Raw genomic sequence first — 56,790 nt, forward strand, 5'->3', positions numbered from 1 at the left:
ATGCTATCCGGCACTCATTCAAGCCGGATTCTCATGAATACCCCCAGCACACCCCAAGCCCCACTCCCCCGCATTGCCATTGAATATTGCACTGGCTGCCGCTGGCTGCTGCGCGCTGCCTGGATGGCACAAGAGCTGCTGACCACCTTTGAAAAGGAAGTGGCCGAAGTGGCGCTGCGCCCCGGCAGCGGCGGTGTGTTCCGCATCAGCATCGATGAGCAGACCCTGTGGGACCGCAAACTCGATGGCGGTTTCCCAGACATCAAGCAACTCAAGCAGCTGGTGCGCGACCGGGTGGCACCTGACAAGACGCTGGGCCACAGCGAACGCGCAGCCGACTGATCACGAGGCTGCATGACCGGGCAACGCAAGATCATCCATGTCGATTGCGACTGTTTCTATGCCGCCATCGAAATGCGTGACGACCCCAGCCTGCGCGAAGTGCCGCTGGCGGTGGGCGGCCAGCCTGACAGCCGCGGCGTCATCGCCACCTGCAACTACATCGCCCGCCGCTTTGGCGTACACAGCGCCATGTCTTCGGCGCGTGCCTTGCGGCTGTGCCCGCAGCTCATCATCCTGCCACCCGACATGCGCCGCTATCGCGAGGCCAGCCAGCAGATCATGGCCATCTACGAGCGCTATACCCCGCTGATCGAGCCGCTGTCGCTGGACGAGGCCTACCTGGATGTCAGCTGCCAGCCACATGAGCAAGGCAGCGCCACCCGCATGGCCGCAGCCATTCGCCGGCAGATCAGTGCCGAAGTCGGCATCACCGCCTCCGCCGGCATCGCCCCCAACAAATTCCTGGCCAAGATCGCCAGTGACTGGAACAAGCCCGACGGCCAGCTGGTGATCCGGCCACAGGACGTCGACAGCTTTGTGCTGGGCCTGCCGGTGGAAAAGATTCATGGGGTGGGCAAGGTGACCGCCACCCAGCTGAAACAGCTGGGCATACACCGCTGCAGCGACTTGCGCCAATGGGAAAAGGTAGACCTGATGCGCCACTTCGGCCGTTTTGGCGAACGCCTATACCAGCTGGCGCGCGGACAGGACGAGCGGCCGGTCTCCACCGACCGCAGTCGCAAATCCATCAGTGTGGAAGAGACCTATGCCCAGGATCTGCCCGACCTGGCCGCCTGTCTGGACAAGCTGCCAGAGCTGATGAGCAAGCTGCAGAGGCGCATTGCCCGGGCGGAGAATCCGCCGTTCAAGGGCCTGAGCGTAAAGCTGAAGTTTGCCGATTTCAGCCAGACCACCGCTGAACATACCGGTCGGCAGCTGAGCAGCGCCGACTACCGCGATCTGCTGGAGATCGCCTATGCCCGCGGCCAGCGCCCGGTGCGGCTGGTGGGGGTGGGGGTGAGGCTGGCAGATGACGCCGACCAGCCGCAGCAACTGCCGCTGTTCGACGCCTTGTAGCCGTGCTTACTGCTTGCTGGCTTCCAGAAAGGCTGCCCGGGCAGCCGCGCTGTCCTGCCAGGTGCGGGCCACGCTGGAACGCTTGCCCAGCAAGGCCAGATAGTCTTCGATACCCGGAATGATGGTGGTCAGATCTTCGCCATAAATCTGCTGCGTGGACGATGCCACCAGTGGCAAGACACAGGCAGCCGAAATATCGGCAAAACTGAAATACTCACCAGCCAGCCACGGGCCGTACTGTACCAAGCGCGAAATGGCCAACAGGCTGCGCTCAATCGCCGCCTTGGCAGCGACCTTGCCCGCCTCATCCAGCGCAGCGCCAAATTGCAGGTGGCGATACAGCGGGCCGGCTGCCGGCATCAGGTACAGATCCAGCAGGGTCATCAGTTCGCGCGCGCTGGCACGGCCATTCGGGGTAGGCGGCAGCAGGGCAGCGGTGGGGTAGGCATCTTCCAGCCATTCCAGAATCACCGAGGATTCGGACAGGGCATGGCCGTTAATGTCGACAAAGGGGATCTTGCCCATCGGGCTCAGTTCCAGCAGCGCCGGCTCCTGCGAAGGACGGGTGGGCACTTCCTGGAAATTGACGCCCTTTTCCAGCAGGGCAATCTTGACCTTGTTGTAGTAAGCGGACAGCTGCACGCCGTAGAGCTTGATCATGCGGTTCTCCTTGCGGGCTGCGCCCAGAGTAAAAAACGGTACTTTGCAGGGCAGATGGCACCACGCAAAACAGGCGTTGTCAGCCCGGCTTGGCCGACAACGCCTGCATTATGCCATCTTTCCCGGCGACAGCCAGACAGCGAGGCCCGCCGGGCAGCGCTTTAGCGTGCCAGTGCCAGTGACTTCTGCTGCAGACGGCTGCGCAAAACGGCCATCACTTGCTGGGTGGCCTTCTCGCCTTCCAGAATGGCCTGGTGCCGTGCCTCGAAGTCGGCCGAGCCGATATTCAGCACATTGGGGCGAATCACCAAATCAGCCTGCTTCAATTCGGCCGCCAGTGTCGGGCCGCTCATGATATTGAAGCTCTGGTCCAGCATGGAAAACAGGCCGGTGGCCTTGCCGGCCTTGGGCTTGGCAGAAATATCCACGGCGATGACAAAATCCGCCCCCATTTCGCGCGCCGCCGACACCGGCACCGGGCTGACCAGGCCGCCATCGACATAGCGCTTGCCGCCGATCACCACCGGCAGGAAGACATTGGGAATGCTGGCGGAGGCGCGCACGGCCTGGCCGGTGTTGCCGGTGCGGAACACCACTTTCTGGCCAGAATCCAGCTCGGTGGCCACGATGCCCAAGCGGCGCGGCAGCTTCTCGATGGGACGGTTGCCCAGCTGAGTGTTGATATAGGCTTCCAGCTTTTCACCCTTGAGAAAGCCCTTGGTGGAAAGGGTCCAGTCGGTAAGTTCCGACTCATCCAGCTGCATGGCCTTGGCCTGCAACTGGATACCGTTCAGGCCTGATGCATACAGGCTGCCCACCACACTGCCGGCACTGGTGCCGGTGATGATGTCCGGCACAATGCCGTTGGCTTCCAGCATCTTGATCACGCCAATATGGGCAAAGCCCTTGGCGGCCCCCCCACCCAGCGCCAGCGCAACACGTGGCTTGACCGGGACTTTCGGGGCAGTGATTTCGGTTTTGGGCTGGGTCAGGGTACAGGCGGCCAGCAAGAGCAGCAGGCTGGCCGGGGCCAGGCGGCGTAGGAGTGTCATGATGGATTGAATAAGTAGTAACGGGGTTGGGAGCGTATTGGAGTCATTCGATTATTGCAGCGCAGCATGGTTCCCCTTGCCCGGACCCGGCAACAGGAAAACATGGTTGAGATGGCGCTCCTGCTCCATTTCAAAGTAGCAATCCCCCACTTGTTGCAAGCCCAGATGCCGATAAAAAGCCAATGCGCGCTGATTACCGTGGAACACACTCAACCACAAGCCGGGGTAGCCCAGTTGGCTGGCCAGTTGCAGGCTGGCCGACAGCAACTGCCGTCCCAGCCCCTGCCCGGCAAAGCGCGGCATCACATAAAGCGTGGCCAACTCGGCCCGCCAGGCCGCCTCTCCCGGACAGACGGCACCCACTTGCAACACGGCATAGGCCAGCACATGGGCGTCGCGCTCAATCAGCAGAATGTGTTGGCAGTCGTCCGCCAGCTTCTCCAAAAATGTCTGTGGACTCAGGCTGGCTTGCACATAGCGCGCCAGTGCCGGGCGAATGCCTGCGGTGGCATAGGTATCCAGCCATACCAGGCTGGCCAGTGCCGCCAGACAAGTGGCATCTTCCGGCCGTGCTGGCCGCAGGCAGTCGGTCATGACCGTATCAGACCTTGCCCGGCCAGCTGCCCGGTTTGACGAATTCGATCACCTGCCGGCCATCCGACAACGCCTTGCTCTTTTTCAGCGTGCTTTTCCAGGCATGGCCATACACCACCTCATAGGTGGCCGGTAGCGTGCCGTCGCGCCGCCGCGCCTCGTAATTGGCCTCGATCCGGTGCCAGGCCTGCTTGCCCATCAAGCCGCGGCTGCGGTCGCGGGTGGCATTGTGCGCGCCGATGGCCTTGAGGTCGTGCATCACGTCGCGCACCTGGTCGTAGGTAAGCACGATCTTGTCCATGTCCATCACCGGTTCGGCAAAGCCGACGCGCATCAGCGCATCGCCCAGGTCGTGCATGTCGATGAACTGGTTGACGTGGGTGGCCTGGTCGACCCCGCCAAAGGCTTCACGCAATTCGAACAGGGTATCCGGCCCCAGCGTGGAGAACATCAGCATGCCATCCGGCTTGAGCACGCGTTCGAACTCGCTGAACACGCTATCCGGGATATTGACCCACTGGATGGTGAGATTGGACCAGATCATGTCCACGCTATTGTCGGCCAGCGGCAGCCTTTCCACATCGGCACACACCTGCCAGGGCTGGCTGCGCTTGAACAGTTTTTTCAGCAGGCCATCACCGGCACGCTGGCGCTCACGCGAGGCACACAGCATGGCGTGAGCCAGATCCAGCTCCACCACCTGTGCTTCCGGATACTGGGCGCGCAACTGGGCCGCGCCATAACCGGTGCCGGTGCCGGCATCCAGGATCACTTGTGGCTGATGCTTGATATAGGACAGCCGCTCGGCCATGCGGTCGGACACTTCACGCTGCAGGACGGCAGCGGAGTCGTAACTGCTGGCGGCGCGCTCGAAAGAGGCGCGAATACGGGCTTTGTCGGTGTAAAACGCTTCGCTCATGCGGAGGCTTCCAGATGCTGGGCCAGCTTGGCGACAAATTCGTCCTGATGAGACAAAAATGGCGCGTGCGAAGCCTGGGTGAATTCGTGCAGGGTGGCATCGGCCAGGGCAGACTGCAGCCAGCGGCCGGCACCAATGGGGGTGATCGCATCGCGCACCCCGTAAAACAGCGCCACCGGACAATGAATCTGGCCGGCCAGCGCACGTGCATCGGCCTCCAGCAATAATTCGAGCGCCGGCAGCAGGCCTTGCGGCCGGCCATGGGAAAACAGCTGCTCGCGCACGGCCTTTACGGTATCGCGTGCAGCGGGCGCGCCCATCATCTGCAGGGCGAGAAAACGCTCCAGTGTCTGCTCGAAGGCGCTGTCGAGGCTGGCCCCCACCGCTTCGATGGCAGCCCTTTGCTGGGCATGTGGCCAGCTGTCGTCGCGCACGAAGCGCGGACTGGTGGACACCAGCGCCAGACTCTTGATCTTGTCGGGGTGACGGGCCGCCCAGTGCTGGGCAATCAGGCCACCCAGCGACCAGCCAAGCAGTTGCAGGGGAAAAGGAAAATGGGCGTCCAGCTGGTCGGCCACGGCATCGGCATCGAAGCGCGCCAGGGGGGCAGAACCGCCATGGCCGGGCAGATCGACCAGATGCACGCAGTAGTGCGCGGCCAGCACGTCGGCCACACGGTCGAATACGCCGCCATGCAGGCCCCAGCCATGCAGCATTACCACGTCCGGGCCACGGCCGCGGCTTTCAACAAACAGAGTCATGGGCAATCAAATGGGGGAGAAAGGTGGTTTTCGCAAGAGTGCGGGGCGAAAGAAAGCAGCCGCACGGGCTGCCGGCTCAGGCCGCACGGCGAAACTCCTGCACAAAGCGCGCCAGCCGCTCCCAGTCGATAGCTGCCGCCGGGGTCGGGGCGGCAAAGTAATAACCCTGCAGTTTGCCACAACCCATCTCTTGCAAGCGCGCCAGCTGGGCGGCGGTTTCCACGCCTTCGGCCACCACATCCAGCCCCAAAGCCTGGGCCAGCGCCAGAATGGCACGCACGATGGCAAACGACTCTTCCTTGCGGTCCACATCAAACACGAAGCTCTGGTCTATCTTCAGCACATCGAAACGATAGCGATGCAGATAGGACAGTGCGGAATAACCGGTGCCGAAGTCGTCCAGCGCCAGCTTGACGCCCAGATCATGCAAGGCGTGCATGACCGTGGCGGCGATATCCGGCACGTCGATCAGCGCGCTTTCGGTGATTTCCAGATGCAGGATGGAGGCCGGCAGCTGGTAGCTGTCGATGATGTCGCGCATCCACGCCACCAGTTCCGGATCGTGGAAATTGGCCGAGGACAGATTGATATGCAGGGCAATGTCACGCGACACCCGCGCCTCGTCCAGCCACAGCCGCAGCTGGCGGCAGGCGGCATTGATCATGTAGCGGTCGACCCGGGTGATCAGCCCGCTCTCTTCGGCCATGGGCAGGAACAGCGCCGGCGAAATCAGGCCGCGCACCGGATGCTGCCAGCGCACCAGCGATTCGAAACCCACCAGCTCACCGCTGCGGGCATCGATGAAAGGCTGGAAATAGGGCAAGAGCTGATCCTCTACCTCCAGCGCCCGGCGCAATTCGCTTTCCAGTGCCAACTGGTCGGCCTGATTGATGCGCAACTGGTGATTGAACACGGTATAACCCTGCCGGCCCTGCTGCTTGGTGCAGTACATGGCATGGTCGGCATCCCGCAACAGCTCTTCTGCCTTGTGATAATGCTCGCGGTCGGCCAGCACCACCCCGACACTGGCGGTGGAGAAGACTTCGCGCCCGGCCAGAATCACCGGCCGTTCGAATTCGCTGACAATGCGCCGGGCGATCATCTCGCAGCCTTCCAGCGTTTCGGTCCCAAACAGCAGTACCGCAAACTCGTCGCCCCCCAGCCGGGCCAGGAAATCGTAATGGCGCAGGCAGGAGCGAATGCGCGCACCCGCCTCGAACAACAGATGATCGCCAGCCAGATGGCCCAGCGTGTCATTCACCAGCTTGAAGCGGTCCAGATCGATAAAGATCACGCTGAAGCGGGCGCCGTTGCCCGCCACATAGCCTTCCCAGGCGCGGCGCAAGGTTTTGGCAAAGTAATTGCGGTTGGGCAGCTTGGTGAGCGGGTCGTGCAGGCTGTCGAACTCCAGCTGGGCATTGACCGCATCCAGCTCACTGGTGCGTTCGCGTACCCGCTCTTCCAGCTCGGCATAGGCGTTTTGCAGTTCCTGCATGGCACGCACCCGCGCCAGTGCCGTGCCGATATTGTTGGCGACAAACTCCAGCACTTCCTGATCGCGATAGCTGTAGATCACTTCTTCCTGATAGCTGTGCACCGACAGCACACCCAGCAGCTCGTGCCCGCAGTACAACGGCACGCCCAGCCAGCTATGCAGCAGTGGCCCGGCACCATCAGCAGACGGCAGCTGCGGATTGAGGCGATCCAGCAATAGCGCACGGCCACTGTGCAGCACCTGCTCGACATGGCCCTTGCCTGGCCGCCGCGTCTTGGCTGCCGGTTGCTGCTCGTCGGAGCAATAAGGAAAGCTAAGCAGATCATTGTCCATGCTGTAGAGCGCCACCTGGCAGTTGCGGGCGGCCACCAACTCCATCAGCAGCCGGTGCACGCCGGCCAGAAAGGCTTCCAGCGACAGGCAGGTATTGGACAGGTCGGCAATGCGGAACAGCACATCCTGAAAGCGCTCGGCGCGCTGGCGTTCGGACACTTCGGAGCGCAGACGGGCATTCATCCCCTCCAGCTCGCAGGTGCGCAGCCAGACCTGGCGTTCCAGCAGGCTGCGGTACAACATGCGGTCCAGCGCATAGCCGACATGGCGGGCAACAAACAGAAACAGCGTCTGCTCGGCCGAGGTGCATGGCGACTGGTTGGCATAGAACTGCATGACCGCCGCACCGATGACGGCGTTACTGGCATTGGTCAGCGGCACCCCCATCCATAGTTCGGGCACCGGGCCTTCCAGCACCAACTGTTCTTGCGCGCAGATTTCCAGCAGCCGTTCACGGGTGAGCACCAGCGGCTTGCCGATGCGCATCAGCCAGGCAGTCAGCGAGCGTTCGCTCTGCGTCGCGGAAAACAGTTGTTCGGGTGAAGGTGGGGCCGGGTCGAGCTGGTCGGCGTAAAAGGGGTAATGCAGGCTGCTGGCCTGTTCGTCATACAGGGCAATATAGAAATTGCTGGCATCCATCAGCCGCATCAGCAAGCGGTGCAGCTTGGGCAGCATGTCATCCAGCGTGCCACACTCACTGGGCAGCTGGCTGATTTCCAGCAGGGTTTCATTCATCACCCGCGACTGGGACTGCTCGGAATGCTGCCGTGCACTCAATAGATGCCCGGTCAGCAGCGAGGCAATCGCGGCGGTATTCGCCGGCATCTTGCCGCGCCAGACCAGCCAGCCAATCAGCTCGCCCTGCACCGACAAGGGCATGGCTCCGCCATCCGGCCCGGGCAGTCGTCCCGCAGACAATGCCGCAGCCGGTGTCAAGGTGTCCGCCCCACCCAGCGTGGCCAGACGTTGCCATGTCGTCCCCACCAGCGCCCAGACAGCTGCGGCAGCAGGTTCGCCCTGATCCTGCAGCAGGGACAAGGCAGTTTCAGCAGCCTCTTGCTGGGAGGACAGATAATCAGCCGTACTCTTCATGTCATTATCGTAGTATGAGTTAGCCGGAAATTCCGGTCATGCTACGAACAGACGCAGCCATCCCCTATGGCTGCATTGCCTCCACCACACAGTCCAGTAAGCCCTCAAGCTGGTCCTGTGTATGGGCTGCCGACAATGTCAGGCGTAAACGTGCCGTTCCCTCAGGGACGGTAGGCGGCCGTATCGCAGGCACCCAGAATCCACGCTCCTTCAACTGTGCAGCCAGCAACAATGCCTGCTCGTTCCTACCAATGATAATGGGTTGGATCGGGGTACGGGATGCCATCAGCGGAAAATTTACCTCTGACAATCTTTCCCTTACCAGGCTCACGCTCTGCTGCAAGCGCTGCCTGCGCCACGGCTCGTCTGCGATCAGTCGCAGGCTGGCCAGCACCGCAGCGGCCAGCGCCGGTGGTTGGGCGGTCGTGAAGATATAACTGCGGGCGGTGTTGACCAGCCACGCAATCAACTGGCTGCTGGCGCCGACGAAAGCACCGGCCACGCCAGCTGCCTTGCCAAGAGTGGCCATATAGATCAGCCGCTCTCCGTGCAAACCCTGCTCCACTGCCGACCCACGGCCATCGCCCAGCACACCGAATCCATGCGCATCATCAATGTAAAGCCACGCATCGTATTTATCGGCAAGTTCCTGCAACTTCTTTAGCGGCGCTTCATCACCATCCATGCTGTACACCGCATCCACGGCAATCAGCCGGGTACGGGCCGGCGTGCTGGCCAGCAACTGCTCCAGCTGCTGCAGGTCGTTATGACGAAAACGGCGGAATGTAGCACGGGACAGCAGGCAGGCATCATTCAGAGAAGCGTGGTTGAGCTTGTCCGCAAACACAGCATCGCCACGCCCCACCAGGCTGGTGATTACCGCCTGGTTGGCGGCATAGCCGGAGCTGAACAGCAAGGCCGCCTCGCTACCACAAAATGCTGCCAGCGCCTGCTCGGCTTCTTCATGAATGGCGAAGTGGCCGGCAACAAGATGTGAAGCACCCCCCCCCACTCCCCAACGCGACAGCGCCTCGCGCGTGGCAGCGACCAGCGCCGGGTGGTTGGCCAGCCCCAGATAGTCATTGCTGGCAAAGGCAATATAGGATTTGCCCTCGATGATCATCTCGCAGGATTGTGGCGTTTCCACGATATGACGCTGGCGAAAACGGTGCTGCTGCTGCAATTCCAGCAGTGCCGAGGAAAGGTCCTGGGAGCGCATGCGGTTTTCCAGAAAATGATTGCCCTTGGCGGGCGGATTTCACGAAAAGTATTCCTTATATATACATTTCAAAAATCCAGCCGCACAAGGGCAGATATGGCCAAGGATTTACAGCGGTGACAAGTCCAGTTTTTCCATCAAAACACGGTCGGCATCCACGTCCGGATTACCGGTCGTCAGCAGCTTGTCGCCGTAGAAAATCGAGTTGGCACCGGCCAGGAAGCACAGCGCCTGCATCGCTTCCGGCATCTCGCGACGACCGGCAGAAAGACGTACATAGCTTCTGGGCATGGTGATGCGGGTGACCGCAATGGTGCGGACAAATTCGGTCCAGTCCAGCGGTTCTGCCCCTTCCAGCGGAGTGCCACCCACCTTCACCAGATTATTGATCGGCACCGATTCCGGTTGCGGCTCCATATTGGCCAGTTGGGCAATCAGGCCGGCACGGTCTTGCCGGGTTTCGTTCATGCCGACAATGCCACCACAGCACACCGACAGCCCGGCCCCACGTACCTTGCCCAGCGTGTCCAGGCGATCCTCGTACTCGCGGGTATGAATGATGTCGCCATATTTATCCGGTGCGGTGTCCAGATTATGGTTGTAATAGTCCAGCCCGGCCTGTTTCAGTTTTTCCGCCTGGCCATCCTTTAACAGACCAAAGGTGGCACAGGTCTCCAGCCCCAGCGCTTTCACCTCGTTCACCATGTGCAAGGTCTGCTCCAGGTCGGCATCCTTGGGGCCGCGCCAGGCTGCGCCCATGCAGAAGCGGCCGGCGCCATTGGCCTTGGCGGTGCGCGCCACGGCAATCACCTCGTCCACCGTCATCATTGGCTGGTTTTCCACCGGCGTATCGTGATGCACCGATTGCGGGCAGTAACCACAGTCTTCCGGGCAGCCACCGGTCTTGATCGAAACCAGCGTCGACAACTGCACCTTGGTCGGATCAAAAAACTGGCGATGAATCTCGGCAGCGCGGAAAACCACCTCCATAAAGGGCAGGCTGAGCAGTGCCTCGATCTCTGCCACCGACCAGGTATTGCTCTGTGGATGCGGAGTCGCCGGGCGGGAAAACTGGATGGCTTGCGTGGTCATGAATGAGCTTTCGTCACTAAAAAATTCCAATTGCATTTAATGACTAACAGCAACTGGACAAATGGGTAATTTAAGAAAAAAACCGCGTGGGTAAGAGTGTCTGGTTGCAGTCTTGCAGAGGGCGCATCATGCTGTCAAATATCACCAGGCAATTAATTGACAATTGCACAATATTTAATCAATCGTGCTTGTTGTGTAATACACGAAACAGTCATTTCGGGCTCTGCCAGGGCTGCAAAACCAGTCTGCCGCGCCTGCCCGGGCAGCACTGCCCGATTTGTGCGGAACCAGCAGCCACGGGCGATATCTGTGGCTTTTGCCTGCGCTCACCCCCGGCTTTCGACGCACTACACGCTCCTTATCTATTTGGCTACCCTCTGAATACAATTATTTATGCAATGAAGTATGGAAAGCGGCTGGAACTGACCGGCACACTAGCCCGGCTGATGGCCGAATTTGCCATGAAAACAGCCATTCGCAGTGATCTGGTTCTACCTGTTCCCTTGTCAAAAGAACGACTTGCAGAACGGGGCTTTAATCAGAGCATTCCACTGGCCCAGGCAATCGCTGTTACAATGGAAAGCCGTTTTTCCTCCACACTGTGTTGGCGAAAACGCAACACTGTGCCGCAAGCCTCTCTCGGACGTGCCGAAAGACGCCAAAATGTTCGCGATGCATTTGGCGTAAAACAACGTATTGACGGGCTTTCCGTCGCGATTGTGGACGATGTGGCAACCAGTGGAATGACCCTGTCTGCCCTGGCCGAAAAGCTCAAAAAACAGGGGGCAAAACGGGTCGATGCGTGGGTGCTCTGCAGGGCATTCTTCCCAAAAACTTGACCAAGATTTTGATTCTTTGGAACAATCCAGCCAGCCAACGATGTTCACCGTTGTTCTTTTTCAGCCGGAAATCCCGCCCAATACGGGCAATGTGATTCGTTTATGTGCCAACACCGGCTGTGAACTGCATCTGGTCAAACCCATGGGTTTTCCCATGGAGGATGCCAAGTTGCGACGCGCGGGCCTCGACTACCACGAATATGCCCGTGTCGTTGTCCATGAAAACTGGGCTGCCTGTCAGCAGGCCCTGCAAGGACGGCGAATTTTCGCTGCAACAACCAAAGGCGCCACGCGCCATGACCAGATCTCTTTCCAATCTGGGGACGTACTGCTGTTCGGTCCCGAATCCCGCGGCTTGCCGCCTGAAGTGCTGGAGGATTTTCCTTCATCACAGAGGATTCGTTTGCCCATGCGCCCCGAATCGAGAAGCCTGAACCTTTCCAATGCCGTTGCAATCACGGTGTTCGAAGCGTGGCGGCAGATCGGATTTGAAGGAGGAAGCTGACAGTTCACAGACCGGCCAACACTAACGGGCCAGCAAGAAACATTGCTGCTGAAGTGAACCAGACTGCAAGCCTGCACCCTGCCGCCAATGCGGCATCGGGGTGATAGCACGGGCCAGGCAGTTTTGCTCTTCCAGGCAGGGACTGCACTCGCCAGCCGAGCGCAAGTCGCCAGTGTTTTTTGATGTGCCCAACAGCATAAGGGAGGTCTATGCAATCAGTACTCCGATGGCTGTGGCTTGTTTTTGTCAGTCTCGTACTCGTGGCCTGCTCCACCGTGAAGACGGCGAGCGCCACCAGCCAAACGTCGGCCAAGCCGGCCAAGAAGCCCACCGTAGCCAACAATGGCGGTGCCTATTTTCAGAAAGATGGCCCTGCCGACCACATTCCGGTCAATCTGAATCTGGTACCGGATGCCGTACCCCAAGCAGAACCGCTGATCAAGTCAGCCAACCAGCCTTACTCGGCGATGGGAATGAGCTTCCGTCCCGACACCAGCGAGAAACCCTTTCAGGCCAGTGGCCGGGCCTCCTGGTATGGCAAGCAGTTCCATGGCAGGAAAACCACCTCGGGTGAGCGTTACGACATGTTTGCCATGACGGCGGCCCATCCGACCCTGCCGATCCCGAGCTATGCCCGGGTGACCAATATGACCAATGGCAAGTCGGTCATCGTACGTATCAACGACCGTGGGCCCTTCCACAAGAATCGTGCGATGGATCTGTCTTACGCCGCTGCCTACAAGCTGGGCTTCGTCAAGCAAGGCAGTGCCAAGGTCAGCATCGAACGTGTCTGGCCGATGGCCGGCGGTGAAGCCGTCGCCAGCAATAGCCCCGACATCAAGGCAGAGGACAATCCCAAGTATCTGCAACTGGGCTCCTTCAACAAGCTGGCCAATGCGGAAGCTCTGTTGAAGAAGATGCTGGATGAAATGGACGACCGTTACGATTCCAAGCTGGGCATTATCAACCAGCAAGGCAATTACAAGGTACGCCTGGGACCATTCCCGTCGGATGCTGCCGTGCGCAGCGCCGCGGAGAGCCTGAAGGTGGAAAACGTGGTAATGAAGAACTGAGCGGATGGTGGCGGCCTGGCATCGCCGCCCCATTTGCCCAAACAAAAGCGAAGGAATTCCTTCGCTTTTTTCATGTCTGGCTGCCCGCGCCAGGAATGCCGGCCATAAAAAACCCGGCGCACATGGCGCCGGGGTAAAGGCCTTAATTGTCAGCGTAAGGCTCCCGCTCAGGGAGGCAAGCGGGAGGTGCCGGAGCACCTGCACGGTTAGTGTCACCCTCCCCGACAAAGTTCCGTCATTCCGCGACTGGCGGCTCGTCCTGTTCTTTCTGTACAGCATCAAACCAGCCGATCACTACCTGCTCCACCTGTTCGGTACCGGTTTTCTTCAGGCTGGAGAACAGCTGCACGCTCACCCCTGGGTAGTCAGCCAGCTCGCGCCGCACCATGTTCAGGGTTTGCTGCTGGTCGCTACGCGACAATTTGTCGGATTTGGACAACAGAATATGCACGGGCCGGCCGGTATCACGGAAGAAGTTGAGCATCTGCCGATCCAGCTCCAGCAGTGGTCGACGCGAATCCATGATCAGGATCAGGCCGATTAGACTCTCACGGGTTTGCAGATAGCGACCCAGCAACTGCACCCAGTGTGCCCGTACGGCTTCCGGTACTTCGGCATAGCCATAACCGGGCAAATCCACCATGAAACGTTCATGGCCCAGGTCAAAGAAGTTGATATGCTGGGTACGGCCCGGTGTCTTGGAGACATACGCCAGCCGGGTACGGTTAGCCAGCGTGTTGATGGCGCTGGACTTGCCGGCATTGGACCGCCCCACGAAGGCAACCTCGGCGCGGGTGGGCGGCAAGTCCTTCAAATGGTTGACGGTGGTATAAAAAGTGGCGTTTTTAAAAATCGACATAGTAGTAAGGTTGATTTCAGTTGGTATAGAATAACAGGTTTGAAATTGCCACTTTTACAGATATTTAAGAATTCCTCACAAGGAGCGATCATGAAACGGATGATGCTGTTGGCTGTAGCTGCGGCAACCCTGGCTGGAAGTGCGTGGGCAGAAGGCATTGCCAAGGGAGACCCGGTAAAGGGCAAGCAGATCGTTGACACGGTGTGTGCCGCCTGTCACGGTGCTGATGGCAACAGCGTAGCGTCGGCAAACCCGACCTTGGCCGGCCAGCATGAGGTGTATATCTACAACCAGCTGCAGGCTTTCAAGAAGGGCGAGCGCAAGAATCCGATCATGCTGGGCATGGCGTCAGCACTGTCCGATGCCGACATGCGCAACGTGGCCTCCTACTTCAGCCAGCAGAAACCCAAGGCGCGTGAAGCATCCAACAAGGATCTGATGACGCTGGGTGCCAAGGTATACCGCGTAGGCAACCCGGCAACCCACGTACCGGCCTGTATGGCCTGCCACGGCCCGGCCGGCAAGGGTATCCCCGACCAGTTCCCGCGTGTGGGCAGCCAGCATGCCGCCTACATCGCCAAACAGCTGGGTGACTTCAAGGCAGGTAGCGATCGCAAGAACGTGACCATGTCGGATGTTGCTTCCCGCATGAGCGATGCTGAAATGAAGGCAGTAGCCGAATACATTTCGGGTCTGCGCTAATCGCAACTTTTGCGAATAGCCTTGTTCAAAAGGGAAGCCTTAACCGGCTTCCCTTTTTGTGTTCGGCACCAAGATGACAAAAAACTCCCGCAACACCGTCTTTTACAAGTTGTACGAGCTGTTCAGTTCGATGCGTTTCGCCATTGGTCTGCTGACCATTCTGGCCATCGCCTCGATCATCGGCACCGTACTGAAGCAGAACGAGCCCTACCCCAATTACGCTTTTGAATTCGGCCAGTACTGGTTTGCCGTATTCGAGCAGCTGGGTTTGTACGACGTTTACCACTCGGGCTGGTTCCTGACCATTCTGGCCTTCCTGGTGCTGTCCACCACACTGTGCATCCTGCGCAATGGCCCGGGCTTCATCAAGGACATGAAGGCCTATCGCGAAAAGGCATCAGACAACTCGCTGGCTGCCATCAAGCACAGCGTGGAGCTGCCGGCCGACACGGTTGACCCCGATACGCTGCGCGCCTATCTACGCGGCCAGGGCTGGCGCTGGCGCGAACACCAGCGTGAAGACGGCAGCCTGCTGCTGGCTGCCAAAAAGGGCGCAGCCAGCAAGCTGGGCTACTTCTTCGCCCACATTGCACTGGTGGTGATCTGCATTGGCGGCCTGATGGATGGCAACCTGCCGCTGAAGCTGGCCGAGATGGTGGGCAGCGTGGTGCCGGAAACCCGTGACATCCCGCAAAGCCAGATTCCGTCACAAAGCCGCCTGTCCACCTCCAATCTGTCTTTTCGCGGCAATGTCACCATTGCCGAGGGCAAGAGCGGCGATGTGGTGTTCCTGAATGCCGGCAATGGCTATCTGGTACAAGAGCTGCCGTTTACCGTCAGCCTGAAGAAGTTCTATGTCGACTACTACAGCAATGGCATGCCCAAGCTGTTTGCCAGCGACATCGTGGTCACCGACAAGGCCACGGGCAAGGTGACCGAAGCCCAGGTCAAGGTGAACCATCCGCTGATCGTGGATGGCGTGGCCATTTACCAGGCCAGCTTTGGCGATGGCGGTTCACCGCTGTCCTTGAAGGCCTGGAACCTGGAAGCCCCACAGATGCAGCCGGTGGACATCAAGGGCATTTCCATGGGCAGCCAGCCGCTGCGTGCCAATGGCAAGGACTACAGCCTGGAGTTTGGCGAACTGCGTGTGTTCAATATCGAGAACATGGGCGGCAAGACCGATGGTGCCGCAGGCAAGAGTCTGGCCCAGCGCATGCAGGATGCGCGCGAGGTGAAGCATGAAAAGCAGCTGAAGAATATCGGCCCTTCCATCAGCTTCAAACTGCGCGACAAACAAGGCCAGGCCATTGAATTCCACCACTACATGGCCCCGATCCAGCAGGATGGTGCCAGCTATATGGTGGCCGGCGTACGCAACAAGGTATCCGATCCCTTCCAGTACCTGCGTCTGCCGCTGGACGACAAGCTGTCGCTGGACCGTTTCATGCGTTTGCGCAGCGCGTTCATGAATCCGGCACTCTATGATGAGATTGCACAGCGCACCACGGCCAAGGCCATGCAGGGTTCGGCCATCAGCCCGGCCATGCAGCAGCAGTTCGCCGGCAGTGTGAAATGGATACTGGCGCGCTTTGCCCAAGGCGGTTTCGTGGCACTGGAGCAGTTCCTGGATGAGAAGGTGCCGCAAGACAAGCGTCAGGCTGTGGCCCAGACCTATGTCAAGATCCTGCAAGGTGCCGTGGTGGATGTGATGAATGTGGCCGATGCCAAGGCCGGCCTGCCACCGGTCGCCATGGACAGCCAGCACTATCGTTTCCTGCTGGACAGCCTGGTGGGCATCAGCGCCCTGCATGATTACAAGGCACCGGTGCTGCTGCAGCTGCAGGGCTTTGACCAGGTACAGGCTTCCGGCTTGCAACTGACTCGCTCGCCGGGCAAGAACCTGGTGTATCTTGGCTCGCTGATGCTGGTCATCGGCATCATCCTGATGTTCTACGTACGCGAAGTTCGGCTGTGGCTGCGGTGTGGCACAGCCAGCGTGCGGCTGGCCATGAGTTCCAACCGTCACAACCGTGATCTGGACGAGGACTTCCGCCGCCGCAGCGAGGCAATTCAACAGTTGGTACGAGGTAAGTGATGGAACTGGCTCAATCCTTTGTCGAGCAGCCGCTGTACAAGCGGCTGAAGCCCAGCGACTGGCTGTATGCCGTGCTGGTACTGGTGGCTGCCGGGCAAGCCTGGCGCTTGTACAACCCCTTCATGGATGGCTATGAGCAGGCGATTCTGGCCGGCTCGGCCATCGGCCTGATCGCCTTGGGCTGGTTCTGGAAGTCCTGGCGCTGGTTCTTCCCGCTGTCGGCCAGCGTGGCCCTGCTGGGCATCAGCCTGTACCACGGCGAGCTGGCACGGGCGCAGACGGCCTTCTGGCTGAAATTCCTGCTGTCCAGCCAGTCGGCCATCATGTGGATGTGCACGCTGTTCTTCCTGGCCACCCTGGTGTACTGGGCCGGCCTGGTCACCCGCTCGACCATGCTCTCGCGCATGGGCAGCGGCCTGACCTGGGCGGCGGCGGTGATGGGTGGGGCCGGCCTGTTCGTGCGCTGGTACGAGAGCTACCTGATCGGCAGCGATGTCGGCCACATCCCGGTATCCAACCTGTACGAAGTCTTCATCCTGTTCACCCTGATCACCGCGCTGATGTATCTGTACTACGAAGCGCGCTTTGCCACCCGCCAGGCCGGTGCCTTCGTGCTGTTGGTCATCAGTGCCGCTGTCGGCTTTATCCTGTGGTACAGCTTCGATCGCCAGGCGCATGAAATCCAGCCGCTGATCCCGGCCCTGCAATCGTGGTGGATGAAGATTCATGTTCCGGCAAACTTTGTCGGATATGGTGCGTTCGCCATGTCGGCCATGCTGGGTGTGGCCGAGCTGCTGGTGCTCAAGGGCGTGCTGAAAGACCGGCTGCCTGCCGCAGAAGTGCTGGATGAAATGATGTACAAGGCCATTTCCATCGGCTTTCTGTTCTTCACCATCGCCACCATTCTGGGTGCGATGTGGGCAGCCGATGCCTGGGGCGGCTACTGGAGCTGGGACCCGAAGGAAACCTGGGCCCTGATCGTGTGGCTGAACTACGCCGCCTGGCTGCATATCCGCCTGGTGAAGGGCTGGCGTGGCGAACCGCTGGCCTGGTGGGCCGTCATCGGCCTCTTGGTCACCACCTTCGCCTTCCTCGGGGTGAACATGTACCTGACCGGCCTGCATTCTTACGGCGGTCTGTAAACCTCACCCAGCCCCGGCCAGTCGCATGGCCGGGGCTTTGCTTTGCCCCCGGCGCGGACAAGAAAGCCGGGGTTTGTTATTGTGTGGACTGTTTCTTTTCAAGGATCGCGTTTTTACATCATGGATTTTTCATGGCTGTCTGACCCCTATGCCCTGCTAGGCCTCTTGACCCTGATCGTGCTGGAGGTCGTGCTCGGCGTCGACAACCTGATTTTCGTGGCCATCCTGGCCGAGAAACTCCCCCCCCACCAGCGTGACCGCGCACGGGTACTGGGCCTGTCACTGGCCCTGATCATGCGACTGTTCATGCTGGCCGGCATCAGCTGGCTGGTGAAGCTGACCGCACCGCTGTTTTCGGTACTGGGACAAAGCTTTTCCGGGCGCGACCTGATCATGCTGGGCGGCGGTCTTTTCCTGCTGTTCAAGGCCACCATGGAGCTGCACGAGCGGCTGGAAGGGGTGGAACACAGCGACGGCAACGGCCAGAAAGCCTACGCCGCCTTCGCCACCGTGGTGGTACAGATCCTGGTGCTGGACGCGGTGTTCTCCATCGACTCGGTGGTCACCGCCATTGGCATGTCCGAACACCTTGGCATCATGATGCTGGCGGTGGTCATCGCCATGAGCATGATGATCATGGCCAGCAAGCCGCTGACCCGTTTCGTCAACGCCCACCCCACGGTGGTGATGCTGTGCCTGGGCTTCTTGCTGATGATCGGCTTCAGCCTGATTGCCGACGGCTTCGGTTTCCATATCCCCAAGGGCTATCTGTACGCCGCCATCGGCTTCTCGGTACTGATCGAAGTATTCAACCAGGTGGCCAACGTCAACCACCAACGCTATCTGAACAGTCGCAATACCTTCCGCTCCCGTACTGCCGATACCGTGCTGCGCCTGCTGGGCAATGCGCCCTTGCAACATGGCAGCCATCACGAGCAGGAAAAGGAAGAAGGCCCGCGTGAAGAAGGGGAAGGCGCGTTTGCCCACAATGAGCGCGCCATGATCCACAGCGTGCTGACCCTGGCCGAGCGGCCGATACGGGTGATTGCCACCCCACGCTCGGACATCCACCGCCTGGACATCAGCCAGGATGCCGAACAGCAACGCAAGGTATTGCGCGACAGCCCCTACTCGCGCCTGCTGGTGGTCGGCGCCGGCCGTATCGACGAGCCGCTGGGCATCGTCGCCCGCAAAGACCTGCTGGCCCAGTTGCTGGATGGCCAGACGCTGGACGTGATGGCCGCGCTGCGTCAACCGCTGGTGCTGCCGGAAGGCATGACCGTGCTGAAAGCACTGGAAGCCTTCCGCCAGCAAGCTGCCGACATGGCCTTCGTGGTAAATGAATTTGGCAGCCTGGAAGGCATCGTCACCCAGAAAGACCTGATGGAAGCGATTGCCGGTGACTTCCCGGAAGAACACGAGCGCCACGAGCAGCCGGCTCTGGTACAGCATGAAGATGGCAGCCTCGACGTGGAAGGCAGCCTGGAACTGATGACGCTGGAGCAATACATCGAACTGGGCAATTACGAGGACGAGGATTTCCACACCGTGGCCGGCCTGCTGATGCATCGTCTGGAGCGCATTCCGCGCCTGGGCGACAGCATCCGCGAAGGCGGCTGGGAAATCAGCGTGACCGAGCAGAAGGGCAACCGCACCGAGCGCGTCAGCATCTGCCCGCTGCCGCGCCTGGAAGATGAGCAGCACTGAGGCCGACAACACCGCGCCGGCGGCGGCCTCCAGCTGGTATCTGTACATGCTGGAATGCCGTGACGGCGCGCTCTACACCGGCATCAGCACCGATGTGACGCGGCGCTATGCCGCCCACTGCGCCGGCAAAGGTGCACGCTATACCCGGCTCAACCCGCCGCAGCGCATCGTGCTGATCCACCCCTTTGCCGACAAATCACAGGCGCTGAAGGCCGAGCATGCCATCAAACGCCTGTCCGCCGCCGCCAAACGCCAGCTGGCGGCGCAAGGTGACCTGAACGCCTGGCTGGCAACTAGCCCCCGCCAGGCCTCAGACACTCAATAAACAAAGCGCTCGCGCAGGTCTTCCAGATTCAGCTCGTGCAGGATCGCTTCCTGCCGCTCGCGTGCGCTTTGCTTGCCCTTGCCGGTCTTCTTGGCAATGATCAGCTCGTTCTTCATCGAATGCTCCCAGCCCACCAGCTCGGTCACCGTCAGCTGGTAGCCACGCGCCTCCAGCTGCAGGCAGCGCAGCACATTGGTCAGCTGGCTGCCAAACTCGCGCGTGTGGATGGGGTGACGCCACAGCTCGGACAACGGCGTCTTGCCGAAGGTCTCGTTCTTTTTCTGGCGCAGCACAGCGGCCACCTCGGCCTGACAGCAGGGCACCAGCACGATGTATTTGGCGTCCTTGGCCAGCGCAAAGCGGATGGCATCATCGGTCGCGGTATTGCAGGCATGCAGCGCGGTGATGATATCGACCTGTGGCGGCAGTTCATCCGAGGTGATGGACTGCTCCACCGTCAGATTGAGAAAACCCATGCGCGCGAAGCCCAGCCGTGCCGCCAGCGCCTGCGAACTCTGCACCAGCTCGGGCCGGGTCTCGATGCCGAATACCTCGCCGACGGCCTTGTCCTTGAGAAACAGGTCATACAGGATAAAACCCAGATAGGACTTGCCAGCGCCGTGGTCGGCCAGCGTCACACTGCCTTTGCTATCCAGTACATCCTGCAGCAGCGGCTCGATGAACTGGTACAGGTGGTAAACCTGCTTGAGCTTGCGGCGGGTGTCCTGGTTGATCTTGCCGTCGCGGGTAAGGATGTGCAGTTCTTTGAGCAACTCCAGCGACTGCTGCGGTTTGATTTCGGGGATCAGGCTCATCTTGGCCTCCGGTAAAGCGGGAATGGCGCGATTTTACCAGTTTCACCGCCCCAGCCCCCGACAAGCTTGGCCGCTGGCGCGCACCATGCCACAATTTGCCATCCCCACTCCACCGAGCGCCGCCATGTCCCTGCAGTACCACCTGATTCCGGTTACCCCCTTTGCCCAGAACTGCAGCGTACTGTGGTGCAGTGTGACCCGCGAGGCCGCCATTGTTGATGCCGGTGGCGATATCAGCCGCATCCGCGCCTGGACCGAGCAGCAGGGGCTCACCGTCACCAAGCTGCTGCTGACCCATGGCCATATCGACCATGCAGGTGGTGCCGGCGAACTGGCGGCGCAATTGGGTGTGCAGATCGAAGGCCCGGAGCAAAGCGAAAGTTTCTGGCTGGACCAGCTGCCCAATCAGGGCCGCATGTTCGGCTTTCCTTCCAGCCCGGCGCTCACCCCGGAACGCTGGCTGAACGAAGGCGACACGGTCAGCATCGGCCAGGAAACACTACAAGTGATCCACTGCCCCGGTCACACTCCTGGCCATGTGGTGTTCTATAGCGCAGCCGCCAGCCTGCTGGTGGCGGGTGACGTGCTGTTTCAGGGCTCCATCGGCCGCACTGACTTCCCCATGGGCAATCACCAGCAACTGATCGATGCCATCCAGCAAAAGCTGTTTTTGCTGCCGGACGACACCGTGGTGATCCCCGGCCACGGCCCGCTGACGACTATCGGCGACGAAAAACGCCACAACCCCTTCGTAGCCGACGCCCGCTTCCGCTGATGTCTCCCGCCTTCGAGCACGCAGTGCTGCAGCTGGTCGGGCAGATTCCGCCTGGGCGAGTCAGCAGTTATGGCGTGCTGGCGCAACTGGCCGGTTTCCCACGCCATGCCCGCCATGTCGGCAAGCTGCTGGGACAGTTGCCCACAGGCCACGCCCTGCCCTGGTACCGGGTAGTCAGCAGCGCAGGCAGCATTTCCCGCCCCGGCACGGAACAGGCCGACTGGCAGCGCGTACTACTGGAACAGGAGGGCATCGAGTTCTCTGCCAGCGGTAAAATCAGCCTGTTTCGCTATGGCTGGCCAGCCGAATCCTATGCGCCGGGCGGCGCTGGCTGAGTGGTTCCTGCTGAATATTGTCTGACACGGCCGCATACTGTTTTCATAATGTTGCCGAAATGTTACGTCGCTTGAGCTGAAACTTTTCAATATGGAGTTTTATGCGCTACCCTGCGCGCCCCGTATGTCTGCATGCGTGGCAATCCATATAAAAAAAGTTCACTTAGGCGGAAAAAATGAAAGCTCGTAAACTGCTGCTGGCCCTGTCCTTGCTGGGAAGTGCAAGCCTGGCCCAGGCCGACAACTGGTCTTTTGCCAATGTCAGCGCCAACTATCTCGACTGGTCTGGCCGCACCACTGACCAAAGCGGCAAGAAAGACTTTGTCTACCTGGAGGCCGAAGGCGGCATGGGTGGCAGCTGGGGTGATGTGTATGGCTTCTTCGATCTGGAAAATCCGGGCAAGAGCGACCACGGCACCAACGGTTACGACCGTCGCTACACCACCAAGGCCATCGGCCGCTTCAACCTGACCCAGGTCGGCGACGTGCCGGTACAGCTGTATGCCCACATCTACGATACCCGCGGCAACGGCTTCTTCACCCAGAACCGCGTACTGGGTGTCAGCACCGAACTGAAGTACGGCAACCTGACCCTCAAGCCCTTCATCGGCGCCCATGACGAACTGGACGCTTTCAGCGTGGGTTCCGGCTTCAATGGCTGGATGGCCGGCTATGTGCTGCTCTATCCGTTTAGTGCTTTTGGCCAGTCCTTCCTGGTGACCCAATGGCATGAAACCGAATTTGCCCGCAAACAGGAATTCACCCCCAACTACAAGCACAATACCGGTGAAAACGGGGCCATCGCCCTGTGGTGGAATGTCAGCAAGCGCTTCACCACTGGCGTGCAGTACCGCTACGCCGACCAGAAACTGGGCTCCGGCGAATACCAGAACGCCGTGATCTACAGCGCCAAGTACAACTTCTGATCACCGAAGCGCTGCCATGCAAAACGCCTCCATCCGGAGGCGTTTTTCTTTGGCGGCTGCCCATGACTCAGGCAGCACGCTTACTTGCTCTTGTTGGCCTGACGGTACAGCTGGATCAGCCGGCGGGTAGAGCTGTCGTGCTCGGCCGCCTTCAGCTTGCCGGTCAGCTCGCCGTGAATGGTTTTCGCCAGTTGCTTGCCCAGCTCCACCCCCCACTGGTCAAAGCTGTTGATGCCCCAGATCACGCCCTGCACAAAAATCTTGTGCTCGTAAGCGGCAATCAGCGAACCGAGGTTGCGCGGATCAAGAAAGCTCATCAGCAGGGTATTGGTAGGACGGTTGCCGGCAAACACCTTGTGCGGTACCAGCGCCTCCAGCGCCGCACCCTGCATGCCCTGGGCCACCAGCTCGGCGCGGGCTTCGTCAGCGGTCTTGCCGCGCATGAAGGCCTCGGCCTGGGCGAACACATTGGCCAGCAGGATTTCATGATGCCCCGGCAGGCTGCCACGGCTTTCCAGCGAGGCAATCAGGTCGATCGGCGAAATATGCGTGCCCTGATGCAAGAGCTGGAAGAAAGCATGCTGGCCATTGATGCCGGTCTCCCCCCAGATGATGGGCGCGGTTTCGAAATTCACCGGGCTGCCATCGGTGCGGGTCTGCTTGCCGTTGGATTCCATGTCCAGCTGCTGGATAAAGGCCGGCAGGCGGTGCAGATACTGCTCGTAGGGGGCGATGACATGGCTGCCGCCGCCAAAGTAGTTGATGTACCAGATGCCGATCATGGCCAGCAGCACCGGCATGTTCTGTTCGAACGGCGCATTGCGGAAATGCTGGTCCATGATGTGCGCGCCGTTAAGCAGCTCGGTGAAGTTTTCCTCGCCCAGATACAACATGATGGGCAGACCGATGGCCGACCACAGGCTGTAGCGGCCGCCTACCCAGTCCCAGAATTCGAACATGTTTGACGGGTCGATGCCGAAGTCCGCCACCGCTTTCTGGTTGGTGGATACGGCAACAAAGTGCTTGGCCACGGCTTTTTCGTCACGCGCACGCTGCAGGAACCAGTCGCGTGCGGTCAGGGCATTGGTGAGGGTTTCCTGGGTGGTGAAGGTTTTCGATTCCACCACGAACAAGGTGGTCTCCGAATGGACCTTTTTCAGGGTTTCCTTCAGCTGGGCGCCGTCCACATTGGAGACGAAATGCATGTTCATGCGCGGATGGCCAAACGGCCGTAGCGCACTGCACACCATCAGCGGGCCCAGGTCCGAACCGCCAATGCCGATATTGACGATGTCGGTGATGGGCTGGTTGGTATAACCCAGCCACTCGCCGGAACGCACGGCGTGGGCAAACTTGCCCATGCGCTCCAGTACCGAGTTCACCTTGGGCATCACGTCTTCGCCATCGACGAAGATGGGCGAATTGGTGCGATTGCGCAGCGCCACGTGCAACACGGCACGGTTTTCCGTGGTGTTGATCTTCTCGCCCTTGAACATGGACTTGATGCGCTCCGGCAGGCCGGCTTCGCGTGCCAGCTGCATCAGGCCCTGCAGGGTTTCGTCGGTAATGCGGTTTTTGGAGTAATCCAGGAACAAGCCACCCACTTCCAGGCCGTAGCGTTCGGCCCGCTCCGGGTCGCTTTCGAACAGCTCGCGCATATGCAGTTGCTTGGCATCGGCAAAGTGGTCCCACAGTCTTTGCCAGGCGGGAAGTTGGGTCAGGTCGCTCATGATATCAATCCTCTTCTGTCCGTTCTGCCAGTCTTTTCGCTTTGAGACTGTGCTTGGTTTTTTCCAGCTGCCCGATCACGCCCGGACCACGCCGCAAGGCCACGCCCACGGCCAGCACATCGATCAGTACCAGGTGGATGATGCGGGAGATCATCGGGCTGTAGGTTTCATTGTCTTCCTGGGTGTCCGCCATCAGGGCGATGGTGGCAGCCCGTGCCAGGGGCGAGCCACTGGCGGTGATGGCCACCACGGTGGCACCAGATGCAGTGGCTTCTTCCACCGCGTCCAGCAGCTCACGCGAGCGGCCGGAGCTGGAAATGGCCACCAGCACGTCGTCGGCGTTCAGTACCGAAGCCGCCATCATCTGGATGTGGGTGTCGGCATAGGCCACGGTGGAAATGCCGAAGCGGAAGAATTTGTGCTGGGCATCGGCGGCGGTGATGCCGGAGTTGCCCAAGCCGTAAAATTCCACGCGCCGCGCGCGGGAGATGGCCTCGATGGCCGCCTCGATGGCCTGCGGATTGACGTCGTTGCGGCTTTTCAGCAAGGCGGTGACGGTATTGTCGAACACCTTGGCGACAATTTCCGAGGTCGGGTCTTCCGGGCGAACGCTGGAATGCACATAGGGCACGCCGGTCACCAGGCTGCCTGCCAGTTTCAGCTTGAAGTCGGGCAGACCCGAGCAGCCCATGGAACGGCAGAAACGGATCACCGTGGGCTGGCTGACACCGGCATTGCGGGCAATATCGGCCACCGCAGCCTGCATCATGGTATAGGGCTGTTCCAGCACCAGCTCGGCCACTTTGCGTTCGGCCGAGGACAGGGCTTCAAGCTGAGACTTGATTCTTTCCAGCATGGGTCAGTGCTCCAGGTGCGCCGCCAGCGCTGCCGACGCGCCGATGAGCGCAGGGTAGCGGCTATCGATGACAAATACCGGAATCGCCGCCAGATAAGCGGAGAAGCGGCCCTTGTCTTCGAAGCGCGGGCGGAATGGCGACGTTTTGAAGTAGTCGATCAAACGTGGAACGATACCACCGCCAAGGTATACCCCGCCACGTGCGCCTAGCGTCAGCGCCAGATTGGCCGCAGCCGTACCCAGCATGGCGCAGAAGGCATCCAGCGTTTCGCGGCAGCGCGGACAGGCACCCGAGAGGCCACGGGTGGTGATGTCGGCGGCGGACAAATCCTGCTCGGGCTCGCCGGCCAGTGCCGCCAGTGCGTGATAGATCAGCACCAGTCCCGGACCGGACAGCAGGCGCTCGGCCGACACATGGCCGTGCCGTTCGCGGGCATAGTGCCAGATGGCGGCTTCGCGCTCGTCAAACGGAGCAAAGCTGACATGGCCCCCTTCGCCGGCCAGCGGGCTATAGCCGCCGGGGTAAGGCAGCAGGGCAGATACACCCAGACCGGTGCCGGGGCCGATCAGCGCCAGCGGGCTGCCGGCCACCGCTTCGCCGCCCCCCACCTGCACCAGCTCATTGCGTGGCAGATGCGGTAGCGACAAGGCCAGCGCGGTGAAATCGTTGATGACGATGAGCGAAGTCAGCCCCAGCGCCAGCCGGGTGGCTTCGATGGAAAAGGCCCAGTGGTGATTGGTCATCTGCACCCAGTCACCGGTGACCGGGTTGGCAATGCCAATGGCCGCATGGGCTACGGCGCGGGTGCCGACGCGCGCCAGATAGCTGCGCATGGCGGTTTCCAGCGTGGGGAAATCGGCACAGGGCAGCACCTCGACATCCTCCAGCACCGCCGGAGCGGTTTCCAGCGCAAAGCGGGCATTGGTGCCACCGATGTCGGCCACCAGCCGTGGCCAGGTATTAGGCAGTCCAGTAGACATCGATGGGGCACTCCGTTTGCAACAGGAAATGGCTGATGGGCAGGCTGTCGTTGATACCCTGCACCGCCTGATCGAACACCTTGCGCTTGCCCGCACCCTGGATGGCCAGGATCAGCTGGTCGCAAGCCAGCAAGGCCGCCTTGCTCATGGTCACGCGCAGGTGCGGCGCAGTCAGCGGCTGCACGGTCAGCAGCGGCAGGCTGCGCGCCATGTCCAGCCCGTCGGCCAGCGCAGCAGCCCCTGGGAAGAGCGAGGCGGTGTGACCGTCCTCGCCCATGCCCAGCACCGCTATGGTGGGGCGCAGATAGGCCTTGTTGGCAGTAGCCAATTCGGCAGCAGCATCGACAGCCTCGCCCACCAGCGGCAGAAAACGCGCAGCAGCGGCGGCATCCTGCAGCAGATGTTCGCGCACCAGCGCGGCATTGCTGTCCGGGTGATCGGCCGGCACGAAGCGCTCGTCCACCAGGGTGATCACCACGCGGGACCAGTCCAGTGACTGAGTGCGCAGCGCATGGAAAAACGGCACCGGCGACTTGCCGCCGGATACCGCCAGCACGGCCTGACCATCGCGTTCCAGCGCATGGGCCAGACCTTGGGCCACGGTGGCGGCCAGCGCGACGGAACAGTCCGCCGCCTCGGAAAATTCATACCACTTCATCAATGCCATCCTCACGTTGCACCCGGCCCCGGGCAGGCCACGACACCGGGTGAATGCCGCTCTTGCTGGCCGGCTTGTTATTGCTGTGTTGTGCTGCCCGCGATTGCAGGTGCAGGAGAGGGCGGGCAGCTAGCCGCCCGCCATGCCATCTATCAGCTCTCTTCGTGCCAGCTGATGCCGTCACGGCTCAGCAGCGCGCTGGAAGCGGCCGGGCCCCAGGTGCCGGCGGTGTACTGCTTGGGTGGGGTGTTGCTGCTGTTCTGCCAGCATTCCATGATGGGCATCACCCAGCGCCAGGCTTCCACCAGTTCGTCCCGACGCATGAACAAAGCCAGCTTGCCGCGGATCACATCCAGCAGCAGGCGCTCGTAGGCATCGGCACGGCGTACCTTGAAAGCCTTGTAGAAGTCCAGATCCAGGAAGGCCGGCTGCAGACGCATGGTGTCGCCCGGCTCCTTGGCCAGGAAGTACAGACGGATGCTTTCTTCCGGCTGCAGCTGGATCACCAGCCGGTTGGCGGTGTGGCTGCCGCTGAGCGGGCCGGAGAACAGCTGGTGCGGCACATCGCGGAAATTGATGACAATCTCGGCCAGGCGGTCCTGCATGCGCTTGCCGGTACGCAGGAAGAAGGGCACGCCGGCCCAGCGCCAGTTGTCGATTTCCGCCTTGATGGCGACAAAGGTTTCGGTATTGCTGTCCGCCGGGATGCCCAGCTCCTGCAGATAGCCCACCACCGGTTGCCCGGCCACGGCGCCGGCCTTGTACTGGCCGCGCACCGTCTTGTTGGACACATCCTGTTCGCTGAACGGGCGCAATGCCTTGAGCACCTTGAGCTTTTCATCGCGCACGGCATCGGCTTCCATGCTGGCCGGCGGCTCCATCGCCACGATGCACAGCAGTTGCAGCAGATGGTTCTGCACCATGTCGCGCAGCGCGCCGGTGCCGTCGTAGAAGTCGCCACGCGTGCCCACGCCGAGGTCTTCGGCAATGGTGATCTGCACGTCGTGAATCCACTCGCGCCGCCACAGCGGTTCGAACAGCGCATTGGCAAAGCGGATGGCCATCAGGTTCTGCACCGACTCCTTGCCCAGGTAGTGGTCGATACGATAGAGCTGTTCTTCCTTGAAGAAGTGCGCCACATCGTCATTGATGGCATTGGACGAATCCAGATCGATGCCCAGCGGCTTTTCCAGTACCACGCGCACATTGGGTCGATTCAGGCCGACAGCTGCCAGGTTTTCGCAAATGCCGGCAAACAGATTGGGCGCGGTGGCCAGATAACAGACCACCACCCGCTCCGGGTGCTGCCCTACTGCTTCGGCCAGGGCCGGATAGTGGGCGGCGTTGCCGGCATCCACCTGCAGATAGTCGATACGGCTGCAGAAAGAAGCCCAGGCCGCCGCATCGAAGTGTTCCTTGATATGCTGGCGCGCGCTCTTTTCCACCTGGGCCAGGTAGTCGTCGCGGCTCATCGCCTTGCGACCCAGTGCCAGCAGGCGGCCTTGCTCGTTGAGCAGGCTGGCGGCATGCGCCTGGTAGAGGGAGGGCAACAGCTTGCGCATGACCAGGTCGCCGGTGCCACCGAACAGCACCATATCGAAAGCGGGGGTAGGCGTGCTACGGTTATCCATAGTGATCTTCCGTCTCGTGCATTTGCAATGTAGTTATATTACCACCCGATTTTGGCATGTCCATGTGATTTGCCGGGGTAATACGCAGAAAGCAACACCTGCCATTTCATGGAAAATTTGGCAGAAACCTTTACCAGAAAGCCTCTAAAGCCCATTCGGCCGAATAAGCCGGTAATTGGGCCAGGCTGTTTTCTTGCAATTTAAGTGTAGTAAAACTACCATTTACCCACATTCATCACGGGAATTGCCATGGCCCTGCACCCGGTACTGCATACTGTTACCCAGCGCATCATAGATCGCAGCCGCGAGCGTCGCGCGGCCTATCTGAATCATCTGGCTGCTGCCGCCCAGCAGGGCAAGGTAGAACGCGCCCAACTGTCCTGCACCAATCAGGCCCACGCCTTTGCGGCCATGCCGGACAATATCAAGATCCACCTCAAGGAAGCACACCGCCCCAATCTGGCCATCGTTTCCGCCTATAACGACATGCTGTCCGCCCACCAGCCGCTGGAAGCCTACCCGGCCTGGATCAAGGAAGAAGCCCTCAAGGCCGGTGCCACTGCCCAGTTTGCCGGCGGCGTACCCGCCATGTGCGACGGCGTGACCCAGGGCCAGCCCGGCATGGAGCTGTCGCTGTTCTCGCGCGACGTCATCGCCATGAGCACGGCCGTGGCGCTGTCGCACCAGATGTTCGATGCCAGCCTGTATCTGGGCGTGTGCGACAAGATCGTGCCCGGCCTGCTGATTGGCGCGCTGACTTTTGGCCATCTGCCGGCGGTGTTTGTTCCGGCCGGCCCGATGACCACCGGCATTGCCAACGATGAAAAGGCGAAGGTGCGCCAGTTGTTTGCAGAAGGCAAGGTGGGAAGGGATGCGCTGCTGGAATCCGAGTGCCAGTCCTACCACGGCCCCGGCACCTGTACCTTTTACGGCACGGCCAACTCCAACCAGATGATGATGGAAATCATGGGCCTGCACCTGCCGGGTACCGCCTTCGTCAATCCGGGTACACCGCTGCGCGAGGCACTGACCCGCGCAGCCGCCCGTCAGGCCGCGCACATCGCCGCCCAGGGTGAGCATTTCACTCCGGTGGGCCGCATGATCGATGAGAAATCCATCGTCAACGCCATCATCGGCCTGCTGGCCACCGGTGGCTCCACCAACCACACCCTGCATCTGGTCGCCATTGCCCGCGCCGCCGGCATCGATATCAACTGGGATGATTTCGACGAACTGTCGGCCATCATCCCGTCGCTGACCCGCGTCTACCCCAATGGCAAGGCCGACGTAAACCACTTCCATGCCGCTGGCGGCATGGGCTTTGTCATCCGCGAACTGCTGGCCGCCGGCCTGCTGCACGAAGACGTGGATACCATCGTCGGCCGTGGCCTGTCGGCCTACGCCAACGAGCCGTGGCTGGACAATGGCCAGCTGAAATGGCGTCCGGCCCCGGCAGTCAGTGGCGACGACAACGTACTGCGCCCGGCCGCCGACCCCTTTACCGCCGATGGCGGCCTGCGCGTGGTGTCCGGCAACCTGGGCCGCGCCGTGATCAAGGTTTCGGCGGTCAAGCCGGAACACCGCGTGGTGGAAGCCCCGGCCGTGGTATTCCACGACCAGAACGAACTCTTGGCCGCCTTCAAGCGTGGCGAACTGGAACGCGACTTCATCGCGGTCATCCGCTTCCAGGGCCCGCGCGCCAACGGCATGCCGGAGCTGCACAAGCTGACCCCGGCGCTGTCCATCCTGCAGGAACGCGGCTTTGCCGTGGCCCTGGTCACCGATGGCCGCATGTCCGGCGCATCGGGCAAGGTGCCGGCTGCCATCCACGTCTCGCCGGAGGCGGTAATGGGCGGTAGTATCGGCAAGGTTCGCGATGGCGACATCGTGAAACTGGATGCCAATGCCGGCACGCTGGAAGTGAAAGTGCCGGCCGAAGAATGGGCGGCGCGCGAGCAGATCAGTGTCGATCTGCAACACAATCAATTTGGCGTCGGGCGTGAATTGTTCGCGGTATTCCGCGAATCCGCCGATGCCGCGGAAGCTGGTGCCATGAGCTTCCATCACCCGCTGTGGAGAAACTGATATGGACGCTTTGACCCTGTTGCGTCAGGGACCGGTTGTGCCGGTCATCGTGGTAAATGACGCCGCTGTTGCGGTAGACCTGGCGCGTGCGCTGGTGGATGGCGGCATTCGCGTGCTGGAAGTCACCCTGCGCACCAAGGCGGCGCTGGCCGCCATGCGCCGCATGCGCGACGAAGTATCCGGAGCCATCGTCGGTGCCGGCACGCTGCGCAACCGCGCCCAGCTGGAAGCCGCACTGGATGCCGGCGCCCAGTTTGGCGTCAGCCCCGGCCTGACCCCGGAGCTGGCCTCGGCCGCCCGCAATGCCAACCTGACCCTGCTGCCCGGCGTGGCCACCGCCTCCGAAGCCATGCGCGCCCAGGACGAAGGCTTTGACATCCTCAAGCTGTTCCCGGCCGAAGCCGTGGGCGGCATCAAGCTGCTCAAGTCGCTGGCCGGCCCGCTGCCCGACCTGCGCTTCTGCCCTACTGGCGGCATTGATCTGGTCAAGGCCAAGGAATACCTGGCCCTGCAAAACGTACTGGCCGTCGGCGGTAGCTGGCTGACCCCGGAAGACGCCATCGCCAACCGCGACTGGGCGCGCATCACCGAGCTGGCCAAGCAGGCCAGCGCGCTGGCGCAGTAAACCCCGCCTGCAGTCCTGCCCCGAAGCCCGCCCTGTGCGGGCTTTTTGCTGCAATGCACATCGCGCCGCGATGGCCGAAGCCACCAAATCTGCACTACCATCAGGCCTTCACCTGCCGCCTGTCGCTCCTATGAAACTGTTCCTGGCCGAAGACGATGCCGTACTGGCCGATGCCCTGCTTACCCGCCTGACCCAGCTGGGCTTCGAGGTCTGTCATCGCCGCGATGGCCTGACTGCCCAGCAGGTGCTGCTGAGTGAAGCGTTCGATGCTGTCATTCTCGACATCGGCCTGCCCGGACAGGACGGGCTCAAGGTGCTGCGCCATGTGCGCGTACACCAGCCGGCACTGCCCATTTTGCTGCTGACCGCACTGGACAGCATGGAAGACCGCGTGGCCGGGCTGGATGCCGGGGCCGACGACTATCTGGTCAAACCCTTCGATTTCCCCGAGCTGGAAGCACGCATCCGCGCCCTGCTGCGCCGCCAGCGCGCCAGCGATACCGTGCGTGACGAACTGCAACGGGAAGAACTGCACTTCGGCCCGCTACGGCTGGACCGCAGCGCCCAGCGCGCATGGAGCGGCGCGCAACCGCTGGATCTGTCGGCACGCGAACTGGAGCTGCTGTTCATCCTGATGAGCCAGGCGGAAAAAGTCCTGAGCAAGGAGCAAATCTCCGCCGCCCTGTCCGGCGAAGGGGAAGAAATCGGCAGCAATGCGGTGGAAGTCTATGTGCACCGGCTGCGCAAGAAACTGGATGGCAGCGGTGCCGGCATCCGTGCGGTGCGCGGGCTGGGCTATCTGCTGACGCTGGCCGAAGACAGCTAGGCCACCATGCCGCGTCCGCGCCAACTTTCCCTGCGCCGCCAGCTGCTGATCTGGCTGCTGCTGCCGCAGCTGGTGCTGTGGCTGGCCGCCGCCATGCTGGCGCATGCCATGGCGGTGCGCTATGCCAACGAGGTGATCGACCAGACGCTGGCACAGACTTCGCGCGCACTGGCGCGGCAGGTCAAACCCTTCGGCAATGGTTTCTATGTCGACTTCCCGCGCGCTGCCCGCGAAATCCTCGAAGAAGACCCGACCGACCGCGTCTATTACATGGTCAGCTCGCCACCGGCAGCCTTTTTGCTGGGCGAACCGGCCATGCCGCGCCCACCGGCCACGCTGGCAGCCCGCGCCGGGGCCAGCTATTTCTATAACGCCAGCATGAAAGGCCAGGATGTGCGGGTGGCTGCGCTCTATCTCTTGGCCGGCACGGTGGAACAGCCGCAGCTGATGCTGGTACAGGTAGCCAAAAGCCGGGCGCTCAGCGCCGAACTGACCCGCAAGATCCTGCTGGACATGGGCCTGCCCCTGCTGGGGCTGATGTTGCTGACCAGCCTCTTGGTCTGGGCTGGCATCAGCCGTGGCCTGTCGCCGCTGCGCCGTCTGCGCCGGGTGGTGGAAAACCGTTCGCCACGCGACATGGCCCCCATCGAAGTCAACAATGCCCCGGCCGAAGTACGCGCCCTCACCGCCGCCATCAATAGCCTGCTGGAAGAGGTCAACCGCCAGGTGGAGCAGCAACGGCGCTTTATCGGCGATGCCGCCCATCAGCTGCGCACGCCGCTGGCCGGGCTGAAATCGCAGAGCGAACTGGTCAAGGCCGAACTGCTGGGCAGCACACCGGACATCCCGCGTGCCTGCCGCCAGCTGGAGCAGGTGGAAACCAGCGTGGCGCGCTCCATTCATCTGGTCAACCAGCTGCTGGCGCTGGCGCGGGCCGAGCCGGAAGCCGGCCTGCAACTGAAGCAGCTCGACCTGAAGCAGCTGTGTCGCGAAGTCACCGCCGAGGCCGTGCCGCGTGCGCTGGCGCGCAAGCTGGACCTGGGGCTGGACAGCGGCGACGACAGCCTGCAGGTGCTGGGCCACGCCGGCCTGCTGCGCGAACTGCTGGCCAACCTGCTGGACAATGCCATCCAGTACACCCCGCCCGGCGGCGAAATCACCGTGACACTGCGCCTACTCGGCCAGCACGTGCAGTTGCAGGTATGCGATACCGGCCCCGGCATCGCCCCGGCCGAACGCGACAAGGTGTTCCAGCGGTTTTACCGGGTCAACAGTCTGGCTGGCGGCAAGGGCTGCGGCCTCGGGCTAGCCATCGTGCAGGAGATCGCCCGCCGCCATCACACCCGGGTGGAACTAAGCGACAACACCCCGCACGGACTGTGTGCCAGCCTGCTGTTCCAGCGGGAAAATCCCTCCGGGCAAGCCGGCCCGTAGTGTAGTTGACACACTACGGCGCACCATTTTGCTGCAAAGCAGCACCAGCGCAGTGCCTTATGTTTATTGAATTATCTCCAATGTCATGCTGCGGCGCATTCAGGCTTTGTCATTTTCTTACAGCATTTCGCTCCAAACCTTACACAAAACTTACAATCTGCCGCTATAGTTCTTGCACATCCGGCCCCGGTCCTGACCGCGCGCCGCCGGATGCACCATAAAAAACCTAAATGCAACGCTACAAGATGGAGACAAGAGAATGAAACGCAAACAGCTGAGCGCAGCACTGCTGGCCGCCACCCTGCTGCCGGCCACGGTATTTGCCGGCGAAGTGGAAGTGCTGCACTGGTGGACCTCGGGCGGCGAAGCCAAGTCCGTGGCCGAACTGAAAAAAATGATGACCGCCAAGGGCGATAACTGGAAAGACTTCGCCGTGGCTGGCGGCGGTGGCGACAATGCCATGACCGCGTTGAAAACCCGCGTGGTATCCGGCAACCCGCCGACAGCCGCCCAGATCAAGGGCCCGGCCATCCAGGAATGGGGTGCCGAAGGTGTGCTGGCCAATATCGATGCGGTGGCCAAGGCTGAAGGCTGGGACAAGCAGCTGCCGCCGGTAGTCAGCCAGGTGATGAAATACAAGGGCCAGTACGTGGCCGCTCCGGTCAACGTGCACCGCGTGAACTGGCTGTGGGTGAACCCGGAAGCCTTCAAGAAGGCCGGTGCCAAGGTGCCGGCCAGCTGGCCGGAATTCTTTGATGCCGCAGAAAAACTGAAAAAAGCCGGCATCCAGCCGATTGCCCATGGCGGCCAGCCGTGGCAAGACGCCACCCTGTTCGAATCGGTGGCACTGGGCGTAGGTGGCCCGGCCTACTACAAGAAGGCTTTCGTGCAGCTGGACCAGGCCACGCTGGCCGGCCCCACCACCCTGAAGGTGTTTGAAACCCTGCAAAAAGTGAAGGGCTATATCGACAAGGGCGCCGCAGGCCGTGACTGGAACCTGGCCACCGCCATGGTGATCAATGGCAAGGCCGGCATGCAATTCATGGGCGACTGGGCCAAGGGTGAATTCACCGCCGCCGGCAAGAAGCCGGGCAAGGACTTCCTCTGTGTTGCCGCACCGGGTACCGCCGGCAGCTTCACCTTCAACATCGACAGCCTGGCCATGTTCAAGCAGAAGGACGCCGCCGCGCAGAAGGCTCAGGCTGATCTGGCCGAAACCGTGATGAGCAAGAACTTCCAGGAAGTGTTCAACCTGAACAAGGGTTCGATTCCGGCCCGTCTGGACACGCCGATGGACAAGTTTGACGACTGCGCCAAGAAGTCCAAGGCTGACCTGACCGCTGCCTCCAAGAGCGGCGGCCTGGTGCCCAGCTTCGCCCACAAGATGGCCATGCCGTCTGCCACCGAAGGCGCAATGGACGACGTGATTTCGCAGTTCATGAACTCGTCGATGAGCCCGAAAACCGCTACCGAGCGTCTGGCCAAGGCCGGCAAGGTGCATTAAGCGAGCAGCAAGCTTGCCCCGGGCCAGCCGGCCCGGGTGCGCAATGCCGTGGACAGCCCTGACGCGCCATGCGGCCTGCGGCTGTCTGTCTAACTCCTAGCAAAGCAAGCCATACCGTCTGACCATCCGTCCTGCCTCCCCGCCAGGACAGATCGACGCTGCGCGTCCCGCGCGGCATCGCCTCAGCGGCATGGCGAGGATTGATTCATGTCCACACCCCAATCACAAGCCAGTCTGTCGGCGCTGGCAGACCGCTGGCTGCCCAAGCTGGTGCTGTCGCCCACCTTGCTGATCAGCCTGGTGTTCGTCTACGGCTTCATCGCCTGGACCGGCTGGCTGTCGCTGACCGAATCGCGGCTGCTGCCGCAGATGGATTTCGCCGGCCTGATCCAGTATCAGGCACTGTTCGAGAATGACCGCTGGTGGACTGCCGTGGCCAATCTGGGCATTTTCGGCGGCCTGTTCATCGGCTGCACGCTGGCCGTCGGCCTGTTCCTCGCCGTGCTGCTGGATCAGAAAATCCGCAGCGAAGGCACGCTGCGCACCATCTATCTGTACCCGATGGCCTTGTCCTTCATCGTCACTGGTACCGCCTGGAAATGGATGCTGAATCCGGACATGGGCCTGCAAAAAGTCATCAACGACTGGGGCTTTCCCGACTTCACCTTCGACTGGCTGGTGGACCCGGACAAGGCCATCTACACCGTGGTGATTGCCGGGGTGTGGCAGTCGTCCGGTTTCGTGATGGCGCTGTTCCTGGCAGGCCTGCGCGGCATCGACGACTCCATCATCAAGGCCGCCCAGGTGGATGGCGCCAGCCTGCCGGTGATCTACTGGCGCATCATCATCCCCAGCCTGCGCCCGGTGTTTTTCAGCGTGCTGCTGATCCTGTCGCACATCGCCATCAAGAGCTTCGACCTGGTGATGGCGCTGACCGGCGGCGGCCCCGGCACCGCATCGGACGTGCCGGCCATCTTCATGTACCAGTTTGCCTTTACCCGTGGCCAGCTGGGCCTGGGGGCCGCCTCGGCCATGATGATGCTGATGACCATCGTCGCCGTGCTGGTGCCGCTGATGTATATGGAAACAAGGAGCGCCAAACGTGGCTAAACACCTCACCCCCGGCCGCATCGTGCTGTATGCCGCACTGGTGCTGATGGCCATCTATTACCTGCTGCCACTGTACGTGATGCTGTCCACCTCGGTGAAAACCCTGGACGACATCCGGAGCGGCAACCTGATCGCCCTGCCGCAATCCATCACGCTGGATGCCTGGAGTAAGGCCTGGTCCAGCGCCTGCACCGGCGTGGAGTGCGGCGGCATGAAGGGCTTTTTCTGGAATTCGGAGAAGATGGCGGTGCCCTCGGTGCTGATTTCCACCCTGATCGGCGCGGTCAACGGCTATGTGGTGTCGATGTGGCGCTTCCGTGGCTCGGACGTGCTGTTCACCCTACTGCTGGTCGGCTGCTTCATCCCCTTCCAGGTGGTACTGCTGCCGATGGCGCGCCTGCTGGGCGAGCTGGGCATTGCCAATACCACCAGCGGGCTGATCCTGGTACACGTGATTTACGGCCTGGCCTTTACCACGCTGTTCTTCCGCAACTTCTTCGTCACCATCCCGGATGAGCTGGTAAAGGCCGCGCGCATCGACGGTGCCGGGTTCTGGACGATTTTCCTGCGCATCCTGCTGCCCATTTCCGGCCCCATCTTCATGGTGTGCGTGATCTGGCAGTTCACCCAGATCTGGAACGACTTCCTGTTCGGCGTGGTGTTTGCCTCTGGCGAATCGCAGCCCATCACCGTGGCGCTGAACAATCTGGTGAATACCTCTACCGGGGTGAAGGAATACAACGTGGACATGGCTGCCGCCATCATCGCCGCGTTGCCCACCCTGTTCGTTTACATGGTTGCCGGCCGCTATTTCGTGCGTGGCCTGACAGCCGGTGCTGTGAAAGGTTGAACGATGGCCGCTCTCTCCATCAATAATGTTTGCAAGACTTACGCCAACGGCACCGACGTGCTCAAGGGCATTGATATCGCCATCGAAGACGGCCAGTTCCTGATTCTGGTTGGCCCCTCCGGCTGCGGCAAATCCACGCTGCTGAACATGATTGCCGGGCTGGATGACATTTCCAGCGGCGATATCGAAATCGGCGGCAAGCGGGTGAACGAGCTGTCGCCTAAGGACCGCGACATCGCCATGGTGTTCCAGAGCTATGCGCTCTACCCGTCGATGAGCGTGCGCAAGAACATCAGTTTCGGGCTGGAAATCCGCAAGATGCCGCAGGCCGAGATCGACGCCACCGTCGAGCGCGTGGCGCAGATGCTGCAGATGACCCACCTGCTGGACCGCAAGCCCTCGCAGCTGTCCGGTGGCCAGCGCCAGCGCGTGGCCATGGGCCGCGCCTTGGCGCGCAACCCCTCCATCTTCCTGTTCGACGAGCCGCTGTCCAACCTGGACGCCAAGCTGCGGGTAGAGATGCGCACCGAAATCAAGCTGATGCACCAGCGGCTGAAATCCACCATCGTCTACGTCACCCACGACCAGATCGAGGCGATGACGCTGGGCGACCGCATCGCGGTGATGAAGGACGGCATCGTGCAGCAGTTTGGCAGCCCGCAGGACATTTACGACAATCCGGCCAATCTGTTTGTGGCGAGCTTTATCGGCTCGCCATCGATGAACTTCATTCCGGCGCAGGTGGTGGAATCCGCCGGGGTGCTGGGGGTGAAGATCTGTGACGACAAGGGTTGCGTCATCCTGCCGCTGCCGCATGCCCAGGACAAGATGAAGCCCTGGCTGGGCCGCGAAGTCATCTTCGGCATCCGCCCGGAACAGATCACCGATGCCCGCACCGCCTACCGCGAAGGGCTGCCGGTGATGGCCTGCCATATCGACGTGATCGAACCCACCGGCCCGGACACCCTGGTGTTTGTTTCGCTCAACAACACCAAGGTATGCTGCCGTACCCACCCGACCGAAGCCAAACTGCCGGGCCACAGCATGGAACTGGTATTCGACGTGTCCAAGGCCGTGCTGTTCGACCCCACGACAGAACAACGGATTGCCTGATGAACACCTTGCCATCTGCACAACTGGCCCCGGGAGGGCCAGTTTTTTCTCCGGTGGCCGCCGGCCTGTGGCGGCTGCACGACTGGAATTTCTCCCCAGCCGAGCTGGCACACTGGATCGAGCATGCCATCAGCCTCGGCATCACCACCTTCGACCATGCCGATCTCTATGGCGGCTTTCGCTGCGAGGCGCTGTTCGGCCAGTGGCTGAAGGCCAACCCCGGCCAGCGCGAGCACATCCAGCTGGTAAGCAAGTGTGGCATCAAGCCGGAAGATGCCAGCCGCGGCTGGCAGGTGAAGCACTACGACAGCAGCCGCGCCCACATCCTGGCCTCGGTAGATGCCTCCTTGCAGAACCTGGGCACGGACTATCTGGACCTGCTGCTGATTCACCGCCCGGACCCGCTCATGAACCCAGACGAAGTGGCCGACACCTTCGCCAGCCTGAAGGCCAGCGGCAAGGTACGGCACTTTGGCGTGTCCAATTTCAGCCCCAGCCAGTTTGCCCTGCTGGCATCGCGCACCCCGCTGCTGACCAATCAGCTGGAGGCCTCACTGCTGCACACCGCGCCCTTGTTCGACGGCAGCTTCGACCAGTGCCTGCAGGCCGGCATTCGGCCCATGGTGTGGTCGCCGCTGGCTGGCTGCCTGCTATTGCAGGCAGCGGCCCACCCGGCCCTGCATGCCGCGCTGACGCGGATGGCCGCAGAATTGGCCGTCAGCCCGGCCACGCTGGCCCTGGCCTGGCTGCTGCGCCACCCGGCGCGGCCCATCCCCATTAGCGGCTCGCGCCGCCTGGCTTCGCTGGATGAAGCTGCCACAGCCTGCCGCCTGCCACTGGAGCGGCAGCACTGGTTTGCCCTGCTGGAAGCTGCCCACGGCCACAGCGTGGCCTGACAGCAACAGCACACGGTGTTTTAAATCTTTTATTCCCCGCCGCTTCGCCTAAGCTCAATAAGCTAGGTCATGACAAAGGGGGTAAGACATGCAAGTGGCGGACATTTTTGAAAAAGCCTCGGGACGGCTGCCCATGGTGCCCAAGGTGGTACAGGAGCTGATCGAAAGCTTTCACAAGACCGATATCAATATCGATGAAATCAGCGACAAGGTAGGCCATGACCAGGTGCTGACCGCGCGCGTGCTGCGGCTGGCCAATACCGCCCGCTTTGGCGGCAGCCGCCGCGTCGGTTCGCTGGATGATGCCGTGGTATTGCTGGGCTTCGACAATCTGCGCATTCTGGTGATCGCCTCCGGCATTACCGGTGCCACGGCCGGCATTGCCGGCTTTGACATGAAAAGCTTCTGGCAGCGCAGCTTTGCCATGGCCAATACTGCCAAGCGGCTGGCACGGCTGGCCAAGCTGGATGCCCAGCTGGGTTATACCTGTGGCCTGCTGTCCAATATCGGCGAGCTGGTGCTGCATGTCGCCATGCCGGAACAAGCGGTGCAGATCGACAAGATCGTCGCTGGCGGTGCCGACCGGGTCGCCACCGAACGCATGCTGCTGGGCGTGGACCTGACTGAAGTGGGGGCCGAGCTGGCACGGCGCTGGAACTTCCCCGACGACATCCAGCAAGCCATCCGCGATCAGCACGACCTGTTGGGCGATGTCACCCAGTTTGCCATCGTGATCGGCCTGTCGGCCTATCTGGTGGCCGGCTTTAATCACGACATGAGCGAGGCCGACATGCAGGCCACCCTGCCATGGGCGGTGGTGGACAAGCTGGGCATCGATCGCGACGCCATCAATGCCGCCATGGGCGAACTGAAAGAAGCCTGCACCGGCATCGACGACATGTTCTGAGCTACCGTAGCAATACGAAAAAAGGCTGCCCGCAGGCAGCCTTCAGGCTGCTGACCAAGTAAGTTGGCACAATTGCACCGGACCCGGCAGAGCCGGGCCTTTCGACTAAGTGATTACTTCCGCAGCCTGCCCATCTATTCCCTATCCCCCCGCCCTTACCCTGTAAGGGAGCCTCGCTTTCTTTTCAGAAAGCGAGAGGGGTGTGGCAATAAGCAAAAGGCTGCCATCAGGCAGCCTTTTTGTTTTCATCCCAGACAGGGCAATACTCAGCCTTCTTCTTCCTCGCTGGCCGCTTCGACATGGCCCACCACGCCGGTGAAGCGGAACTCGATCTCGGCCATCAGTTCGTCGATGCGGATCACGCCCAGCTGGATACGGTCGCCCCGTGCCAGTTCCGGCAGGCCCGGAATGCGTACCCGCATCGGCAGGCCGTCGATCCGTACCAGATCTTCCTTGATGAAGGTGGCGGTGATGTTGCTTACCCCCTCCTGGGTAAACCAGCGCAGGCACCAGAAATGCTCCAGCTTGTCCTGGAAACCCAGATAGGCGGAGTAAGTCGCGTCAAAATCGCGCAGCAGGGCGAACAGCATGGCATTGCCCTGCTCGAACTGCGGCTTTTCGCCACGGATCATCGCGGTGAGTTGGCGCTGGTTGACGAAGTCGGTGGCACGACGCAACGGCGAGGTGGCCCAGGCATATTGCGCCACGCCCAGGCCGATATGCGGCTCAGGACGGGTGGTCATGCGCACCTTGCCCATGCTCTGGGCACGGTACATGGCGGGGATGTCGGCCTCAGCCAGCATGCGGCCCCACTCGCTGTTGGCCAGAATCATCAGTTCCGACACCAGCTTGTCCATGGGCGCGCCGCGCTTGCGCAGGGTGATCTGCACCTTGCCATCGACCACATCGAAGTTGTAGTCCATCTGCACCGGGCGGGTGGGGTCGTATTTGCCACGGCGCTTTTCCAGCGCATTGGCAAAATGCCACAGCCAGGTCAGTTCCTGCTTGAAGGGGTAGTCGATACCCGGATCGTTCAGCAGGGTGTCTTCGTTGAACTGCTGTTCCAGCTGGGCATGGCGCAGGTTGGCCCCGATGCGCACCTTCTCGATGCGGCTTTCATAGGCCACCGGCTCAAACTCGGGCGAGACATCCACGTACAGGCTGAGCGCCGGGCAATCCTGGCCTTCCTGCAGGGTGAAAGCCTGTACCACGTCATCCGGCAGCATGGTGATCTTGTCGCCGGGGAAATACACGGTGGACAGGCGGCTCCACACCAGCTTTTCGATGTCCGAATCCACCGGCACGCCCAGCGTGGGGGCGGCGATATGGATGCCGACACGCTTGTTGCCATCCGGCAGATCGACAACCGACAGCGCATCGTCGATCTCGGTGGTGTTGGCATCATCAATGGAGAAGGCCACCGCTTCTGCCAGCGGCAGGTCTTGCGGCGGCTGCGGTGCCGCGTATTTGCCGAAACCGGCGCCCTTGGGGAAGTATTCCATCAGGAAACCGGCCATCAGGTAGTCGGGCACCGAACTGATGCCGCCCACGCTTTGCGCCAGTTTCAGCGGCGGCTGGTTCAGTTCGCGCGCGGCCTGATCAAAGGCCTTGAACTCCAGCGTGCTCTTGTCCGGTTTCCACAGCAGCGACATCAACTGGCTGCGGATAGCCTCCGGTAAGCTGCCGGCCTTCAGTTCGGCTACCCAGCCGTCGATCTGCTCCTGCTCGCGCTTCTTGCGCTCGATGCCGGCCAGCGCGGCTTTCAGTGCTTCTTCCGGGGCTTTCTTGTAACGGCCCTTGCCCTTTTTGTAAAAATACATGGGCGCGCCGAATACGCGCAGGATGATGGCGGCACTTTCCAGTGCCGAAGGCGCATGGCCCCAGTAATCGGCGGCCAGCACATCGTGCTCGAATTCGTCTTCCGGACTGCACTCCCACAGGAAATCCAGATCAATTTCATCGGCCATTTTTTCAGCTGCAGGCAGAAAATCTGCCACAGTCGAGCTAAACTCGAGAAAAACATTGCTGGATTTGATCTTGGCTCGCTTGCCATGTTGAGTATCTACCTGCAAGCTGGCATCGGAACGGGAAACGATCGTGCCAACCTTGAAGGAGCCGCTTTCTTCGTAAAATACGTTCATTTGCGCGCCAACTGATTCATTAAGCCAAAATTATATCATTTCACCTTCAGGCCCTGCGCCACTTTGCAAATGCAGGCGCAGCAACAGGATTCAGAGCCGCTGACACAACCTCGCAGAGGACCCGAGCCAAGGCGCGCCGACACAGACAGTACCAGTCGTACGGCAAGGAGGCGCAACGCAGGAGCGGGGGTTTTGTCAGTGGGTCTTAAACATGCGGCGGCCACAGGCCAGCTCGTCTTTACATAACAATTCGCATGTCGGCAGGAATCGGGTATCCACTATGACGCTGGGAAGCAACGCAAATATTTCGGCAAGAGAGCACGCGGCACGTGAGATCGACCGTATTGGCCACATGCTGGTGACCCGCTGGGATCGCTCGCTGGCCACGCATCTGCTGTCCTTGGTCAGCAATCTGGAACGTTACATTCAGGGCGAAGACGCCGCACAGCTACTGCCGGAATGCCTGGCACTGCGCGAGCTGTTACAGCTATGGCTGCTGCAGAACGATACGGTGCCGGGCGAAACCGAACGCTATGGCGCGCTACGCCACCATCTGGGCATCGTCAGCCAGCTGGCCATGATGGAAGGCCGCCAGCTGTTGCCGGAACACTTCAGCGGCGGGCTGATGCAGCAGGGGCCGCATCTGGTTTATCTGTGGATGCCGCCCAGCGAAGAAGCCCGCAACCTGAGCGAACAGCTGTCCTGTTATGGTTTCATGGTGCAGTCCATGTACCAGGCCTCCAAGCTGGCGCAGGCGCTGCAGGATGCCACGCCGGCAGCGGTGGTGGCCTATACCGACTTCAATCCCGGCGACCCCATCATGGCGCTGGCCGACACCATACGCGGCCTGTGCCCGTTGCTGTTCTGCTCGTCACGCTACGACTTCGAAGCCCGCCTGCTGGCGGTGCGGGCTGGTGCGTCCGGCTTCCTGGCCTGGCCGCTGCTGGCGCACGAGCTGATCGACAACCTCAGCTTTGGCGATCTGGGAGAAAAACGCGATCCGCTGCGGGTGATGATCGTGGAGGACATGGCCTCGCTGGCCGGCCTCTACGCCAACGTACTGAACAGCCATGGCGTGGATGCGCTGCAGGTCACCGACCCGGCGCGGGTGCTGGACGGCATCGTGCAATTCCGCCCGGACCTGATCCTGATGGATATGTACATGCCGGAGTGCAATGGCATGGAGCTGGCGCAGATCATCCGCCAGCAACGCTTGCTGGACGGCATTCCCATCCTGTTCCTGTCGGTGGAAAAACGGCAGTCCATCCAGCTGGATACCCTGACGCTGGGCATCGACGGCTTCCTCACCAAGCCGGTGGCCCCGGAAGAGCTGGTGGTGACGGTGATCAACCGCGCGCGCCGCTACCGCAAGCTGCGCTCCTACATGATCAACGACAGCCTCACCGGCCTGCTCAACCACTCCCATCTGTATGCCCAGCTGGAGTACGAAGTATTGCGCGCCAAGCGCGACCAGCGTGCGCTGTCGCTGGTCATGCTGGACCTGGACCACTTCAAGACCATCAACGATACCTATGGCCACCCGGCCGGCGACGAGGTGCTGGTGAATCTGGCCCGCTTCCTGAAAGAGCGGCTGCGCCGTTCCGACCTGATCAGCCGCTATGGCGGCGAAGAGTTTGCCATCGTCCTGCCCGGCACCCGCCAGGAAGACGCACTGCGCATCATGAATGCCATGCGCCAGGCTTTTTCCCAGATCGAGCAGCGCAGCAACCAGCAAACCTTCCGTCAGACCTTCAGCGTCGGCATCAGCTCGCTGGCCACCGCCGACGACACCACCCTGCTGGTGCAGCAGGCGGACGACATGCTGTACCAGGCCAAGCGACTGGGGCGCAACCGGGTAGAGGGCTACTCGCCCGAACATGTCCCGCTGTCGCGGCGCGAAGCGGAAGCCTGAGTCTGCCTCGGCACACAAGCAAGCAAAACGCCCGCTAAACGCGGGCGTTTTTCCTGGCAAGCAGCGTGGCGCAATCGCGCCAGCACGCGCCACACCGTTCAGACTGCGTCGGCCAGAATCAGCCGCACATTGTGTTCTTCCAGCAGCTTGGCCAGCGACTCCGGCGGCTCGGCATCGGTGAACACGGTGTGGAATTCACTGATATGGCCCATGCGCACCAGGGCATTGCGGCCAAACTTGCTGTGGTCGGCCGCCAGATAGCGGTGACGGGCATTGGCCATCATCGCCTGTGCCACCCGTACTTCGCGGTAGTCGAAATCCAGCAGCGAGCCATCGGTTTCGATACCGGACACGCCGATGATGGCGTAGTCCACCTTGAACTGGTTGATGAAGTCCAGCGTCGCCACACCAGTAATGCCGCCATCCGATGCGCGCACCACGCCGGAGGTGATCATCACGGTGAAATCCGGGTTGGCCGACATGATGGAGGCCACATGGATATTGTTGGTGATGACGCGCAAACCCTTGTGGGTGATGGTGAGCGCCTGCGCCACCGCCTCGATGGTGGTGCCTATGCTCATGAACAGCGAAGCGTGATCGGGAATGCTGCCGGCGATCATGTCGGCAATATGTGCCTTTTCGCTCTGAAATTTTCCTTTGCGCGCAAAGTAATCCTCGTTTTCCACGCTGCTGCCCAGGGCAGCTCCACCATGGTAACGGCGCAGCAAATTTTCTTCGCACAGCTGGTTGATGTCGCGCCGGATGGTCTGCGGCGTGACATCGAGCAGTCTGGCCAGCTCTTCGATCGGCATGAAGCCGTTTTCGCGGACCAGCTGCAGAATCTTGTCGTGACGGGGTGAGCGGCTCATAGGGATTCGATTCCGAAAATCATGTTTAGTTACTAACATATTTTCCGGTCAAAGGGCAAATGCTTGCACCGATCCGCCCTTGACCCGCCACAAGCCTTTGGCGAAAGCCGTATTCCGTACAACAGCTGGCCAGACTAGCCGAGCACGGCCTGCATGGCCGCTGCAGCCAGTACTGCCGTGGTATCCACCGCCGGCATGCCGCAATTGGCTTCGTCCAGCACCAGCGGCAGCTCGGTACAGGCCAGGGCAAGGCCATCACAGCCCTGGGCACGCAAGCCATCCACCACTTGCAACAGTTGCTGCAGGCCGTCCGCACTGGCCCTGCCGGTGGGCACCAGCTCGTCAAAGATGACCTGCTGCAGCATCGCCTGCTGCGCCGGGTCTGGAATGCACTCTTCGATGCCTACGGCGGCAAATGGAAGGCGGTAAAGATGGGACTGCATGGTCCAGCGCGTGCCCAGCACGCCCACCCGACGCAGGCCACGACGCTGGCAATCGGCGGCTACCACGTCCAGCATGCTCAGCACCGGCACGGGAGAGCGCTGGCGGATGCCATCGATACGGCAATGCACGGTATTGGCCGGGATCACCGCCAGTTGCGCCCCGGCCACGGCCAGCCGCTGCAGAGAGCCGACGATGGAATCTTCCACAATGTCCCAGCGCTCCTGCAGCTGGGCGGCGTGCACCACGCCAAAGTCTGGCTGGTCCAGCACGAAACGCGGGTGATGATGGTGACCGCAGCACAGGCTGGCAGAAAGCTGGTGCAGCTTGGACAGGCAATCAAGGGCGCCGGGGACGGTCACGCCGGCTACGCCGATAACGGGGAGGGTCATGTTTGGGCTTGGCATCTGTTAGGGGTGTACCTCGGCGTGAACGCGGGTACGCGGTTCGGATGGCCTATTATGCCATTCGGGACGCAGCATGAACTCACTGATCGGCATCGGCCGCGCATAGCGGTAGCCTTGCAGCAGGTGTGCACCATGCTGGCGCAGATAATCTTCCTGCTGCATGCACTCCACGCCTTCCGCCACCACCGTCAGCCCCAGCTTGGCAGCCAGTTGCAGAATGCTGTCCAGGATATCCGCCGACAGGCTGTCACTGCCGATGCCGGCGACAAAGCTGCGGTCTATCTTCAGTTCATCCACATCCATTTTCTGCAAATAGGACAAGCTGGAATGCCCGGTGCCGAAGTCATCGATGGCAATGCGCACACCCAGATCATGCAGCTGCGCCAGCAAGGCATCGGTTTGCGGGCCGGTGTTGATCAGTTCGCGCTCGGTCAGCTCCAGGGTGAGCCGGATGCTGCCGGGCGGGAAGGCCGACAGGAAAGCGGCGCAGTCGGCCGGCAGGGAGCCATCGGCCACATAGGCGGCACTGACATTGATGCTGATCTGAAAACCGGCGGGCAAGCTGAGCACGCCCAGTTGCGCGGCAGTCTGCTGCATCAGCGAGCGGGTCATGGCCACGATATGGCCGGTACTTTCGGCAAAGGGGATGAACAGCTCCGGCAACACCATGCCATCGAGCGGATGCTGCCAGCGCATCAGCACTTCCACCCCGCACCACTGCAGGTGCTGGCTATCGACCAGCGGTTGCAGGTAAGGAATGAATTCCTGCTGGCGCACCGCCCGTTGCAATTCGCGGCTGGGCGCCCCGCTGCGCAGCAGCAGGCGATGAAAACCCCAGCTGAAGGTGCAGCTGAACAGCAGCAGCAGCAGCAGTTGATCCGGCTCCTGACTTGCCCTTTGCTGCAACATGGCGGGCATGGAGAAATCCATCACCAGCTCCAGTGGATAGCGTGCCGAGGCCAGGCGTCGCTGCTGCCAGTAAGGGCGGGGCTGCGGCGCAGTCATCTCGCCACTTTCGCTTAACCAGCTGTCGCCCACATGCAGATAAAACCAGGAGTCCTGCTCCAGATGAGTCAGTCTGTCCTTGAGATATTCACTATCCACCACGACCTGGATGCCGCCGACATCAGTACGCTTTGCCTCCAGCCACAACAACAGCAAGGGGTGCCAGGGCGATAGCCGGTTACCCGGTTTTAATTGCAGCCGCTGCACGCGCGGGTATTCCTGCGAATAGGCCGGCGCATGCCAGCCAATCACCGAATCGCAATACACCCGGCCGGCGTGGTCGATCAGGCGCATCGAACGGACATAGGGCTGGATGGTGACTTGGCGGCGCATTTCCGGATAAATGACCTGACAGTCCACACTGGGCTGTTGCAGCATGCCCTCGCCGGTTCTCTGGGCCCGATCCACGATCTGCTCGATTTTTTCCAGCTTGTAAGCAAGCTGGGCCTTCAACGCGTGCTGGATGGCCGCATGAAACTGGTACAGCATCAACAGGCCGCCCAGCATGAACAAGGCCAGCCCGGGCAGCATGGTGAGCATGATGCGCTGGCTGCGCCCCAGCGGCTCGATGGAAGGAAATTGCACGGAACCTCCGCTGAAAATTCATCACAGGTCCCACTGTAGGCCAATAAAAAACCGCCGATAGCGGCGGTTTGGTTTTAAACAGTATTAACTGTTCAACTGGCCAGTCTTGCCTTGTGACGGGCAATCTGGGCGCGTACCTGATTCGGCGCAGTGCCGCCAACATGGTCGCGCTGGGCCAGGCTGCCCTCAGGTGTCAGCACCTGGTAGATGTCCTGCTCGATCAGCTTGCTGAACTGTTGCAGCTCCTCCAGCGACAGGTCGGCCAGATCCACACCACGGCCTTCGGCGTAGCGCACGCTCAGCGCCACCACTTCGTGGCTGTCGCGGAAAGGCAGGCCCTTCTTCACCAGGTAGTCGGCCAGATCGGTGGCGGTGGCAAAGCCCTGCAGCACGGCGGCGCGCATGGCTTCCGGCTTCACGGTGACGCCACGCATCATGTCGGCGTAGATGCGCAGGGTGTCGATCAGCGTGTCCACGGTGTCGAACAAGGGTTCCTTGTCTTCCTGATTATCCTTGTTGTAGGCCAGCGGCTGCGCCTTCATCAGGGTGACCAGCGCAATCAGGTGGCCCACCACGCGGCCGGATTTACCGCGTACCAGTTCCGGCACGTCCGGGTTTTTCTTCTGCGGCATGATGGAGCTGCCGGTGCAGAAGCGGTCGGCGATGTCGATGAAGCCGACGCGCGGGCTCATCCACAGGATCAGCTCTTCCGACAGGCGGCTCAGATGCACCATCACCAGGCTGGCGGCGGCGGTGAATTCGATGGCGAAGTCACGGTCGGACACGGCGTCCAGCGAGTTGTGGCAGACATCGTCAAAACCCAGCAGCTGGGCGGTGTAGTGGCGGTCGATGGGGAAGGTGGTGCCGGCCAGTGCGGCAGCGCCCAGCGGCAGGCGATTGACGCGCTTGCGGCAGTCCGTCATGCGTTCGGCGTCGCGCGCCAGCATTTCCACGTAGGCCAGCATGTGGTGGCCAAAGGTCACCGGCTGGGCCACTTGCAGGTGGGTGAAGCCCGGCATCACGGTGTCGGCGTGTTGTTCGGCCAGCTCCAGCAGGCTGGTTTGCAGTTCGGCGATGAAGCCGACGATGGCGTCGATCTGCGCGCGCAGCCACAGGCGGATGTCGGTGGCGACCTGGTCGTTGCGCGAACGGCCGGTGTGCAGACGCTTGCCGGCATCGCCGATCTTGTCAGTCAGGCGACGTTCCACATTCATGTGCACGTCTTCCAGATCCACGCTCCACTCCAGCCGGCCGGCGCGGATGTCGTCCAGGATTTCAGCCATGCCGCGTCGGATAGCCGCCACGTCGTCATCGGACAGCACACCAGCCTTGTTCAGCATGGCGGCGTGAGCCAGCGAGCCCTCGATGTCGAATTCGGCCAGACGTTTGTCGAAGTCGATCGAGGCGGTGTATTTCTTGACGAGTTCGGAAACCGGTTCGCTGAAGCGACCGGACCAGGCATGGCTTTCTTGCATCTCGATGATTCCCTGCGGTGATTGTTCTGGGCTACCCCAAGGCAGCAGCGGCAATTATAGGGAAAGCATCCCCTCAGGGCGAGTCGGGTCTTGCCCGGCTGTGGCATTACCGTGTCATGGCGGTGTTTTCGCGCCCAGGCGCTCGGCCAGATAGTCAATCAGCACGCGCACCTTGGGTGCCAGATAGCGATTGGGCGGATACAGCAGCCAGGCCATGCCGCGATAAGCCGTGGTGAATTCCCAATCGTCCAGCACGGTTTCCACCTGCCCGGCCTCCAGCGCTGCCTGCGCGGTAAAGTGCGGCAGCGGCGCAATGCCCAGATGGGCCAGCACGCCCTGCAGCCGCAGTTCGCTGTGGTTGGTGGCGTAGCGGCCGCTCACCGCCACCGTCAGCTGTTCGCTGCCACGGCGCAGCTGCCAGCGTTTGTCGGCCTCATGCTCGGCCAGGTACAAGCACAGATGCTGCGCCAGATCGCGTGGATGGGCTGGCCGGCCATGCGTGGCCAGGTACTGTGGCGAGGCACACAGCAGCTGGCGCACCGGCAGCAAGGGCCGCCCGGCCATGCCCGGTGGCGGCGTGTCAGTCACCCGCACGGTCAGGTCCAGCCCCTCGGCCAGCGGGTCGACATCGCGGTCGCTGATGAACAGCTCCACATCCACCTGTGGATAACTGGCCAGGAAAGCCGGCAGCAGCGGTGCCACCACAAAACGGCCAAAAGCCTTGGGCATGCTGATGCGCACCCTGCCCTGCGGCCGGGCATGTTGCTGCTGGGCCAGGTGCACCGCTTCGTCGGCCGCATCCAGCATGCTGCGACAGCGCGCCAGCGTGGCCTGCCCGGCATCGGTCAGCCGCAACTGACGGGTGGTGCGCTCCAGCAAGCGCACGCCCAGCGCCGCTTCCAGCCGTGCCACCTGCCGGCTAAGCGCCGACGGCGTCATGCCCAGCTGCCGCGCCGCCGCCGAAAAGCTGCCACGCTCCACCACCAGCACAAACACCGCCATGTCCGGCAGCATGGCAATCAGTCCATTTGTTCCCATTACGCACAATTCCTGTTCCAACAACAGCGATTATCAAGCCATGACCAGGCAATGATAATGAGCGTACTGACTCGACAATGAAAGCCTGCCATGCCCAACCGCCACCTCTTGCATCAACGTTACCCCGCCCTGCCCGACCTGCTATTGCTACTGGTCGCCATGGTATGGGGCAGCAGTTATGGGCTGGCCAAGGAGGCGCTGCAGTTTTATCCGGTACTGGGCGTGCTGGCCCTGCGCTTTGGCCTGAGCTTCCTGTTGCTGCTGCCGGCCCAGCGCGCCCTGGCTGATCCTGCCATCCGCCGCGCCACCCTGGGCGCAGCGCTGCCGCTGGGGCTGGGCCTGCTGGCGATTTTCCTGTGCGAAACCTATGGCATCGCCCACACCAGTGCGGCCAATGCCGCCTTCCTGATCAGCCTGTGCCTGGTACTGACGCCTTTTGCCGAATGGCTGTTGCTGGGGCAACAGCCGAGCCGCGATGCGCTGCTGGCGGCGGCAGCCGCACTCTGCGGCGCCTGGCTGCTGAGCGGGGCCACTCACTTGCAACTGAACGGGGGTGATCTGCTGATCCTGCTGGCCGCCGTACTGCGTGCAGCCGTCACCAGCCTTACCCGCAAGCTGACCGCAGACCGGCCGGTGGCCACGCTGGCGCTGACCGGGCTGCAAGGCCTGCTGATCTGCCTGGGCTGCCTGCTGCTGGCCAGCCTGAACGGCGGCTTGCCTGCCCTGCCGGCCCGGGCGGCGTTCTGGGGCGATATCTTGTTCCTGGTTTTGTTCTGCACCCTGTTCGCCTTTTTTGCCATGAACTACGCGCTGCGTCACAGCAGTGCCACCCGGGTGGCGCTGTTGACCGGCAGCGAGCCGGTATTCGGTGCCCTGTTCGCCATGCTGTGGCTGGGCGAGACACTGAGCGCCAGCAGCTGGTTGGGCGGTTTGCTGATGGTGGCGGCCAGCTTGTGGGCGGTACGCCCGGGCAGATTGCAAACCGCTGCCGCCTGAAGGCCGCCGCGCTGATTCGCCGTGCCGGACAGCGGCTTGCTATCATTGAGATACCTGTCCATTGCACCCGACCCCATGCGCCAGCCTCCGCGACAACACCCGGTCTTTGCCATCCCCGACTTTCGCAATCTGGGGGTGATGCTGCGCATCCTGCTATCACTCAATCTGCTGCTGTTATGCAGCGCCGTTTTCCTGCCGGATGGCGATACGCTGACCGGGCGCATCCTGAGCCGGGCCAGCTGGGTGGAGCCCTCACTGCTGCTGAGCCTGGGCCTGCTCGGCCTGCTGTCACCCTGGCTGGGCCGGCAGCGGCGGGGCAACTGGCTGGTGGTGGCGCTGTGCATGCTGTGTGTGCTGGTACAGGATCGCCTGCTCAACGCACTGGAATTGCCACGACTGGAGCGGCCGCTATTGGCCGGCCTGCTGGCGATCCTGCTGCTGCATTACTTCAGCCTGCGCCAGCGGGCGCTGTCGCCGGCATTGGGCGAGGCCAGGCTGGCGGCACTGCAGGCACGCATTCGCCCGCACTTCCTGTTCAACAGCCTGAATGCCGCCATCGCGCTGATCCGCTCGCGGCCGGAAAAAGCGGAAATGGTGCTGGAAAACCTGGCCGACCTGTTTCGCGCCCAGATGGCCGATCCCGGCCATACCTCCAGCCTGGAACGGGAAATCGAACTGGCCAAGATGTATCTGGCCATCGAAAGCGAACGGCTGGGCCAGCGCCTGAACGTGGTGTGGGACATCCAGGCCGCACTGGATGCCAGCCTGCCGCCGCTGCTCTTGCAACCGCTGGTGGAAAACGCCGTGCACCATGGCGTGGAGCGCTGCGGCAAGGGCGGTGAAATCCGTATCCGCGCCCAGCTCAAAAGCGGCCAGCTGTTGCTGAGCGTCAGCAATCCGCTGGCCGGGCAGGGCGAGCCGCATCGTGGCAACCGCATGGCGCTGGACAATCTGCGCGAACGGCTGGAGCTGTTTTACGACGCCGAGGCCTCCTTGCAGGTGGCCGCTGCCGACGGCCAGTACCACACCCTGATCCGCCTGCCCTACCGCCCCTTGTCCCGCCAGCAACAATCTGCACTGCTGCACTGAACCACTACGGAGCCACCATGGGCAAAAACCGCCTGGAAGCCTTCAGCGATGGCGTGATCGCCATCATCATCACCATCATGGTGCTGGAATTGAAAGTCCCGCACGACACCAGCCTGGCGGCATTGACCGCCTTGTGGCCAGTCTTCCTCAGCTATGTGCTGAGCTTTATCTATGTCGGCATCTACTGGAACAATCACCACCACTTCTACCATGTGGTGCGCCAGGTGGACGGGCGCGTGCTGTGGGCCAATCTGCATCTCTTGTTCTGGCTGTCGCTGCTGCCCTTTGTCACCGGCTGGATGGGGGAAAACCACATGGCCGCACTGCCGGTGGCCCTGTACGGCGTGGTGCTGCTGATGTCCGCGCTGGCCTGGTATCTGATGCAGCGCGCCCTGCTGTGCGTGCCGGGCAACCGTGAAGTGATGACCCAGGCACTGGGCCGCGATCTGAAAGGCAAGCTGTCGCCCTTGTTCTACCTGGCTGGCATCGTGCTGTCCTTCTACCAAAGCTGGCTGGGGGCCGCCATCTACGGCCTGCTGGCGCTGTGGTGGCTGGTGCCGGACCGCCGCATGGAGCAGGCACAGCCGGGGCATTAAAACGTCATATCCGGGGGCGGGCGGCTTACGGCATAATGCCCGCTTACTTGCAATGGACTTTCGCCATGAAAAACATTCCGCGCCCCGCTCCCTTCATGCTGCTGTCCACCAACCACGGCAGCATGATCGTCAACCGCAACGACTTCGCCCCTTCCGACGGCGAATCCTATGGCGTCGGCTACCAGTTGATGACACAAAGCGGCTACGAGCAGGAGGAAGTGGATTTCGTGCTGGCCTTGCTGGCCAGTTGCCTGCGTGATCGTGGCGAAGGGGTGCTGGCCATCGACTGCGGTGCCAATATCGGCGTGCACACCATCGAGATGGCCCGCTTCATGTATACCTGGGGCCATGTCGTCGCCTTTGAGGCGCAGGAAAAAATCTACTACGCGCTGTGCGGCAATATCGCCCTCAACAACTGTCTGAACGTCAATGCGCTCAACTCGGCCGTGGGCGCCAGCTGCGGGCAGATCGACATTCCCGAACCGGACTACCTGCGCCCCGGTTCTTTTGGCAGCGTGGAGTTGCAACAGTCGGCCAGCAATGAATTCATCGGCCAGACGCTGGATTACCAGCACCGCACCATCCGCATCGATCTGATCAGCCTGGATTCGCTTGGCCTGCAACGCATCGACTTCATCAAGATCGACGTGGAAGGCATGGAAGATCAGGTGTTGCAGGGGGCGGAACAGTCCATCCGCCGCTGCCGGCCACTGATTTTCATGGAAATCATCAAGTCGGACATGACGGTGATCCGCCCCTGGCTGGAGGCGCTGGGCTACCAGCTGTATTCGGCCGGCGTCAATGTGCTGGCGGTGCATCAGGACGATGCACTGATCCCGCACCTGAAAAACGAAGGCGGCCGCCTGCAACTGGTGTAGCCCTGTGCCCGGCTAGAGCTGCCAGGCCAGCCGGGTGGCTTCGTAAATGGCCTCTTCGGCAGTACGCGGGGCCAGACAGTCGCCAATGGCATGAATCTCCAGAGCCAGGCCGTCCAGCTGCTGGCGTAGTGCATCCACCGGCTGCAAGGGCTGGCACAGCACCAGCGTGTCCACCCCCTCGCACAGCATGGCTTCCTCGCTGGCGGTATGTTGCAGATAGACGGTGTCCTCGTCCACGCCATACAGCCGGGCATAGGGAATGATCGCCACCTGCAGACGATGCAGCTGGGCTGCCAGCTGGTCGCGTACATACATTTGCAGCGCCTGCCCCATATGGGTGGCATTGACCGCCAGCGTGACCTGATGACCAGACTGCGCCAACCGGATCGCCAGCCCCGGCCCAAGCCAGTCGGCACGCCAGTCCGCCACCACCACGCGGCTGCCCGGGCGTGCCCCCTGCAGCAGCGCCCAGCCGTCCAGCAGCTGCATGCCGCCGCTGATTTCCAGCCGGGGCGGCGCAGGGCGGGCTCCGGTCGCCAGGATCAGCACCTCGGCACCCTGCTGCTGTACCAGCGCCCGGTCTACCGTCTGGCCCAGCCGCACCTGTACACCCGCCTGTTGCAGCTCGTAGTGCAGATTGGTCAGCAGGCCACCGAACTCTGCCCGCCCCGGCAATTGCTGCGCCAGCAATACCTGTCCGCCCAGCTGGCTGCCCGCCTCGTACAGCGTGACCTGATGGCCGCGCTGCGCCGCGATCACCGCCGCCTTCATGCCGGCCGGCCCGCCGCCCACCACCATCACCCGGCGGGATGTCGCGGCTGCTTGCAAGTCGCCAAATTGCAGCTCGCGCCCGGACACCGGGTTCTGGATGCAGGAAATCGGCAGGCCACGGTGAAAACGACCGATGCATGCCTGATTACAGCCAATACAGGCGCGAATGGCATCCGCCTGGTCTTGCACCACCTTATTGGGCAGCTCCGGGTCGCAAATCAGCGCCCGCGTCATGCCACAGGCATCCACCACGCCATCGGCCAGCAACTGCTCGGCCTCTTGCGGCTGGTTGATCCGGCCGGCCAGGACCAGGGGAATGTCCAGCTGCCGACGGAAACGCCCCGCCTGCCCGGCCAGATAGGCGGCCGGGTAGGCCATGGGCGGAGCAATATGCACCGCCCCGCCCAGGCTGGCCGAGGTGCCGGCCACCAGGCTGACATAATCCAGCTCGGCCTGTATCGCCACGCAGGCAGCCAGCGCCTCGTTCTCCTCCAGCCCCTCGGCATCGCACTCCCCGGCAGAAATACGCAGGCCCACCACGCAGTCCGCGTCCACCTCTGCGCGGATCGCCGCCACGACCTCGCGCAAAAAGTGCAGCCGGGCTGCGGCATCACCGCCATAGCCATCGCTGCGCTGGTTGAGCCGGGGATTGAGAAACTGCGCCGGCAGATAACCATGGCTGGCCACGATCTCGACACCATCCACGCCGGCCGCGCGAATACGCCGCGCGGCCGCGGCATAGCCCGCCACGATTTCAGCGATTTGCGCCGTGGTCAGCGCCCGCGCCACCACATGAAAGCGCTCGCTGGCACAGCGTGAAGCAGAATAGGCCACCGCCTGCATGCCGTCGGCGGTTTCCATGATTTCACTGCCGGGATGAAACAGCTGGGCAAACACCCTTGCCCCCTCGGCCTGCACCGCCGTGGCCAGTGCCCGATAGCCGGCAATGCAGCCATCGTCGGTGGCCATCAGCGCGTGCGAGGTATAGCGCGCACTCTCATGCACACCGGACACCTGCAGCACGATCAGGCCGACACCGCCCCGTGCCCGCGCCTGATGATAGGCAATCAATGCCGGGCTGACCTGGCAGTCAACCGGCAGCACGGTATCGTGACCGGTGGAGACAATGCGGTTGCGCAAGGTGACACTGCCAATGCGCAAGGGTGACAAGAGTTGGGGAAACTGGCTGGGCATGGTGTCTCCGGGCAAGGTAGGCCGAGCAGCACGGATTTCGCGCTGGGCTTGCGCCGCCAGGCATGGCAACATGCATGCATCCTGAGCAACGCGTATTTTAATTTTGCTTAAATTAAAATAATTTGCAAATTTTTTTAATGGCTATTCTGACAGCTACTCTTGCCTGATAAATCCATCGTGAACCACTCCGCCTCTACCCCGACTGATGACAACACCTTGCAGCTTGGCCAGCGCATCCGTGAGTTGCGTAAACGTCAAGGCTTAACCCTGGCCAATCTGGCAGAAAGTAGCGGGCTTTCCATCGGCCATATCAGCCTGATCGAACGCAATCGCACCCAACCCTCCATCAATGCCCTGCTTAGCCTGTCCCGCAGCCTGGGCGTAACCGTACAGTGGTTTTTCCACGGGCCCGAAACCCTGATCGCCGAAGAAAAAGATTATGTAGTCCGGCATAAGCAAAGGCTGCGGCTCGATTACCAACACGGTTTTGTCGATCACCTGCTGACCCCGCGGAGCCAGCGTCAGCTGGAAATGATCCACAGCCTGATTCCTCCCGGAGCCTCCAGCGAGGAAAGTTACAGCCACCAAGGCGAGGAAGCCGGTTTTGTCCTGAAAGGTTCGCTGGAGTTGCAGGTTGGCGCACGCCAGTTCCATCTGGAGACAGGCGATAGCTTTGCCTTTTCCAGCCAGGAAGCACACAGCTATCGCAACCCCGGCACCAGCGACACCATCGTCATCTGGGTGATTACACCACCTGGCTACTGATTTTTATACATACTAAAATTTATTTTATATTTTTTTAATAAGACATAAACTCCTGGAACACACAACACCGGCATCCGTCAAGGGAAGTTGCCGGACATAACAGGAGGAGATGTCATGTTGAGTATTTACCACCGCCGCGTGCTAGCCAGCCTACTCGCCCTGTGCAGTCTGCCCGCTCTTGCCCGCGATCTGGTTGTCGTGTCCTACGGCGGCCCCAATAAGGACGCACAAGTCACGGCCTATTACCAACCCTTCCAGCAGGAAACATCCTTGCGCGTCATCCCAAGCACCTGGAATGGCGAAGCGGCCAAGATCAAGGCCATGGTGGATAGCCGCAATGTCAGCTGGGATGTGGTGGAAGTGGATGCAACCCTACAAGGCCGAGGCTGTGATGAGGGCTTATTCGAGCGCCTGGACAGCAAGCTGTTTGGCAATAAAGCCGATTTTCTACCGGAAACCATGCAGCCCTGTGCCATGGGCATGTTCATCTCCTCCACCCTGCTGGCCTATAACGCCGACAAACTGAAAACCGCACCGCGACACTGGCAGGACTTCTGGGATACCAAGCGTTTTCCCGGCAAGCGTGCCATGCGCCGTGGCGCGCAATACACGCTGGAAATTGCCCTGATGGCGGACGGTGTCAGCCCAGACAAGGTCTACCAGACGCTATCCTCTGCTGCCGGCG

The 56,790-nt window shown here is 61.6% G+C and carries 52 protein-coding genes (1 of these 52 running past the window's edge); 30 read left to right on the forward strand and 22 right to left on the reverse strand.

What is annotated here, in order from left to right; all coding sequences use genetic code 11:
- Nucleotides 1-33: 33 nt before the first annotated feature.
- Together DBR44_RS17425 and dinB are read left to right on the forward strand one after the other, a co-directional pair.
- Nucleotides 34-342, forward strand: a complete 309-nt coding sequence (locus DBR44_RS17425) for a SelT/SelW/SelH family protein (protein WP_124645264.1) — start codon at nt 34-36, stop codon at nt 340-342.
- A gap of 12 nt (nt 343-354) precedes the next feature.
- Nucleotides 355-1,419, forward strand: a complete 1,065-nt coding sequence (dinB, locus tag DBR44_RS17430; RefSeq protein WP_124645265.1) for a DNA polymerase IV — start codon at nt 355-357, stop codon at nt 1,417-1,419.
- 6 nt (nt 1,420-1,425) lie between these two features.
- Here the strand turns inward: dinB and DBR44_RS17435 are convergent, their stop codons facing one another.
- From DBR44_RS17435 to bioB, 8 genes are all read right to left on the reverse strand, one after another.
- Nucleotides 1,426-2,079, reverse strand: coding sequence for a glutathione S-transferase family protein (locus tag DBR44_RS17435; protein ID WP_124645266.1), 654 nt, complete (start codon nt 2,077-2,079; stop codon nt 1,426-1,428).
- Between the two features lie 161 nt (nt 2,080-2,240).
- The gene (locus DBR44_RS17440; protein WP_124645267.1) at nt 2,241-3,131 is read right to left on the reverse strand and encodes a patatin-like phospholipase family protein; all 891 of its coding nucleotides are present in this window, start codon (nt 3,129-3,131) and stop codon (nt 2,241-2,243) included.
- 51 nt (nt 3,132-3,182) lie between these two features.
- Nucleotides 3,183-3,725, reverse strand: a complete 543-nt coding sequence (locus DBR44_RS17445; protein WP_124645268.1) for a GNAT family N-acetyltransferase — start codon at nt 3,723-3,725, stop codon at nt 3,183-3,185.
- Nucleotides 3,726-3,732: 7 nt separating this feature from the next.
- Nucleotides 3,733-4,644 carry a malonyl-ACP O-methyltransferase BioC gene (gene bioC, locus DBR44_RS17450; RefSeq protein WP_124645269.1) on the reverse strand — a complete coding sequence of 304 codons (912 nt, stop codon included), beginning with the start codon at nt 4,642-4,644 and terminating at the stop codon, nt 3,733-3,735.
- Complete coding sequence (gene bioH / locus DBR44_RS17455) at nt 4,641-5,405, reverse strand: pimeloyl-ACP methyl ester esterase BioH (RefSeq protein ID WP_124645270.1); 765 nt, start codon at nt 5,403-5,405, stop codon at nt 4,641-4,643. The genes bioC and bioH overlap by 4 nt, the downstream gene beginning before the upstream one ends.
- A gap of 76 nt (nt 5,406-5,481) precedes the next feature.
- A complete protein-coding gene (locus DBR44_RS17460; RefSeq protein ID WP_124645271.1) occupies nt 5,482-8,325 on the reverse strand; it encodes a bifunctional diguanylate cyclase/phosphodiesterase in 2,844 nt (947 codons plus the stop codon).
- Nucleotides 8,326-8,389: 64 nt separating this feature from the next.
- The gene (gene bioF, locus DBR44_RS17465; RefSeq protein WP_124645272.1) at nt 8,390-9,544 is read right to left on the reverse strand and encodes an 8-amino-7-oxononanoate synthase; all 1,155 of its coding nucleotides are present in this window, start codon (nt 9,542-9,544) and stop codon (nt 8,390-8,392) included.
- A 108-nt stretch (nt 9,545-9,652) separates the two neighbouring features.
- On the reverse strand, nt 9,653-10,636 hold the full coding sequence (gene bioB / locus DBR44_RS17470; protein WP_124645273.1) for a biotin synthase BioB: 984 nt from the start codon (nt 10,634-10,636) through the stop codon (nt 9,653-9,655).
- 128 nt (nt 10,637-10,764) lie between these two features.
- Between bioB and DBR44_RS17475 the strand changes: the two genes are divergently transcribed.
- The 3 genes from DBR44_RS17475 (at nt 10,765) to DBR44_RS17485 (ending at nt 13,053) form a co-directional block, all read left to right on the forward strand.
- Nucleotides 10,765-11,475, forward strand: coding sequence for a ComF family protein (locus tag DBR44_RS17475; protein WP_124645274.1), 711 nt, complete (start codon nt 10,765-10,767; stop codon nt 11,473-11,475).
- A gap of 40 nt (nt 11,476-11,515) precedes the next feature.
- Complete coding sequence (locus DBR44_RS17480; RefSeq protein ID WP_103522942.1) at nt 11,516-11,980, forward strand: tRNA (cytidine(34)-2'-O)-methyltransferase; 465 nt, start codon at nt 11,516-11,518, stop codon at nt 11,978-11,980.
- A gap of 209 nt (nt 11,981-12,189) precedes the next feature.
- Entirely contained in the window at nt 12,190-13,053 is an 864-nt protein-coding gene (locus DBR44_RS17485; protein ID WP_124645275.1) for a septal ring lytic transglycosylase RlpA family protein, read from the forward strand.
- Between the two features lie 235 nt (nt 13,054-13,288).
- Here DBR44_RS17485 and yihA read toward each other — a convergent pair whose 3' ends face one another.
- Nucleotides 13,289-13,912, reverse strand: coding sequence for a ribosome biogenesis GTP-binding protein YihA/YsxC (gene yihA / locus DBR44_RS17490; protein WP_124645276.1), 624 nt, complete (start codon nt 13,910-13,912; stop codon nt 13,289-13,291).
- Between the two features lie 90 nt (nt 13,913-14,002).
- On the opposite strand from yihA, the gene DBR44_RS17495 reads away from it, so the two are divergent.
- The 5 genes from DBR44_RS17495 (at nt 14,003) to DBR44_RS17515 (ending at nt 19,886) form a co-directional block, all read left to right on the forward strand.
- On the forward strand, nt 14,003-14,614 hold the full coding sequence (locus tag DBR44_RS17495) for a cytochrome c (protein WP_124645277.1): 612 nt from the start codon (nt 14,003-14,005) through the stop codon (nt 14,612-14,614).
- A gap of 73 nt (nt 14,615-14,687) precedes the next feature.
- Complete coding sequence (locus DBR44_RS17500) at nt 14,688-16,712, forward strand: cytochrome c biogenesis protein ResB (protein WP_124645278.1); 2,025 nt, start codon at nt 14,688-14,690, stop codon at nt 16,710-16,712.
- Entirely contained in the window at nt 16,712-17,854 is a 1,143-nt protein-coding gene (ccsB, locus tag DBR44_RS17505) for a c-type cytochrome biogenesis protein CcsB (protein WP_124645279.1), read from the forward strand. Before DBR44_RS17500 ends, ccsB begins: the two co-directional genes overlap by 1 nt.
- A gap of 120 nt (nt 17,855-17,974) precedes the next feature.
- Complete coding sequence (locus DBR44_RS17510) at nt 17,975-19,561, forward strand: TerC family protein (RefSeq protein WP_124645280.1); 1,587 nt, start codon at nt 17,975-17,977, stop codon at nt 19,559-19,561.
- Entirely contained in the window at nt 19,548-19,886 is a 339-nt protein-coding gene (locus tag DBR44_RS17515; protein WP_342773776.1) for a GIY-YIG nuclease family protein, read from the forward strand. Before DBR44_RS17510 ends, DBR44_RS17515 begins: the two co-directional genes overlap by 14 nt.
- Here the strand turns inward: DBR44_RS17515 and DBR44_RS17520 are convergent.
- Complete coding sequence (locus DBR44_RS17520; protein WP_124645281.1) at nt 19,880-20,701, reverse strand: SAM-dependent methyltransferase; 822 nt, start codon at nt 20,699-20,701, stop codon at nt 19,880-19,882. The two genes, DBR44_RS17515 and DBR44_RS17520, sit on opposite strands and share 7 nt — an antisense overlap.
- 124 nt (nt 20,702-20,825) lie before the next feature.
- Here DBR44_RS17520 and DBR44_RS17525 point away from each other — a divergent pair, with 124 nt between their 5' ends.
- From DBR44_RS17525 to DBR44_RS17535, 3 genes are all read left to right on the forward strand, one after another.
- A complete protein-coding gene (locus DBR44_RS17525; protein WP_124645376.1) occupies nt 20,826-21,476 on the forward strand; it encodes an MBL fold metallo-hydrolase in 651 nt (216 codons plus the stop codon).
- Nucleotides 21,476-21,811 carry an MGMT family protein gene (locus tag DBR44_RS17530; RefSeq protein WP_124645282.1) on the forward strand — a complete coding sequence of 112 codons (336 nt, stop codon included), beginning with the start codon at nt 21,476-21,478 and terminating at the stop codon, nt 21,809-21,811. The genes DBR44_RS17525 and DBR44_RS17530 overlap by 1 nt, the downstream gene beginning before the upstream one ends.
- A 176-nt stretch (nt 21,812-21,987) precedes the next feature.
- On the forward strand, nt 21,988-22,737 hold the full coding sequence (locus DBR44_RS17535) for an outer membrane protein OmpK (protein WP_124645283.1): 750 nt from the start codon (nt 21,988-21,990) through the stop codon (nt 22,735-22,737).
- Nucleotides 22,738-22,817: 80 nt separating this feature from the next.
- Here the strand turns inward: DBR44_RS17535 and pgi are convergent, their stop codons facing one another.
- The 5 genes from pgi to zwf all read right to left on the reverse strand — a co-directional run bounded on the left by pgi (nt 22,818) and on the right by zwf (nt 28,593).
- Complete coding sequence (gene pgi, locus DBR44_RS17540; RefSeq protein ID WP_124645284.1) at nt 22,818-24,467, reverse strand: glucose-6-phosphate isomerase; 1,650 nt, start codon at nt 24,465-24,467, stop codon at nt 22,818-22,820.
- Between the two features lie 4 nt (nt 24,468-24,471).
- On the reverse strand, nt 24,472-25,323 hold the full coding sequence (gene hexR, locus DBR44_RS17545; RefSeq protein ID WP_103523703.1) for a transcriptional regulator HexR: 852 nt from the start codon (nt 25,321-25,323) through the stop codon (nt 24,472-24,474).
- Nucleotides 25,324-25,326: 3 nt separating this feature from the next.
- A complete protein-coding gene (locus tag DBR44_RS17550) occupies nt 25,327-26,304 on the reverse strand; it encodes a glucokinase (RefSeq protein ID WP_124645285.1) in 978 nt (325 codons plus the stop codon).
- Complete coding sequence (pgl, locus tag DBR44_RS17555) at nt 26,285-26,962, reverse strand: 6-phosphogluconolactonase (RefSeq protein WP_124645286.1); 678 nt, start codon at nt 26,960-26,962, stop codon at nt 26,285-26,287. Before pgl ends, DBR44_RS17550 begins: the two co-directional genes overlap by 20 nt.
- 152 nt (nt 26,963-27,114) lie before the next feature.
- Nucleotides 27,115-28,593 carry a glucose-6-phosphate dehydrogenase gene (gene zwf / locus DBR44_RS17560; RefSeq protein ID WP_124645287.1) on the reverse strand — a complete coding sequence of 493 codons (1,479 nt, stop codon included), beginning with the start codon at nt 28,591-28,593 and terminating at the stop codon, nt 27,115-27,117.
- A gap of 249 nt (nt 28,594-28,842) precedes the next feature.
- On the opposite strand from zwf, the gene edd reads away from it, so the two are divergent.
- The 10 genes from edd to DBR44_RS17610 all read left to right on the forward strand — a co-directional run bounded on the left by edd (nt 28,843) and on the right by DBR44_RS17610 (nt 39,943).
- Complete coding sequence (gene edd, locus DBR44_RS17565; RefSeq protein WP_124645288.1) at nt 28,843-30,678, forward strand: phosphogluconate dehydratase; 1,836 nt, start codon at nt 28,843-28,845, stop codon at nt 30,676-30,678.
- Nucleotide 30,679: 1 nt separating this feature from the next.
- The gene (locus DBR44_RS17570) at nt 30,680-31,303 is read left to right on the forward strand and encodes a bifunctional 4-hydroxy-2-oxoglutarate aldolase/2-dehydro-3-deoxy-phosphogluconate aldolase (protein WP_124645289.1); all 624 of its coding nucleotides are present in this window, start codon (nt 30,680-30,682) and stop codon (nt 31,301-31,303) included.
- A 130-nt stretch (nt 31,304-31,433) separates the two neighbouring features.
- Complete coding sequence (locus DBR44_RS17575; protein ID WP_124645290.1) at nt 31,434-32,129, forward strand: response regulator transcription factor; 696 nt, start codon at nt 31,434-31,436, stop codon at nt 32,127-32,129.
- Between the two features lie 6 nt (nt 32,130-32,135).
- Nucleotides 32,136-33,563 carry a sensor histidine kinase gene (locus DBR44_RS17580; RefSeq protein WP_124645291.1) on the forward strand — a complete coding sequence of 476 codons (1,428 nt, stop codon included), beginning with the start codon at nt 32,136-32,138 and terminating at the stop codon, nt 33,561-33,563.
- A 259-nt stretch (nt 33,564-33,822) separates the two neighbouring features.
- A complete protein-coding gene (locus tag DBR44_RS17585) occupies nt 33,823-35,067 on the forward strand; it encodes an ABC transporter substrate-binding protein (RefSeq protein WP_124645292.1) in 1,245 nt (414 codons plus the stop codon).
- Nucleotides 35,068-35,274: 207 nt separating this feature from the next.
- Nucleotides 35,275-36,177 carry a carbohydrate ABC transporter permease gene (locus tag DBR44_RS17590; RefSeq protein ID WP_124645293.1) on the forward strand — a complete coding sequence of 301 codons (903 nt, stop codon included), beginning with the start codon at nt 35,275-35,277 and terminating at the stop codon, nt 36,175-36,177.
- A gap of 46 nt (nt 36,178-36,223) precedes the next feature.
- Nucleotides 36,224-37,027: a carbohydrate ABC transporter permease gene (locus DBR44_RS17595; RefSeq protein ID WP_370449675.1), complete on the forward strand. Its 804-nt coding sequence runs from the start codon at nt 36,224-36,226 to the stop codon at nt 37,025-37,027.
- 3 nt (nt 37,028-37,030) lie between these two features.
- Nucleotides 37,031-38,140, forward strand: a complete 1,110-nt coding sequence (locus tag DBR44_RS17600; RefSeq protein ID WP_124645295.1) for an ABC transporter ATP-binding protein — start codon at nt 37,031-37,033, stop codon at nt 38,138-38,140.
- Complete coding sequence (locus tag DBR44_RS17605) at nt 38,140-39,036, forward strand: aldo/keto reductase family oxidoreductase (RefSeq protein ID WP_124645296.1); 897 nt, start codon at nt 38,140-38,142, stop codon at nt 39,034-39,036. The genes DBR44_RS17600 and DBR44_RS17605 overlap by 1 nt, the downstream gene beginning before the upstream one ends.
- A gap of 88 nt (nt 39,037-39,124) precedes the next feature.
- Nucleotides 39,125-39,943 (forward strand): HDOD domain-containing protein, encoded by an 819-nt coding sequence (locus tag DBR44_RS17610; protein WP_124645297.1) that lies wholly within the window; start codon nt 39,125-39,127, stop codon nt 39,941-39,943.
- Nucleotides 39,944-40,209: 266 nt separating this feature from the next.
- Here DBR44_RS17610 and DBR44_RS17615 read toward each other — a convergent pair whose 3' ends face one another.
- On the reverse strand, nt 40,210-42,084 hold the full coding sequence (locus DBR44_RS17615) for a ribonuclease catalytic domain-containing protein (protein WP_124645298.1): 1,875 nt from the start codon (nt 42,082-42,084) through the stop codon (nt 40,210-40,212).
- Between the two features lie 280 nt (nt 42,085-42,364).
- On the opposite strand from DBR44_RS17615, the gene DBR44_RS17620 reads away from it, so the two are divergent.
- Nucleotides 42,365-43,996 carry a diguanylate cyclase gene (locus tag DBR44_RS17620; RefSeq protein WP_233578641.1) on the forward strand — a complete coding sequence of 544 codons (1,632 nt, stop codon included), beginning with the start codon at nt 42,365-42,367 and terminating at the stop codon, nt 43,994-43,996.
- Between the two features lie 98 nt (nt 43,997-44,094).
- On the opposite strand, the gene DBR44_RS17625 is transcribed toward DBR44_RS17620, so the two are convergent.
- From DBR44_RS17625 to DBR44_RS17645, 5 genes are all read right to left on the reverse strand, one after another.
- Entirely contained in the window at nt 44,095-44,865 is a 771-nt protein-coding gene (locus DBR44_RS17625; protein ID WP_059286917.1) for a DeoR/GlpR family DNA-binding transcription regulator, read from the reverse strand.
- 134 nt (nt 44,866-44,999) lie between these two features.
- A complete protein-coding gene (locus DBR44_RS17630) occupies nt 45,000-45,698 on the reverse strand; it encodes an aspartate/glutamate racemase family protein (protein ID WP_158613650.1) in 699 nt (232 codons plus the stop codon).
- Nucleotides 45,699-45,716: 18 nt separating this feature from the next.
- Nucleotides 45,717-47,303 (reverse strand): EAL domain-containing protein, encoded by a 1,587-nt coding sequence (locus tag DBR44_RS17635; protein WP_124645300.1) that lies wholly within the window; start codon nt 47,301-47,303, stop codon nt 45,717-45,719.
- Nucleotides 47,304-47,395: 92 nt separating this feature from the next.
- On the reverse strand, nt 47,396-48,778 hold the full coding sequence (gene argH / locus DBR44_RS17640) for an argininosuccinate lyase (protein ID WP_124645301.1): 1,383 nt from the start codon (nt 48,776-48,778) through the stop codon (nt 47,396-47,398).
- Between the two features lie 114 nt (nt 48,779-48,892).
- Nucleotides 48,893-49,816: a LysR family transcriptional regulator gene (locus tag DBR44_RS17645; RefSeq protein WP_124645302.1), complete on the reverse strand. Its 924-nt coding sequence runs from the start codon at nt 49,814-49,816 to the stop codon at nt 48,893-48,895.
- A 90-nt stretch (nt 49,817-49,906) separates the two neighbouring features.
- Here DBR44_RS17645 and DBR44_RS17650 point away from each other — a divergent pair, with 90 nt between their 5' ends.
- The 4 genes from DBR44_RS17650 to DBR44_RS17665 all read left to right on the forward strand — a co-directional run bounded on the left by DBR44_RS17650 (nt 49,907) and on the right by DBR44_RS17665 (nt 53,375).
- Nucleotides 49,907-50,812: a DMT family transporter gene (locus DBR44_RS17650; protein ID WP_124645303.1), complete on the forward strand. Its 906-nt coding sequence runs from the start codon at nt 49,907-49,909 to the stop codon at nt 50,810-50,812.
- A 36-nt stretch (nt 50,813-50,848) separates the two neighbouring features.
- Complete coding sequence (locus DBR44_RS17655) at nt 50,849-51,901, forward strand: sensor histidine kinase (protein ID WP_199731092.1); 1,053 nt, start codon at nt 50,849-50,851, stop codon at nt 51,899-51,901.
- A 17-nt stretch (nt 51,902-51,918) separates the two neighbouring features.
- On the forward strand, nt 51,919-52,497 hold the full coding sequence (locus DBR44_RS17660) for a TMEM175 family protein (RefSeq protein WP_124645304.1): 579 nt from the start codon (nt 51,919-51,921) through the stop codon (nt 52,495-52,497).
- Between the two features lie 65 nt (nt 52,498-52,562).
- Nucleotides 52,563-53,375 carry an FkbM family methyltransferase gene (locus DBR44_RS17665; protein ID WP_124645305.1) on the forward strand — a complete coding sequence of 271 codons (813 nt, stop codon included), beginning with the start codon at nt 52,563-52,565 and terminating at the stop codon, nt 53,373-53,375.
- A gap of 12 nt (nt 53,376-53,387) precedes the next feature.
- Here the strand turns inward: DBR44_RS17665 and DBR44_RS17670 are convergent, their stop codons facing one another.
- Entirely contained in the window at nt 53,388-55,412 is a 2,025-nt protein-coding gene (locus DBR44_RS17670) for an FAD-dependent oxidoreductase (protein WP_233578645.1), read from the reverse strand.
- A gap of 105 nt (nt 55,413-55,517) precedes the next feature.
- On the opposite strand from DBR44_RS17670, the gene DBR44_RS17675 reads away from it, so the two are divergent.
- Complete coding sequence (locus DBR44_RS17675) at nt 55,518-56,105, forward strand: cupin domain-containing protein (RefSeq protein WP_124645306.1); 588 nt, start codon at nt 55,518-55,520, stop codon at nt 56,103-56,105.
- Between the two features lie 114 nt (nt 56,106-56,219).
- On the forward strand, nt 56,220-56,790 hold the 5' portion of the coding sequence (locus DBR44_RS17680; protein ID WP_124645307.1) for an ABC transporter substrate-binding protein. It continues 470 nt past the right edge of the window; the window shows 571 of its 1,041 coding nt (coding positions 1-571); the start codon lies at nt 56,220-56,222; the stop codon falls past the right edge of the window.

The sequence above is a fragment of the Aquitalea sp. FJL05 genome (assembly GCF_003852595.1).
In the GTDB taxonomy this organism is placed as follows: Bacteria; Pseudomonadota; Gammaproteobacteria; order Burkholderiales; family Chromobacteriaceae; genus Aquitalea; species Aquitalea aquatilis.

Excerpts from the sequence above, each read along its gene's own strand:
- DBR44_RS17610 (WP_124645297.1), top strand. The coding sequence starts at position 39,125 with ATGCAAGTGGCGGACATTTTTGAAAAAGCCTCGGGACGGCTGCCCATG.
- DBR44_RS17535 (WP_124645283.1), top strand. The coding sequence starts at position 21,988 with ATGAAAGCTCGTAAACTGCTGCTGGCCCTGTCCTTGCTGGGAAGTGCA.
- bioF (WP_124645272.1), bottom strand. The coding sequence starts at position 9,544 with ATGCGCTCCCAGGACCTTTCCTCGGCACTGCTGGAATTGCAGCAGCAG.
- DBR44_RS17500 (WP_124645278.1), top strand. The coding sequence starts at position 14,688 with ATGACAAAAAACTCCCGCAACACCGTCTTTTACAAGTTGTACGAGCTG.
- DBR44_RS17460 (WP_124645271.1), bottom strand. The coding sequence starts at position 8,325 with ATGAAGAGTACGGCTGATTATCTGTCCTCCCAGCAAGAGGCTGCTGAA.
- DBR44_RS17670 (WP_233578645.1), bottom strand. The coding sequence starts at position 55,412 with ATGTTGCCATGCCTGGCGGCGCAAGCCCAGCGCGAAATCCGTGCTGCT.
- DBR44_RS17605 (WP_124645296.1), top strand. The coding sequence starts at position 38,140 with ATGAACACCTTGCCATCTGCACAACTGGCCCCGGGAGGGCCAGTTTTT.
- DBR44_RS17615 (WP_124645298.1), bottom strand. The coding sequence starts at position 42,084 with ATGAACGTATTTTACGAAGAAAGCGGCTCCTTCAAGGTTGGCACGATC.
- DBR44_RS17660 (WP_124645304.1), top strand. The coding sequence starts at position 51,919 with ATGGGCAAAAACCGCCTGGAAGCCTTCAGCGATGGCGTGATCGCCATC.
- DBR44_RS17665 (WP_124645305.1), top strand. The coding sequence starts at position 52,563 with ATGAAAAACATTCCGCGCCCCGCTCCCTTCATGCTGCTGTCCACCAAC.
- pgl (WP_124645286.1), bottom strand. The coding sequence starts at position 26,962 with ATGAAGTGGTATGAATTTTCCGAGGCGGCGGACTGTTCCGTCGCGCTG.
- bioH (WP_124645270.1), bottom strand. The coding sequence starts at position 5,405 with ATGACTCTGTTTGTTGAAAGCCGCGGCCGTGGCCCGGACGTGGTAATG.
- argH (WP_124645301.1), bottom strand. The coding sequence starts at position 48,778 with ATGCAAGAAAGCCATGCCTGGTCCGGTCGCTTCAGCGAACCGGTTTCC.
- DBR44_RS17425 (WP_124645264.1), top strand. The coding sequence starts at position 34 with ATGAATACCCCCAGCACACCCCAAGCCCCACTCCCCCGCATTGCCATT.
- bioC (WP_124645269.1), bottom strand. The coding sequence starts at position 4,644 with ATGAGCGAAGCGTTTTACACCGACAAAGCCCGTATTCGCGCCTCTTTC.
- DBR44_RS17645 (WP_124645302.1), bottom strand. The coding sequence starts at position 49,816 with ATGGGAACAAATGGACTGATTGCCATGCTGCCGGACATGGCGGTGTTT.
- DBR44_RS17575 (WP_124645290.1), top strand. The coding sequence starts at position 31,434 with ATGAAACTGTTCCTGGCCGAAGACGATGCCGTACTGGCCGATGCCCTG.
- ccsB (WP_124645279.1), top strand. The coding sequence starts at position 16,712 with ATGGAACTGGCTCAATCCTTTGTCGAGCAGCCGCTGTACAAGCGGCTG.
- DBR44_RS17440 (WP_124645267.1), bottom strand. The coding sequence starts at position 3,131 with ATGACACTCCTACGCCGCCTGGCCCCGGCCAGCCTGCTGCTCTTGCTG.
- DBR44_RS17625 (WP_059286917.1), bottom strand. The coding sequence starts at position 44,865 with ATGAGCCGCTCACCCCGTCACGACAAGATTCTGCAGCTGGTCCGCGAA.
- DBR44_RS17510 (WP_124645280.1), top strand. The coding sequence starts at position 17,975 with ATGGATTTTTCATGGCTGTCTGACCCCTATGCCCTGCTAGGCCTCTTG.
- DBR44_RS17515 (WP_342773776.1), top strand. The coding sequence starts at position 19,548 with ATGAGCAGCACTGAGGCCGACAACACCGCGCCGGCGGCGGCCTCCAGC.
- pgi (WP_124645284.1), bottom strand. The coding sequence starts at position 24,467 with ATGAGCGACCTGACCCAACTTCCCGCCTGGCAAAGACTGTGGGACCAC.
- edd (WP_124645288.1), top strand. The coding sequence starts at position 28,843 with ATGGCCCTGCACCCGGTACTGCATACTGTTACCCAGCGCATCATAGAT.
- DBR44_RS17475 (WP_124645274.1), top strand. The coding sequence starts at position 10,765 with ATGCTGTCAAATATCACCAGGCAATTAATTGACAATTGCACAATATTT.
- DBR44_RS17650 (WP_124645303.1), top strand. The coding sequence starts at position 49,907 with ATGCCCAACCGCCACCTCTTGCATCAACGTTACCCCGCCCTGCCCGAC.
- hexR (WP_103523703.1), bottom strand. The coding sequence starts at position 25,323 with ATGCTGGAAAGAATCAAGTCTCAGCTTGAAGCCCTGTCCTCGGCCGAA.
- DBR44_RS17495 (WP_124645277.1), top strand. The coding sequence starts at position 14,003 with ATGAAACGGATGATGCTGTTGGCTGTAGCTGCGGCAACCCTGGCTGGA.
- DBR44_RS17570 (WP_124645289.1), top strand. The coding sequence starts at position 30,680 with ATGGACGCTTTGACCCTGTTGCGTCAGGGACCGGTTGTGCCGGTCATC.
- DBR44_RS17520 (WP_124645281.1), bottom strand. The coding sequence starts at position 20,701 with ATGAGCCTGATCCCCGAAATCAAACCGCAGCAGTCGCTGGAGTTGCTC.
- DBR44_RS17445 (WP_124645268.1), bottom strand. The coding sequence starts at position 3,725 with ATGACCGACTGCCTGCGGCCAGCACGGCCGGAAGATGCCACTTGTCTG.
- DBR44_RS17630 (WP_158613650.1), bottom strand. The coding sequence starts at position 45,698 with ATGACCCTCCCCGTTATCGGCGTAGCCGGCGTGACCGTCCCCGGCGCC.
- DBR44_RS17595 (WP_370449675.1), top strand. The coding sequence starts at position 36,224 with ATGGCCATCTATTACCTGCTGCCACTGTACGTGATGCTGTCCACCTCG.
- DBR44_RS17485 (WP_124645275.1), top strand. The coding sequence starts at position 12,190 with ATGCAATCAGTACTCCGATGGCTGTGGCTTGTTTTTGTCAGTCTCGTA.
- DBR44_RS17600 (WP_124645295.1), top strand. The coding sequence starts at position 37,031 with ATGGCCGCTCTCTCCATCAATAATGTTTGCAAGACTTACGCCAACGGC.
- DBR44_RS17435 (WP_124645266.1), bottom strand. The coding sequence starts at position 2,079 with ATGATCAAGCTCTACGGCGTGCAGCTGTCCGCTTACTACAACAAGGTC.
- zwf (WP_124645287.1), bottom strand. The coding sequence starts at position 28,593 with ATGGATAACCGTAGCACGCCTACCCCCGCTTTCGATATGGTGCTGTTC.
- yihA (WP_124645276.1), bottom strand. The coding sequence starts at position 13,912 with ATGTCGATTTTTAAAAACGCCACTTTTTATACCACCGTCAACCATTTG.
- bioB (WP_124645273.1), bottom strand. The coding sequence starts at position 10,636 with ATGACCACGCAAGCCATCCAGTTTTCCCGCCCGGCGACTCCGCATCCA.
- DBR44_RS17530 (WP_124645282.1), top strand. The coding sequence starts at position 21,476 with ATGTCTCCCGCCTTCGAGCACGCAGTGCTGCAGCTGGTCGGGCAGATT.
- DBR44_RS17480 (WP_103522942.1), top strand. The coding sequence starts at position 11,516 with ATGTTCACCGTTGTTCTTTTTCAGCCGGAAATCCCGCCCAATACGGGC.
- DBR44_RS17525 (WP_124645376.1), top strand. The coding sequence starts at position 20,826 with ATGTCCCTGCAGTACCACCTGATTCCGGTTACCCCCTTTGCCCAGAAC.
- DBR44_RS17620 (WP_233578641.1), top strand. The coding sequence starts at position 42,365 with ATGACGCTGGGAAGCAACGCAAATATTTCGGCAAGAGAGCACGCGGCA.
- DBR44_RS17585 (WP_124645292.1), top strand. The coding sequence starts at position 33,823 with ATGAAACGCAAACAGCTGAGCGCAGCACTGCTGGCCGCCACCCTGCTG.
- DBR44_RS17580 (WP_124645291.1), top strand. The coding sequence starts at position 32,136 with ATGCCGCGTCCGCGCCAACTTTCCCTGCGCCGCCAGCTGCTGATCTGG.
- dinB (WP_124645265.1), top strand. The coding sequence starts at position 355 with ATGACCGGGCAACGCAAGATCATCCATGTCGATTGCGACTGTTTCTAT.
- DBR44_RS17590 (WP_124645293.1), top strand. The coding sequence starts at position 35,275 with ATGTCCACACCCCAATCACAAGCCAGTCTGTCGGCGCTGGCAGACCGC.
- DBR44_RS17550 (WP_124645285.1), bottom strand. The coding sequence starts at position 26,304 with ATGTCTACTGGACTGCCTAATACCTGGCCACGGCTGGTGGCCGACATC.